This window comes from Streptomyces sp. NPDC019890 (genome assembly GCF_044903445.1).
Lineage (GTDB): Bacteria > Actinomycetota > Actinomycetes > Streptomycetales > Streptomycetaceae > Streptomyces.
Genome location: NZ_JBJDQK010000005.1, coordinates 496,542 through 540,364 on the forward strand (window position 1 = coordinate 496,542; position 43,823 = coordinate 540,364).

44 protein-coding genes and 2 pseudogenes are annotated in these 43,823 nt (G+C 69.0%); 30 read left to right on the plus strand and 16 right to left on the minus strand.

All coding sequences use genetic code 11. From position 1 onward, the window contains the following. The 7 genes from ACI2LP_RS17310 to ACI2LP_RS17340 all read left to right on the plus strand — a co-directional run. On the plus strand, positions 1–719 hold a 719-nt coding region (locus ACI2LP_RS17310), incomplete at its 5' end, for a tetratricopeptide repeat protein (RefSeq protein ID WP_404725349.1). Between the two features lie 148 nt (positions 720–867). Continuing rightward, positions 868–1,404, plus strand: a complete 537-nt coding sequence (locus ACI2LP_RS17315; RefSeq protein WP_404725350.1) for a winged helix-turn-helix domain-containing protein — start codon at positions 868–870, stop codon at positions 1,402–1,404. Between the two features lie 44 nt (positions 1,405–1,448). Next, the gene (locus tag ACI2LP_RS17320) at positions 1,449–1,601 is read left to right on the plus strand and encodes a hypothetical protein (protein ID WP_404725351.1); all 153 of its coding nucleotides are present in this window, start codon (positions 1,449–1,451) and stop codon (positions 1,599–1,601) included. A 361-nt stretch (positions 1,602–1,962) separates the two neighbouring features. After that, positions 1,963–3,285, plus strand: a complete 1,323-nt coding sequence (locus tag ACI2LP_RS17325) for a transposase (RefSeq protein ID WP_404725352.1) — start codon at positions 1,963–1,965, stop codon at positions 3,283–3,285. A gap of 294 nt (positions 3,286–3,579) precedes the next feature. Continuing rightward, positions 3,580–3,966 carry a hypothetical protein gene (locus ACI2LP_RS17330; protein ID WP_404725404.1) on the plus strand — a complete coding sequence of 129 codons (387 nt, stop codon included), beginning with the start codon at positions 3,580–3,582 and terminating at the stop codon, positions 3,964–3,966. Between the two features lie 112 nt (positions 3,967–4,078). Next, on the plus strand, positions 4,079–5,437 hold the full coding sequence (locus ACI2LP_RS17335) for a hypothetical protein (protein WP_404725353.1): 1,359 nt from the start codon (positions 4,079–4,081) through the stop codon (positions 5,435–5,437). 96 nt (positions 5,438–5,533) lie between these two features. Then, a complete protein-coding gene (locus tag ACI2LP_RS17340) occupies positions 5,534–6,952 on the plus strand; it encodes a S1 family peptidase (protein WP_404725354.1) in 1,419 nt (472 codons plus the stop codon). A gap of 2 nt (positions 6,953–6,954) precedes the next feature. Here ACI2LP_RS17340 and ACI2LP_RS17345 read toward each other — a convergent pair whose 3' ends face one another. The 3 genes from ACI2LP_RS17345 to ACI2LP_RS17355 form a co-directional block, all read right to left on the minus strand. Beyond that, positions 6,955–8,610, minus strand: coding sequence for a serine/threonine-protein kinase (locus ACI2LP_RS17345; protein WP_404725355.1), 1,656 nt, complete (start codon positions 8,608–8,610; stop codon positions 6,955–6,957). 413 nt (positions 8,611–9,023) lie between these two features. Beyond that, positions 9,024–9,494, minus strand: coding sequence for a MarR family winged helix-turn-helix transcriptional regulator (locus ACI2LP_RS17350; protein ID WP_404725356.1), 471 nt, complete (start codon positions 9,492–9,494; stop codon positions 9,024–9,026). Then, positions 9,491–10,084: a DJ-1/PfpI family protein gene (locus ACI2LP_RS17355; protein WP_404725357.1), complete on the minus strand. Its 594-nt coding sequence runs from the start codon at positions 10,082–10,084 to the stop codon at positions 9,491–9,493. The genes ACI2LP_RS17350 and ACI2LP_RS17355 overlap by 4 nt, the downstream gene beginning before the upstream one ends. 209 nt (positions 10,085–10,293) lie before the next feature. Here ACI2LP_RS17355 and ACI2LP_RS17360 point away from each other — a divergent pair, with 209 nt between their 5' ends. Continuing rightward, positions 10,294–11,649, plus strand: a complete 1,356-nt coding sequence (locus ACI2LP_RS17360) for an aspartate aminotransferase family protein (protein ID WP_404725358.1) — start codon at positions 10,294–10,296, stop codon at positions 11,647–11,649. Between the two features lie 193 nt (positions 11,650–11,842). Here ACI2LP_RS17360 and ACI2LP_RS17365 read toward each other — a convergent pair whose 3' ends face one another. Beyond that, on the minus strand, positions 11,843–12,274 hold the full coding sequence (locus ACI2LP_RS17365) for a hypothetical protein (RefSeq protein WP_404725359.1): 432 nt from the start codon (positions 12,272–12,274) through the stop codon (positions 11,843–11,845). A 78-nt stretch (positions 12,275–12,352) separates the two neighbouring features. Here ACI2LP_RS17365 and ACI2LP_RS17370 point away from each other — a divergent pair, with 78 nt between their 5' ends. The 4 genes from ACI2LP_RS17370 to ACI2LP_RS17385 all read left to right on the plus strand — a co-directional run bounded on the left by ACI2LP_RS17370 (position 12,353) and on the right by ACI2LP_RS17385 (position 17,243). Then, positions 12,353–13,033, plus strand: coding sequence for a GntR family transcriptional regulator (locus ACI2LP_RS17370; RefSeq protein WP_404725405.1), 681 nt, complete (start codon positions 12,353–12,355; stop codon positions 13,031–13,033). Beyond that, positions 13,030–15,444, plus strand: coding sequence for a dolichyl-phosphate beta-glucosyltransferase (locus ACI2LP_RS17375; protein WP_404725360.1), 2,415 nt, complete (start codon positions 13,030–13,032; stop codon positions 15,442–15,444). Before ACI2LP_RS17370 ends, ACI2LP_RS17375 begins: the two co-directional genes overlap by 4 nt. A gap of 114 nt (positions 15,445–15,558) precedes the next feature. Next, on the plus strand, positions 15,559–16,209 hold the full coding sequence (locus ACI2LP_RS17380; RefSeq protein WP_360880455.1) for a hypothetical protein: 651 nt from the start codon (positions 15,559–15,561) through the stop codon (positions 16,207–16,209). Between the two features lie 95 nt (positions 16,210–16,304). Then, positions 16,305–17,243: a class I SAM-dependent methyltransferase gene (locus ACI2LP_RS17385; RefSeq protein ID WP_404725361.1), complete on the plus strand. Its 939-nt coding sequence runs from the start codon at positions 16,305–16,307 to the stop codon at positions 17,241–17,243. Positions 17,244–17,732: 489 nt separating this feature from the next. On the opposite strand, the gene ACI2LP_RS17390 is transcribed toward ACI2LP_RS17385, so the two are convergent. After that, a complete protein-coding gene (locus ACI2LP_RS17390; protein ID WP_404725362.1) occupies positions 17,733–18,485 on the minus strand; it encodes an SLATT domain-containing protein in 753 nt (250 codons plus the stop codon). A 306-nt stretch (positions 18,486–18,791) separates the two neighbouring features. On the opposite strand from ACI2LP_RS17390, the gene ACI2LP_RS17395 reads away from it, so the two are divergent. The 7 genes from ACI2LP_RS17395 to ACI2LP_RS17425 all read left to right on the plus strand — a co-directional run bounded on the left by ACI2LP_RS17395 (position 18,792) and on the right by ACI2LP_RS17425 (position 25,146). Beyond that, positions 18,792–19,127 (plus strand): YbaB/EbfC family nucleoid-associated protein, encoded by a 336-nt coding sequence (locus ACI2LP_RS17395; RefSeq protein ID WP_404725406.1) that lies wholly within the window; start codon positions 18,792–18,794, stop codon positions 19,125–19,127. Between the two features lie 98 nt (positions 19,128–19,225). Next, entirely contained in the window at positions 19,226–19,825 is a 600-nt protein-coding gene (recR, locus tag ACI2LP_RS17400; protein WP_329280300.1) for a recombination mediator RecR, read from the plus strand. Beyond that, positions 19,818–20,486 (plus strand): DUF5063 domain-containing protein, encoded by a 669-nt coding sequence (locus ACI2LP_RS17405; protein WP_404725363.1) that lies wholly within the window; start codon positions 19,818–19,820, stop codon positions 20,484–20,486. The genes recR and ACI2LP_RS17405 overlap by 8 nt, the downstream gene beginning before the upstream one ends. Before the next feature lie 243 nt (positions 20,487–20,729). After that, a complete protein-coding gene (locus ACI2LP_RS17410; RefSeq protein ID WP_360880470.1) occupies positions 20,730–22,001 on the plus strand; it encodes an aspartate kinase in 1,272 nt (423 codons plus the stop codon). After that, positions 21,998–23,125 (plus strand): aspartate-semialdehyde dehydrogenase, encoded by a 1,128-nt coding sequence (locus tag ACI2LP_RS17415; RefSeq protein ID WP_404725364.1) that lies wholly within the window; start codon positions 21,998–22,000, stop codon positions 23,123–23,125. Before ACI2LP_RS17410 ends, ACI2LP_RS17415 begins: the two co-directional genes overlap by 4 nt. Before the next feature lie 339 nt (positions 23,126–23,464). Then, positions 23,465–24,040, plus strand: coding sequence for a SigE family RNA polymerase sigma factor (locus ACI2LP_RS17420; protein WP_404725407.1), 576 nt, complete (start codon positions 23,465–23,467; stop codon positions 24,038–24,040). A gap of 71 nt (positions 24,041–24,111) precedes the next feature. Continuing rightward, complete coding sequence (locus tag ACI2LP_RS17425; RefSeq protein ID WP_404725365.1) at positions 24,112–25,146, plus strand: hypothetical protein; 1,035 nt, start codon at positions 24,112–24,114, stop codon at positions 25,144–25,146. A 306-nt stretch (positions 25,147–25,452) separates the two neighbouring features. Here the strand turns inward: ACI2LP_RS17425 and ACI2LP_RS17430 are convergent, their stop codons facing one another. Both ACI2LP_RS17430 and ACI2LP_RS17435 read right to left on the minus strand, forming a co-directional pair. Then, a complete protein-coding gene (locus tag ACI2LP_RS17430) occupies positions 25,453–26,238 on the minus strand; it encodes an SURF1 family protein (protein ID WP_404725366.1) in 786 nt (261 codons plus the stop codon). Between the two features lie 49 nt (positions 26,239–26,287). Next, a complete protein-coding gene (locus ACI2LP_RS17435; RefSeq protein ID WP_404725408.1) occupies positions 26,288–28,102 on the minus strand; it encodes a prolyl oligopeptidase family serine peptidase in 1,815 nt (604 codons plus the stop codon). 184 nt (positions 28,103–28,286) lie between these two features. Here ACI2LP_RS17435 and ACI2LP_RS17440 point away from each other — a divergent pair. Beyond that, positions 28,287–28,624: pseudogene (locus ACI2LP_RS17440) on the plus strand (methyltransferase domain-containing protein); the annotation flags it as partial. A 29-nt stretch (positions 28,625–28,653) separates the two neighbouring features. Beyond that, complete coding sequence (locus tag ACI2LP_RS17445; RefSeq protein ID WP_404725367.1) at positions 28,654–29,028, plus strand: nuclear transport factor 2 family protein; 375 nt, start codon at positions 28,654–28,656, stop codon at positions 29,026–29,028. Positions 29,029–29,062: 34 nt separating this feature from the next. Here ACI2LP_RS17445 and ACI2LP_RS17450 read toward each other — a convergent pair whose 3' ends face one another. The 3 genes from ACI2LP_RS17450 to ACI2LP_RS17460 form a co-directional block, all read right to left on the minus strand. After that, complete coding sequence (locus ACI2LP_RS17450; protein ID WP_404725368.1) at positions 29,063–29,365, minus strand: DUF6191 domain-containing protein; 303 nt, start codon at positions 29,363–29,365, stop codon at positions 29,063–29,065. Between the two features lie 4 nt (positions 29,366–29,369). Further along, complete coding sequence (locus ACI2LP_RS17455; RefSeq protein ID WP_404725369.1) at positions 29,370–30,089, minus strand: 4'-phosphopantetheinyl transferase family protein; 720 nt, start codon at positions 30,087–30,089, stop codon at positions 29,370–29,372. A 225-nt stretch (positions 30,090–30,314) separates the two neighbouring features. Then, positions 30,315–30,890: a TerD family protein gene (locus ACI2LP_RS17460; protein WP_404725370.1), complete on the minus strand. Its 576-nt coding sequence runs from the start codon at positions 30,888–30,890 to the stop codon at positions 30,315–30,317. Between the two features lie 139 nt (positions 30,891–31,029). Between ACI2LP_RS17460 and ACI2LP_RS17465 the strand changes: the two are divergent. Together ACI2LP_RS17465 and ACI2LP_RS17470 are read left to right on the plus strand one after the other, a co-directional pair. Then, positions 31,030–31,426 (plus strand): annotated as a pseudogene (locus ACI2LP_RS17465) (ArsR/SmtB family transcription factor). Further along, positions 31,426–32,109, plus strand: coding sequence for an SRPBCC family protein (locus ACI2LP_RS17470; protein ID WP_404725371.1), 684 nt, complete (start codon positions 31,426–31,428; stop codon positions 32,107–32,109). Before ACI2LP_RS17465 ends, ACI2LP_RS17470 begins: the two are co-directional and overlap by 1 nt. A gap of 40 nt (positions 32,110–32,149) precedes the next feature. On the opposite strand, the gene ACI2LP_RS17475 is transcribed toward ACI2LP_RS17470, so the two are convergent. Further along, positions 32,150–33,310, minus strand: a complete 1,161-nt coding sequence (locus tag ACI2LP_RS17475) for a diaminopropionate ammonia-lyase (protein WP_404725372.1) — start codon at positions 33,308–33,310, stop codon at positions 32,150–32,152. 91 nt (positions 33,311–33,401) lie between these two features. On the opposite strand from ACI2LP_RS17475, the gene ACI2LP_RS17480 reads away from it, so the two are divergent. Next, the gene (locus ACI2LP_RS17480) at positions 33,402–34,337 is read left to right on the plus strand and encodes a LysR substrate-binding domain-containing protein (protein ID WP_404725409.1); all 936 of its coding nucleotides are present in this window, start codon (positions 33,402–33,404) and stop codon (positions 34,335–34,337) included. A gap of 95 nt (positions 34,338–34,432) precedes the next feature. On the opposite strand, the gene ACI2LP_RS17485 is transcribed toward ACI2LP_RS17480, so the two are convergent. Both ACI2LP_RS17485 and ACI2LP_RS17490 read right to left on the minus strand, forming a co-directional pair. After that, complete coding sequence (locus tag ACI2LP_RS17485; RefSeq protein WP_404725373.1) at positions 34,433–34,885, minus strand: hypothetical protein; 453 nt, start codon at positions 34,883–34,885, stop codon at positions 34,433–34,435. 420 nt (positions 34,886–35,305) lie between these two features. Next, positions 35,306–35,950, minus strand: a complete 645-nt coding sequence (locus ACI2LP_RS17490; protein WP_404725374.1) for a dihydrofolate reductase family protein — start codon at positions 35,948–35,950, stop codon at positions 35,306–35,308. 1,447 nt (positions 35,951–37,397) lie between these two features. Here ACI2LP_RS17490 and ACI2LP_RS17495 point away from each other — a divergent pair. The 3 genes from ACI2LP_RS17495 to ACI2LP_RS17505 all read left to right on the plus strand — a co-directional run bounded on the left by ACI2LP_RS17495 (position 37,398) and on the right by ACI2LP_RS17505 (position 39,980). Then, entirely contained in the window at positions 37,398–38,141 is a 744-nt protein-coding gene (locus ACI2LP_RS17495) for an ATP-binding cassette domain-containing protein (protein ID WP_404725375.1), read from the plus strand. 382 nt (positions 38,142–38,523) lie between these two features. Further along, positions 38,524–39,393: a hypothetical protein gene (locus tag ACI2LP_RS17500; protein ID WP_404725376.1), complete on the plus strand. Its 870-nt coding sequence runs from the start codon at positions 38,524–38,526 to the stop codon at positions 39,391–39,393. Positions 39,394–39,629: 236 nt separating this feature from the next. Then, a complete protein-coding gene (locus ACI2LP_RS17505; RefSeq protein ID WP_404725377.1) occupies positions 39,630–39,980 on the plus strand; it encodes a hypothetical protein in 351 nt (116 codons plus the stop codon). 490 nt (positions 39,981–40,470) lie between these two features. On the opposite strand, the gene ACI2LP_RS17510 is transcribed toward ACI2LP_RS17505, so the two are convergent. From ACI2LP_RS17510 to dhaM, 3 genes are all read right to left on the minus strand, one after another. Beyond that, positions 40,471–40,926, minus strand: a complete 456-nt coding sequence (locus ACI2LP_RS17510) for an ATP-binding protein (RefSeq protein WP_404725378.1) — start codon at positions 40,924–40,926, stop codon at positions 40,471–40,473. 76 nt (positions 40,927–41,002) lie between these two features. Further along, entirely contained in the window at positions 41,003–41,302 is a 300-nt protein-coding gene (locus ACI2LP_RS17515; protein WP_404725379.1) for an HPr family phosphocarrier protein, read from the minus strand. Then, complete coding sequence (gene dhaM, locus ACI2LP_RS17520) at positions 41,286–41,678, minus strand: dihydroxyacetone kinase phosphoryl donor subunit DhaM (RefSeq protein WP_404725380.1); 393 nt, start codon at positions 41,676–41,678, stop codon at positions 41,286–41,288. The genes ACI2LP_RS17515 and dhaM overlap by 17 nt, the downstream gene beginning before the upstream one ends. A 60-nt stretch (positions 41,679–41,738) precedes the next feature. Here dhaM and ACI2LP_RS17525 point away from each other — a divergent pair, with 60 nt between their 5' ends. From ACI2LP_RS17525 to ACI2LP_RS17535, 3 genes are all read left to right on the plus strand, one after another. Next, positions 41,739–42,518 (plus strand): IclR family transcriptional regulator, encoded by a 780-nt coding sequence (locus ACI2LP_RS17525; RefSeq protein WP_404725381.1) that lies wholly within the window; start codon positions 41,739–41,741, stop codon positions 42,516–42,518. Between the two features lie 334 nt (positions 42,519–42,852). Further along, the gene (locus ACI2LP_RS17530; protein WP_404725382.1) at positions 42,853–43,626 is read left to right on the plus strand and encodes an MIP/aquaporin family protein; all 774 of its coding nucleotides are present in this window, start codon (positions 42,853–42,855) and stop codon (positions 43,624–43,626) included. After that, positions 43,623–43,823 (plus strand): dihydroxyacetone kinase subunit DhaK (locus ACI2LP_RS17535; protein ID WP_404725383.1); only part of this gene is annotated, 201 nt, incomplete at its 3' end. The genes ACI2LP_RS17530 and ACI2LP_RS17535, both read left to right, overlap by 4 nt.

Below are 43,823 nucleotides of genomic sequence, written 5' to 3' on the forward strand. Positions count from 1 at the left end.
AACACTTCGAGGATGCCCTGGCTGACTTCGAGCGTGCAATCGAACTGGATTCCCAAATCGCCTGGGCCTACGCTGGCCGCGGCGAAACCCACCGCCTCATGGGCAGCTACAACGATGCCCTGACCGACCTCGACCACGCCATCGAACTGGATTCCCAAATCGTCTGGGCCATTGCTTGCCGCGGGCATACCCACCAGGGTCTGGAACACTTCGAGGATGCCCTGGCTGACTTCGAGCGTGCAATCGAACTGGATTCCCAAATCGCCTGGGCCTACGCTGGCCGCGGCGAAACCCACCGCCACATGGGGTGCTATGAGAAAGCTCTCACGGACCTCGCCAGGGCCGCCGAGATCGACCCCGGTGACGGCTGGTATCTATATGAGACAGCAATCGTTCTTCACGTCATGCCCCATCCAGACAGAGACACCCACTTGGCGCGGGCTGCCGAACTTTTCGTTAATGCCGCTGCGGACGGGGACACCGCCGGGTCGCTGCGGGCGAACGGCAATCTCTTCATCGTTCAATGTGCGATGCAGGCCTGGGAGAAGGCCAACAGGGTGATGGAGCACTTCCTGAACAGCCAGCCCGATACCCGACAGCTCCGGGCTACCCTCACCGATCTGAAAGAAGCGACAACAGTTTTCTCCCTGAACACCGAACATATAGGACCGCTCCGCAACAGGCTCCAGACCGCGTTGGACGAACAACTGCCCCAATGACAACCCTGTGCGGCCAGTCCTGCGCAGAGTCCCGTTTTGTGGGGCGGGTTCTGGGCTCTCGACTTTCGTCGTTCTGGCCATCGGTCAGGTAGGTACTGATCTTTGACGTCGCGTTTGATGATCTGGTCATGTTCGGCATACCGGATGTATGGGGACTCGAACTCGCAAGCCGTTGAGCCCAGTTGAGCTGGAGCGGCGGCGCATGCAGGCGGCGGATCTGTTCGAACAAGGGATGCGGCAGAGCAAGGTCGCGGAGGTGCTCGGGGCGACGCCGCAGGCAGTCAGCCTGTGGCGTCGAGCCTGGGCCGGGGGCCGCCGGGAGGCTCTGCTGTCCAAGGGGCCGGGCGGGAACTCGTATCTGAGCGCGGAGCAGGAACGGGAGCTGGACGGTCTTCTGCGGGCGGGGCCGACGGAGTACGGGTGGGAGGACCAGCGGTGGACGCTGGCCCGGGTCGGGGTGCTGATCGAGGAGCGGTTCAAGGTCACGTACGAGATCTCCGGGGTGTGGCGGCTGCTGGATCGCCTCGGCTGGTCGTGGCAGGTGCCGAAGGTGCGGGCCGTGGAGCGCAACGAGGAGGCGATTGCCGCATGGCGCACGGAAACCTGGCCGGCGGCTTCCCATCCGCGCAGGTCACCGCCGTCGGCGGGTGGGTCTGCTTCGAGGACGAGGCCGGAGCCTGGCTGAACAGGCCGGTCCGCCGCACCTGGGGCAAGGCCGGGCAGACCCCGGTGCTGCGGCTGTCAGGGAAGCGCAACGACAAGATCAGCATGGTGGCGTGGATCTGCTTCAAGGAGGGCGAGGAGCCCCGGATGATCTATGCGATCAAGCCGTCGGGCGGCTACACGAAGAAGGACTTCCCCCGCTTCCTGGCCCTGCTGTGAAACAGTACGCGCAGCGCCAGGACTGGCTCACGATCATCCAGCTGCCCTCCTACGCACCGGAGTTGAACCCCTCGAACTGCTCTGGGCGCACGCCAAGGAGAAGATCGCGAACCGGGCGTTCCGTTCGATTGACGAGCTCCACCGGGCCGCGAGGAGCGCCCTGCGCTACATCCAGCGCCACCCCGAACTCCTCATCGGATTCCTTGCCGGGACCGGCCTCGAACTCGCCCCACCCGCATCAAGCCCGTAGTCAAAGATCAGTAGCTCGCGCGGGTGACCTGTGGCCATCGGCCCGCTCCGGGGACGGACAGCAAGGAAGCATCGGCGGTGCTTTGTGTCGCCTCCGGGGAGGGACCCGCCGATGCTTCCGGATCCGACCGTACCGGCATCGCTGCTCGCTGTGCTGGGTGCTTTGCGCGGCTGTTTCACCTTCCCGACGTTCTCCACGTTCTCTGTGCTGGTCACCGGGCTGATCGCGAACACCGGGCGGGGCACGGTCACCGGGATGCTGCTGGGTGCGAACGTGACGCGGCACTGGTCTCACGATCGGGTCCACGCCTTCTTCTCCCGCGCGAGCTGGGATGCGCAGACGCTCGGCGCCTCGCTGTCCCACCTGGTGGTACGCAGCCTGGTGCCCGACGACGCCGTGCTGACTGTTGCCGTGGACGACACCCTGTTCAAGCGGCGCGGGAAGAAGGTCTTCGGTGCGGCCTGGCAGCACGACGGATCGGCCACCGGGCGCGACGGCATCGGCTACGGCACCTGCTTCGTCGTGCTGGGAATCGTGGTCGACCTGCCGTTTCTGACCCGGCCGGTGTGTCTGCCGGTGGCCGCCCGGCTGCATCGCCCGAAGGGCGAGCAGACCAAGGTCGAACTCGCCGCCTCCATGATCCGGTTCCTGGCCGCCTGCCACTGGGGCCGGCGTATCGATGTGGTCGCCGATGCCGCCTACCACGGCCGCGCACTGCGTGACCTGCCCGCACAGGTCACCTTCACCACCCGCCTTCCGGCCTCGGCGGTCCTCTACGACCTGGCCCCGCCGCCCACCGGACGACGCGGCCGGCCCCGTCTGAAGGGTGAACGCCTGGGCACCCCCGCCGAGTTGGCCGCAACCGCGCGGTTCACCCCGCACACTGTGACCCGTTACGGCCGCACCGAGAACGTGTTCCTCGCGACATGCACCTGCCTGTGGTACGGCTCCCTGCACACCCGCACCCTCCGGGTGGTGCTGCTCCGCGACGATGCCACCGACACCGGCTACGACCTGGCCCTTGTCACCACCGACCTGACCACCCCAGCACCCCAGTTGATCACCCGCTACGCGAGGCGGTGGTCGATCGAGGTGACCTTCGCCGAAGCCCGCGAAATGCTCGGTGTCGGACAGGCCCGCAACCGCACCCGTACCGCGGTCGTACGCACCGTGCCGTTCGGCCTGTACTGCTACACGATCACCGTCGTCTGGTACGCGCTCCACGGCCACCACCCAGCCGACACCGCCGACCGGCGCGAACGCCAGCCCTGGTATCTCACCAAGACCACCCCGGCGTTCTCCGACATGGCCGCCAAGCTCCGCCGCACCATCATCGCGGCCCGATTTATGCCCATCGACGCCGGTCAGCCCACGGATACCGAAATCCGCGTCGTCCAACAGGCATGGGCCGCAGGCTGCGCGGACTTGACGTGACGACCAATCAGAACGACGAAAGTCGAGATCCCTTCTGCACGCGAATATTGCGCGCTACGTTCGCCACCAGACGCGTCGCCGGACCCGCCGTTTCCTTGTTTTCCGCACGTGCCATTCACGATCACCGCTTCGACTCAACCGGACTCAACCGGTCTCAACCGGAACCCCGCCGAATTCGACCCGTCTCAAAGGAAGTTCGCGCAGGTCAACGTATGCCGGACCCCCTCCTCGCGGTCATGGAAAACGCTAGCCAAGGTCACCCAGACTGTCCTTGTGGATACGCAAAGTCGCCAACTGAACCTCGATTGGATTCCGGCTTCCGGATTCCAGCTCCGTAAGGCAGGCGTGCAATTCGACGCCGTCCGCGTCGACGACGAGGACGGCCGTCGTCTCGCCGACCTCCTGGAGCGGCTGACCGGCGGTGACCCCGGGCCCGTCGTCATCGAGGCGTCCGGGCGGCGGTCGGTCTACTTCCTCGTACCGGCAGGGACTACGTCCCACCGGCCCTGGCCGCGTGGCGTCACCCGTCTCAACTCTGGCCCCGCGCATGTGAGTTACATCCCTGTGCCCGCTCTTCGCGGCCGAACCTGGCCGCTGTCCTGGCGCTTCCCGCCGACCACGGCGGAGCGGTTCGTACACCCGCTGCTCCTGCGTAACACCGCTTCAGCGCTGCTCAGTTGACCTCGAAGGGTGTCCGGGACATGTCCCGGACGCGAATACCGGCGACGGACCGCCCGCGCCGTGTCTAGCGTCCAGCGGCATGGACACAACACGGAGAACGATCCTGCGGGGCATGGCAGTGGCACCCTTCGCGGCGACGGTGGGCGGCCTGGTCCTCCCCGCAACCGCGCACGCGGCGGACAGGCCGGAGGCGGCAGCACCCGAGCCGCCGCTCCCGATACCGAGCTCGGTCAGCGTGAAAATACGCACTCACGCCGAGGGCGAAGGGGAGCATCCCACCGATTATCCGGCGACGATCGAGGGCCTGAAGGGGGAGAGAAGCGGGCTCGCCGGCGCCGTCCACTACGAGCGCGTGGTGCTGGCGGAGTCGCGAGCCGCCTGGAGGACCGGGAAGTGGATGCCGAATGTGGGCAAGGGCTTGTTCCCGCGGGTGAGTGGGCGCGGTGCGTTCAGATGGGACAGGGACGACTTCAAGGACCCGGACTGGCGTCCGCAGGGAATCACCAGTGAGTACGACGCCCGGTTGACGGGGGATCCCTATATTCCCCTGAACCGCAATGTGCTGATGGTTTCCTGGTATGGGCGAAGGGCCCAGCGCGAAAGGGGAGCCCGTATTACCTTCGTCGATCTGAAGACGCGGCAACCGCGTTATGTACACGTCCTGCTGGTCGAGCCGGTGAACGGCAGCACCAGGCCCGGCGGCAGCGGGCGGCCCCACGACTTCCGGGCCGCCGATGTGCATGCCGGGGGCATCGCCTGGTACCGGAACCGCCTCTATGTCGCGGACAGCAAGAAGCGCGCGCTGCGGGTGTTCAACCTCGACGAGATGATCCGCGTGGCCCCCGGCGGCAACAAGCGGCTGGTCGGCTTTCACGGCGGCAGGTATCACGCGTACGACTACACGTACATCCTTCCGCAGAGCCGTGCCTATGACCATGTCGTCCAGGACTGGGAGACCGAGCGCACGCGGCTGGGCTACTCGCAGGTCGCCGTCGTGCACACGGACGGGAGATCGTCGCTGCTGGTGAGCGAGTTCCGCAGGGCGGAGAGGGAGGGCAACAAACCGCGCCCTGCGATCGACTCCCGCATCATCGACTGGACCCTGAACTCCGCCGGGGCGCTGACCGACGGCGGAAACGACGCCGAGATCGCCTCGCGCAGGGTCTATCGCATCAGGAACGGCGGGAACGTGCAGGGAGCGGTCAGTGCCGGGGGCCGGTTCCATCTCTCTGTCAGCGACGGCTTTGCCAACGGCAAGCTGAACACGTGCCCGGTCGACGGAACCGCGACCGAGAAGTGGGAGCAGGTGCCCGGTCCCGAGGATCTCAGTTACCAGTCGAACTACCGGGGCTCACGGGTCATCTGGGGGCTCGGGGAATACGCGAAGAATGACCAGGATTCCGGTGCGACTCCACCGGAGAAGATCCGGACCCGCGTCAACTCGCGCTACGTGTATGCCATGAGGCTCTGAACGGGACGGCGGGGCGGCACGTACTGAGGTGGGGGCCCCTGGTTCCAGGGGCCCACGGGCTTGTGACGCCATGTCGGTACGACCTTGGGGCCGCGGATGAGGCACGCACGACGGAACCTCCAGCGTCTCGCGCGGCTGGCGGCCGTGGGAGGGCTGGTCTGCGGCGGATTAATGGTCTCGAACGCCATGGCGAGTGAACCCTCCGGTCCGCACGCCATGGCGGGCGAACCGTCCGTCCAGTCCTCCGCCGATCCGATGGCTGACCTGGTCTCGCGGCTCGGTACCTCCCGTACCGCGGGCAGCTGGACGGGGGCCGACGGGCGCCCGGTCGTCGCCGTGACCGACGAGGACGCGGCGGCGGAGGTACGGCGGGCGGGGGCACGCGCCGAAGTCGTGCGCTACAGCATGAGCCGGCTCCGCTCGGCCGCCGAGGAGCTGCGTGAGGCGCCTCGGGTGAGTGGCACCGCCTGGGCGGTGGACTACGCGTCCAACAAGGTCGTGGTGCACGCGGACAGCACCGTGTCCGCGGCCGACTGGTCGCGCATGTCCGACGTCGCCGAGCGGATCGGCGGCTCCGTCCACATGGAGCGGACCGCAGGCGCCTTCACCACCAGGCTGAACGGCGCCCTGCCGATCTTCTCCCGGGACGGCCGCTGCTCCGCGGGCTTCAATGTGACCGACGGCAAGGACACGTTCATCCTGACGGCCGGGCACTGCGGCCCGGTCGGCACGACCTGGTTCGGGGACCGCCGGGGCGAGCAGTTGGTCGGAACGACCATCGGCAGTACGTTCCCGGGAAACGACTTCTCGCTCGTGCGGTACGAGAACGGCGAAACACTCGCCCCCGGCGGAGCCAACATCGTGGACATCGGCGGCGGGCGCGGGGTGCAGATCAACGGCGCCGCCGATCCTGTCGTCGGTCAGCGGGTCTTCCGCAGCGGCAGCACCTCGGGGTTCCACGACGGGAAGGTGACCGCGTTGAACGCGACGGTGAACTATCCCGAGGGCACGGTCACCGGCCTCATCGAGACCACCGTCTGTGCCGAGCCGGGAGACAGCGGGGGCCCGCTGATCTCGGAGGGTCTCGCGATCGGCGTGACCTCGGGCGGCAACGGGGACTGCACCACGGGGGGCGTCACGTTCTTCCAGCCGGCCACGAAGGCACTGGAGGCGCTGGGGGTAAGGCTGTTGGCGGGCGGTGCTCCGCCTGCCGGGGGCACCGAGGGCACGGGCGGCCAGACGGCCGCCCCAGCCGACCCGTCGGCAGCCGCCGGAGCCGTTCCGCCGGGAGTGCCAGGGTCGCCGGGAGTGCCGGGGACGGCCGGGCAGCCCGGGTCGTCGGGGGCGGCGAACGGATCGAAGGCGGCACCCGGGATACCCGTCAACTTCCAGACTCTCGGCCCGGGGTTGGGGGTCATCCTGGTGAGTCTGCTCGGACTGGTGGCCAGCCACTGGATCCGGTCGGCCAAGGACCGCCAGAACTACTGGAGTTACTACTCCCAGAGCTGGGGCTGAGTTCAGCTCGTCTTCGTGTAGGTGAGTGGTGCGCCGCCCGAGCCCACCAGTTCGCGGACGATCGTGCTGTCGTCCGGCATGTCCAGACGGCTCCACTGGCCCGGCGAGCACTGTTTCGGGTCGCCGAACGTGACCTGGGTCGGGCCGAGTTCGAGAGGTGGGCCCGAGGCGCGGAGGGTGGCCGACCAGCGGCAGTCGTAGTTCGGGCCGGTGCCCGACAGGGTCATCACCTGGGTGCCGGTTGAGCCCTGCGTGATCGTCATGGTGCGGGAGTTGGTGCCGTCGGCCGTGTCGAAGGACGCCCGCCAGGTGCCGACGTACTCCGCCGGAACGCCGCCATCCTGGGTGCCGGGCGTGGTCGGGGGCGTGGTGGTGGGGGTCGTGTTCCCCGAGCTGTCCGGGTTCGTCGGGGTCGCCGAGGACGTCGAGGCCGCCGGCCTGGAGTCGGTGGACGTGCTCTTCTTGCCGTCGCCGCCCATCAGGACGTAGACCGAGCCGCCTGCCGCGACCGCGACGAGGACGGCGACCGCGAGGAGGGCGATGGTGCCGCGGCTGCTGGTCGGCGCCGGCTGCGGGGGTGTGTACGGGAGGGGTGTGGGGGCGTACGGGGCCGGGGCCGGGGTGTTGTACGGGAAGCCGTACCCGTATGCAGGAGTCGGGGCCGGTGGGGGTGTGGGTGTGGGTTGCGGCGCAGGGGGTCGCACGGGGGGTCGCACGGGTGCGGTCATCGTCGGAGGCTGCTCGGGCGCCGGTGACGCGGGCTGTTCGACCTCCAGCAACTGCACCGCGTGGCGGCCGAGTTGGGCGATCAGCGCGCCCGGCAGCCAGGGTTCGTTCGTCGCGTCGGAGGTCGTACGCTCCAGGATCTGCGCGAGTGTCGGCCGCGCCTCGGGGTCCTTGTGCAGACAGTCCCGTACGAGCTCGAGCAGCCCCTCCGGCATGGCCGCCAGGTCCGGCTCCTCCTGCGCTATGCGGAACATCAGCGCATGCCCCCCGCTGTCGGCCGAGCCGAAGGGGAGGCGGCCCGTTGCCGCGTACGCGAGGACCGAGCCGAGACAGAAGATGTCGCAGGCGGCAGTGACACGGTCGCCGCGGACCTGCTCGGGGGCCATGAAGCCGGGCGACCCGACGAGCGCACCGGTGCGGGTCAGACCGCCGTCTGTGACCGTTTCCAGGGCGCGGGCGATGCCGAAGTCGATGACGCGCGGGCCGTCGATGGTGATCAGGATGTTGGACGGCTTGAGGTCGCGGTGGATGAGGTCGGCCGCGTGGATGCTCTGCAGGGCGTGCGCGAGGCCGGAGGCGAGGATGCGGACCGAGCGCTCGGGCAGCGGGCCGTGCTCGCCGGAGACGACGGTGTGGAGCGCGGGTCCGGCGATGTAACCGGTGGCGACCCAGGGGACGGGGGCCTCGGTGTCGGCGTCGAGAACGGGGGCGGTCCACTGGCCGCCGACCCGCAGGGCGGCGCGTACCTCCTGGCGGAAGCGGGCCCGGAACTCCTCCTGTTCGGCGAGCTCCTGGCGTACGAGCTTGACGGCGACGGTACGGCCGCGGTCGTTGCGCGCGAGGTAGACCTGGCCCATGCCGCCCGCGCCGAGCCGGGCCAGCAGGCGGTACTCGCCGATGTGCTGCGGATCTCCTGGTGCCAGCTGCTCCATCGCCGCGCGCCCTCCCCCGTGCTGTTGTGACGGACCGAGGATAGTGCTTGCCCGCTCCCCGCCTTATAGGCCAGGACCTGACCTAGTGGCCGCCTACGGTCGGTCTCACGCAAGCGATCCGAGCACCATCCCCGTATGCGAGGAGACCGTCATGGCCGTCAAGCCGGTTCCGAGGGCTACACCGCCGTCACACCGTGGATCATTTCGCAGGACACCGCCGGTGTCATCGACTTCCTGACGGCCGCGTTCGGCGCGGTCGAGCTGAGCCGGATGACCGGCGAGGACGGCCGGATCGGGGGTGCGGGATCCGTTCGGGAACCTCTACTGGATCCAGACGCACATCGAGGACGTGAGCGAGGCGGAGATGGAGCGTCGGCTCGGGGACCCGGTATTCACGGAGGCCATGGACTACGTCACGAGTGCGGACTTCTTTCCGGGCGCCGGTCGCTGATGCCGTCGAGGGCCTTGGATAGCTGCTCCAGGACCCTGGCCGTCTCGGCGAACTGCTCGGGGCCGAGGGCGTCGGCGAGCCGGGCCGCCAGCTCCGCGTGACCGGGGCCGATCTTCGCGACGGCGGCGCGGCCCTCGTCGGTGGGGCGCAGCAGCTTGGCGCGGCGGTGGGCGGGGTTGGGTTCGTACGCGGCAAGGCCCCGCTCGACCAGCAGGTCGGCGATCCGCTGCACGCTCTGGCGGGTGATGCCCATGTCGCGGGCGATCCCGGCGACGGGCAGCGGATGGTGCAGTACGGCTCCGAGCACCTGCCACCAGGCGGCGGTCAGCCCGGCGGGCTTGGCCAACTCCTCGGAGACGGCGAGGAATTGGCCGTTCAGCCGGAAGACGCCGAGGGCGGCCCGGCTGAGGAGGTCCTGCTGTTCGCGGCTCATGAGTTCAGCACCGCGAAGGCGGCGGCGTCCGAGTCGTGGAACAGCCGGTACCAGGCGTCCAGCTTCTCGCCCTCGTAGACCTTGAGCAGGGCGAAGACCTCGCGGGCGAAGGCGACGGGCTCGGTGGGGCCCGCGGTGATCAGGTCGCGGTCGGTGACGGCGTCCGTGTCGAGGTAGTGCGCGCCGCCCTTGTAGCCGGTGGCGTCGAGATAGAAGGGCGCGGCGCTGGTGTGCGCGCGGTCGTCGAGCAGCCCTTCGCGGGCGATCCCGGCGGTGGCACCACAGATGGCGGCGACGGGGACGCCGGCGTCGAGGAACTCACGGGCCTTGGCGGCGAAGGGGGCGAGATCGTCACCGCTGTCCCACAGGTGCGCGCCGGTGAGGATGAACAGGGCGCTGTCCTGGGGGTCGAGCTCGCTGAGCGCGAGATCGGGCTGGATGCGGATGCCGCCCATGGTGACGACGGGGTCGGTGGTGGGGCCGACGGTGCGGACGGTGAAGCCGTTCTGGGTGAGGTGGGCGGTGGTGTGGCCGGTCTCCCAGTCGGCGTAGGTGTCGTACACGGCGAGATGAACGGTGCGGGTGGTCATGGCGTCCTCCTTGGCGTGATGACAGTAGCCTGTCACTTCGACAGTATGCTGTCAATGTGTTTCGGTGGATGCCCGGCCCCGGCCGGGGCTTGCCCCGGTTCGGGAAGGGGCGGGTAGGGGAAAGGCCCGACACACTGCCCAAGAACGTGGCCATGGCCATACACCGTGGCCATGTCCCGCCCCACCAGCACGTCTCTACGCTGGCCCGCATGACCCCTCATCCCGACCCCCAGGCCGGCGCAGCCGTCAAGGCCGCAGACCGTGCGCATGTGTTCCACTCGTGGTCCGCCCAGGGCCTGATCGACCCGCTCGCCGTCGCCGGTGCCGAGGGTTCGTACTTCTGGGACTACGACGGGAACCGTTACCTCGACTTCACTAGCGGACTCGTCTACACGAACATCGGCTACCAGCACCCCAAGGTCGTCGCCGCGATCCAGGAGCAGGCAGGCAAGCTCGCCACCTTCGCGCCCGCGTTCGCCGTAGAGGCGCGCTCCGAGGCCGCACGCCTGATCGCCGAGCGGACCCCCGGCGACCTCGACAAAATCTTCTTCACCAACGGTGGCGCCGAGGCCGTCGAGAACGCCATCCGGATGGCCCGGCTGCACACCGGCCGTCCGAAGGTGCTGAGCGCCTACCGCTCGTACCACGGCGGCACCGCCACCGCGATCAACGTCACCGGCGACCCGCGCCGCTGGGCCAACGACAACGGCACCGCGGGTGTCGTGCACTTCTGGGGGCCCTTCCTCTACCGGTCGCCGTTCTACTCCGAGACCGAGGAGCAGGAGTGCGCCCGCGCCCTCCAGCACCTGGAGGACACCATCGCCTTCGAGGGCCCGGCGACCATCGCCGCGATCATCCTGGAGACGATCCCGGGCACCGCGGGCATCATGACCCCGCCGCCCGGCTACCTCGCCGGTGTCCGCCAGATCTGTGACCGGTACGGGATCGTCTTCATCCTCGACGAGGTGATGGCGGGCTTCGGGCGCACCGGAAAGTGGTTCGCCGCCGACCACTTCGACGTCGTCCCCGACCTGCTGACCTTCGCCAAGGGCGTCAACTCCGGTTACGTCCCGCTCGGCGGCGTCGCGATCTCCGGCGCGATCGCCGAGACCTTCGCGACCCGCCCGTACCCCGGCGGCCTCACCTACTCCGGCCACCCGCTGGCCTGCGCCGCCGCCGTCGCCACGATCAACGTGATGGCGGAGGAGAAGGTCGTCGAGCAGGCGGCCCACACGGGCGAGACGGTCCTCGGCCCGGGCCTGCGCGAGCTCGCCGAGCGGCATCCGAGCGTCGGCGAGGTGCGCGGCACGGGTGTCTTCTGGGCGCTCGATCTCGTACGGGACCAGGAGACGCGCGAGCCGCTGGTGCCGTACAACGCGACGGGCGCCGCGAACGCCCCGATGGCCGCGTTCGCCGCCGCGTGCAAGAAGAACGGCCTGTGGCCCTTCGTCAACATGAACCGCACGCACGCGGTCCCGCCCTGCAACGTCACCGAGGCGGAGGCGAAGGAGGGCCTGGCGGCACTGGACGCGGCGCTGTCGGTGGCGGACGAGCACGTGGCATAGAGCCGGGGGGCGGCCCCCGGACCCCTTGTCCTTGAACGGCGCGGGGTCCGGGGGCCGGTCTGTCCTCCATCGCCGGGCGGGCGTAAATCCAGCCCGTCCGGCGATGGAGGACACGCGGCCGAAGGTCGCGTTCGGGGGTCTGGGGGCTTGCCCTCAGTTGCGAGAAGGGGCCGGGTGGGGAAGCGCACCCCCCTCAGCCCCGGCCCGGCTCCACCTCCAAGAAGCGGCGCCCCCGTGGCCCCCGGTACAGCAGCGCCTCCCACCCCACCGCCCCCAATGCCGACGCGCACTGCGTCAACCGCGTCTCCTCCTCCTGCGCCGCACCGCTCCCCGCCGGCCCCAGCCAGTCCACGCACACCATCCGCGGGGTGTCCGACACACGTACCCGGTAACCCGTCGCCGTCCGCGCGCCGGACGCGTCCACCGCCGATGGCGGGAGGCCCGCGGCCTCCAGCGCCAGTGCCACCGCGCGCACCATCTGGTTGAGCTCCCACGCCGCGGGTGCGGCGTTCGTCACACGGCGGATCTGGAGCAGGCCGTCGAACGCCGCCCGCACCTCGGCCGCGCGTGCCGAGGAGCCGGACACCGGCCCGTCACCCGTCGCCGCCTCGAAGGCGTCAGTCATGTCAGAATCCCCTGTCCGCACCCGGTTCGTGACGTCTGGCCTATCGTGTCCGGGACCCCGGCGAAGGAGAAGGCCACGATGCCCGGCACCGGCAGCAGTTCCGCTGTCACCCGCAACACCCTGCGGCAGCAGATCGCGGACGCGCTGCGCGACGAGGTGCTGGCGGGCCGTCTGCAGCCCGGACAGGAGTTCACCGTCAAGCAGATCGCCGAACAGTACGGTGTGTCCGCGACGCCCGTCCGGGAAGCCCTCGTCGATCTGTCGGCGCAGGGGCTGCTCGACTCCGACCAGCACCGGGGCTTCAAGGTGCACCAGTTCTCGGTCGACGACTACCGCGGCATGATCGAGGCCCGCTCCCTGATCGTGGACGGCGTCTTCCGCCAGCTCGAGAAGCGCCGCTGCACCGGCGTGCCCCACAAGGTGCTGGTGTCCGTACGCCGCCGCGCCGAGGAGGCCGCCCGCGCGGCCCGCGGCGGGGACCTGGCCATACTCATCGGCTACGACCTGCGCTTCTGGCGCGAGCTCGGCGCGCTCGTCGCCAACAACTACATCTCCGAGTTCCTGCACCGGCTGCGCGTCCAGGCCTGGGTGTTCGCCGTCCCCTACCTGCGCGAGGAGCCCGAGCTGCGGGACTGGCTGTGGAGCGGACACGAGGACCTGGTGGACGCCTTGACACTCGGCGACGCCGAGACGGTGCGCGAGGTCATCGCCGCGTACAACGACCATGCGCTCGCCTGGGCGGATCGGCTGGAGCGGTGAGCGTGGATCTGAGCGTCGTCGTCCCGGCGTACAACGAGGAAGGGCGGCTGCGACCCACGCTGGACGCGATCTGCGCACATCTGCGCGGGGAGCCGGGCCGCTGGGGCAACTGGGAGCTGATCGTCGTCGACGACGGGTCGACCGATGCCACCGCCAAGATCGCCCGGGAGGCCGCGGCCGAGGAGCCGCGCATCCAACTCGTCTCCAGCGACGCCAACCACGGCAAAGGCAACGCTCTGCGCCAGGGCGTGCTCGCCTCCTACGGCCGCCGTGTCCTGGTCACCGACGCCGATCTCGCCACGCCGATCGAGGAGTTGGACCGGCTCGACAAACAGCTCGCCGCGGAGGACAGCGCCGCGGCGATCGGCTCCCGCGCGCACCCCGACTCCCGTATCGAGGTGCACCAGCGGCGGATACGCGAATGGCTCGGCCGGATGGGCAACCGCCTCATACGCGCCGTAGCCGTGCCCGGCATCCACGACACCCAGTGCGGCTTCAAGCTCTTCGACGGCGACAAGGCGCGCGCCGCCTTCGCCGATTCGCGTCTGGACGGGTGGGGGATCGACGTCGAGATACTCCGCTACTTCCGGCGCGCTGGCTGGACGGTGACGGAGGTCCCGGTGCGCTGGTCGCACCAGGAGGGCTCCAAGGTCCGGCCGCTGGACTACGGCAGGGTGCTGCTGGAGCTCATCAGGCTGCGGGCGCGTGCCGTACGGCGGGTGGACCTCGCCGTCACCGGACTCTTCCTGCTCGCTTCCGTACTCCTCTACAAGGGGCTGTGGACTGACCTCGACCGCGGCTATCTCGCCGACTCGGGGCAGGACCAGAACCAGTGGGAGTGGTTCTTCGCGGTCACCGCCGACAATGTCGCGCATCTGCGAAATCCCCTGTTCACGACCCTGCAGGGCTATCCCGACGGCGTGAACCTGATGGCGAACACCGTAATGCTCGGGCTCTCCGTGCCGCTCACCCCGGTGACGCTGCTGCTCGGGCCGACGGTCACCTGGGCGCTGGTGCTCACGCTGGGACTCACGGCGACCGCGACCGCCTGGTACTGGCTGATCGCCCGCCGGCTGACCGACCACCGGTGGGCCGCCGCGCTCGGCGGCGCCTTCGCGGCCTTCGCGCCGCCGATGATCTCGCACGGCAACGCGCACCCCAACTTCCTTGTGCTGTTCATGATTCCGGTGATCATCGACCGGGCGCTGCGGCTGTGCGAGGGGCGCGATGTCGTACGCGACGGGGTGCTGCTCGGCCTGTTCGCGACGTATCAGATCCTCCTCGGCGAGGAACCGCTGCTGCTCGCGTCGATGGGCATGCTGCTCTTCGCCCTGTCGTACGGGCTCGTGCGCCGCGATGTGGCGCGGGCGGCCTGGCGGCCGCTGCTGCGCGGGCTCGCGATCGCGGCCGCCGTCTGTCTGCCGCTGGCCGCCGTGCCGTTGGGCTGGCAGTTCCTCGGCCCGCAGAGCTATACGAGCGTGCTGCACGGCGACAAGGCGGGCAACAGCCCGCTCGCCTTCCTGGAGTTCGCGGGCCGCTCGCTCATGGGCACGGACGAGGTTGCGGACCCGCTCGCGCTGAACCGCACCGAGCAGAACGCTTTCTTCGGCTGGCCGCTGATCGCGCTCGCGGCGGCGATCGTGGTGCGGCTGTGGCGGCTCGCGCTGGTCAAGGCGCTTGCCTTTACGGGGATCGCGGCCGCGTTTCTCTCCCTCGGGCCGAAGTTCCGCATCCCGTACACGGACTTCGTGCTGACAGGTCCCTGGCGGGCGCTGGCCCATCAGCCGCTCTTCGAGTCGGTCATCGAGTCACGGGTGGCGATGATCTGCGCGCCGGTGCTCGGCGTCCTGATCGCGCTGGCGGCGGACCGGCTGCTGGCGACCAGTGATCGGGTGAATCAAGTGGTGGGGCTCACGGCGGTGGCGGTGGCGCTGCTGCCGGTGCTGCCGACGCCGTACCCGGTGCGGGAGCGCTCCGAGGTCCCGGAGTTCATCACACAGGGCATGTACCGCTCGTATCTCTCCAAGGGGGAGTCGGTGGTCACGGTCCCGCTGCCGTATCCGGGCAGCGCGGAGGCCCTGCACTGGCAGTCGGCGACGGGGCTCGGCTTCCCGGTCGCGGGCGGCTACTTCAACGGGCCGTGGGGACCCGACCGGATCGGCATCTACGGCGCGACGCCCCGGCACACATCCAACCTCTTCAACGATGTGCGGGGGAGCGGGCGGGTGCCGGAGATAGGGCCGAACTGGCAGGCGCAGGCGCGGTTCGACCTGGCGGCGTGGCGGGCGGGGGTCGTGGTGCTGGAGCCGCAGTACAACGACAAGGCGCTGTATGCGACGGTGGAGAAACTGCTCGGGAAGCCGGGCAAGCCGGTGGGCGGCGTGTGGGTATGGGATGTGGGTACGGGTTGAAAACGAAGCGGGCCGGGCGGTTGACCGGCACCCTTCGCCGAACGTATCCATGGCACTACGCTGTCCCGACCATCGCACGTGCGTGCCCGATCCCGTTGGAGAGCGAGCCTTCCCTTGGCCTGTGACCTGTGGCTGGTCCCCCTCGTCGATGTGCTGTGCCACAGCCCCGACAACCCCTTCGCCGAAGAGATCGCGTCCTACGACAAGGCCCTGACCGACGCCGGACTGCCGACCGTGCCCGTCTTCGCCTATATGCCGGGCCTGTCCGGTGATGTGGCCCCGGTGGCCGGCTTCGACTACGACGCGCTGCACTTCCTGCGGCGGGCGTATCTGCTGCAGCTGTGCGGGCTCGCGGTGACGCCGGTGGACGAACTGGGTGGCGACTACGAGCAGTTGCTGGAGATGTTCGAGACGACGGCGCAGCAGTCGCATCTGGTCTGGCACTACGACCACGCGGGTGCGTACGTCCCCGTGGACTTCGCGACACCGCTGTTCAACGACGAACTGCTGGCGGGCGGCGGGCCCCTGGGCTCCACGCAGGGGCTGCTGCGGGAGCTCGAATACGTCGCGCCGTCGATCGGCATCGACCCGGCGAACCCGCCGGAGGCTCCGGAGCCGCCGGACCGGCCCACCTCGCTGGAGGAACCGGCCGGGCCGATTCCGTACGACGAGAGCCCGTTCGCGCGGGAGAGGCATGTGTGGCTGGGGCTGCACGCGGCGGCGACGCGGAGCCTCGGCCAGGGCTCAATGATTATTTTCAGCTGACGCGCATGTGCCGCGCATGTGCCGCACATGTGACGCACATGCGCTGAATGCACAGCCTTAAGCTGCGGGACATCTCGGCCCGGTAAGACCGGTGCATGTCACAGACGACTACCCCGACGGCGGGGGAGATGGCTGAAGAGGCGCTCCCCCGGCCGACGCGATTCGCGGACGTCAAGGGCTGGTTCTGGCCCGTGGACCAACTGCTCTTCGACTGGTTCCTGTCCCATCAGCGGGACACGGATCCGGACGGTCGAGGGGATCTGCTCGAGCTCGGCGCGTATCTGGGCAAGAGCGCGATCTTCACCGGCCGGTATCTGCGGGAGGGGGAGGAGTTCACGGTCTGCGACCTGTGGGACTCACCGGCGCCGGACGATTCCAACAGCGCGGAGATGGACCGGTCGTACGCGACGCTGACGCGACGCGCGTTCGAGGCGAACTACCTGTCGTTCCACGACGAGCTGCCGACCATGGTGCAGGCCCCCACCTCGGTGATCACCTCCCGGGTGCGGGCGGGGAGCTGCCGCTTCGTGCATGTCGACGCCTCGCATCTGTACGAGCACGTGCACGGCGACATCGCGGCGGCGAAGGCACTGCTGCAGCCCGGGGGCATCGTGTCCTTCGACGACTTCCGCGCGGAGCACTGTCCGGGCGTCTCGGCGGCGGTGTGGGGCGCGGTGGCGACATCGGGCCTGAAGCCGATCGTGATCACGGGCACGAAGCTGTACGGCACGTGGGGCGACACGTCGGTGGTGCGGGAAGCACTGCTGGCGTGGCTGGAGACGCGTGCGGACCTGTGGCACGGCGTGGAGGAGGTCGCGGGCGCCCCGCTGATCCGCATCAAGTCCACAAAGTCGACGACGTCTCCGCACCCCCCTGCCTCCCGCCACGAGCCAACCCCGGAGCCCCCTCGCCCAACCCCGCCCCCGGCGACTCTTCCGGCCTCCCGCCCGCGCCCTTCCCTGACCCGCCGCCTGGCGAGGGACCTGCTTCCCCCGATCCTGACGCGAGCGCTCAGCTCCCGCCGCACGCACTGACCGCGGGTCGGTTCGGTCGCTGCGCCCCTGCGGGTGCGGCTGCCGGGCGGCGCGAAGCTGCCGCGTGGGGGATACGGGCTCGCCTTCGCGGCGTGAAGGTGCCGCGCCCGTGCGGCTGCCCGCGTCCGGGCATCCGCCCCCGGGCGGCATGCTTCCGCGGCGCGAAGTTGCCGCAGGCCAGGGTGTCTGGCTTCACGCTTCCGCGCCGCGAAGCGGGCGCGTCGGGGCCCCTGGGCGTGGCTGCCCGCATCGGGGCATCCGCCCCCGGCGGCATGCTTACGCGCCGCGAAGCAGCCCTAGGGGGTCTGGCATCACGCTTCCGCGGCGCGACCTGCCGCAGGGCATCTGGCATCGCGCTTCCGCGCCGCGAAGCCGGCGCGCCGGGGTCCGGGAGCCCGCCCCCGGACCCCTTCCCTTCCCCCCGCCAGGGGGGCCGGGCTCCCCCGGTTTCGGGAAGGGGCGGGGTGGGGGACACAAACCCGCACCCCCTCAGCGCGGCGATTCCGGCGGCCGCTGTCTCGGCATGTTCGGCCGCGTCCCCGGCGGCAACGGCATCCGCCCCGTACCCCCGCCCCCCTCCCGCGCCCCGCCCCCGCCACCGCCGCCCCCGGGCGGCCCCGTCAGGCCCATCGACCGCACCTGACCGCCCCCGCGGAACTCCACCACCCAGTCCGCCGTCTCCGACCGGACCAGCTCCGCGACATCCTCCGAGAACCGCCGCAGCACCCCCAGGCACCGCTCGACCGCCTCACTCGCCGTGCCCTCCGCAGGGCCCAGCACCTCCCGTACGCACTCCGACGCCCAGTCGAACTGCAGCGCCAGCAGACGCCGCTGCACCGCCTGCGCCGTCGCGACGTTCCTTATCCAGCCCGACGTCAGGCCGAAGTACCGGTCACACACCAGACAGGCCGCTGCCAGCAGCAGCGAGAGATACCCCCACTCCGCCGCCCCGGGCACCGCACCCGTCAGCCCGAGCAGCGGCAGCGCCGCCCCGGTGATCGCCCCGAGAGCCGTACCGAGCCGCAGCACCCGCGCCGCGAGCCGCTTGTGCACCCGGTTCGCCAGATACCACTGAGCCGTACGCAGCGCGTCCGCCTCGACCCACCGGTACAGCTCGTCGAGGCGTTGCGCCGGCTCTCCCCAGTCGCCGAGCGGAAACGGCCTCCCGGTCAGGTCACGGCGCGGCCCCTCGCCGCGCTCGCCCCGGGCCGGCCCCCCGGGCTGCATCTCCGGCTGGCTCACCGGGGCACTCCTCTACGACGTGGCGACGGACGTGACACTGCGTGACGTACGGTGCGTGCGGGCATGGACTGCATGGTGTGCATCGCGGGCATTCTGATGCGCATGCCCGTCCGCACTTCCTACCGCCGAATGGTGGGCTGTGCGCCGGAAATCCCAGTATTTCCGCCCACACGAGGGTCTTGATCAGGTGGAGTCTCCTGACCGACTCACTCGAAAGAGTTGGTCACCGCAGGGTGGGGCGTGGCGCCCGGTGACCACGTAGGCTCGGCTTACCGAACAATCCTCGTCGAAATGCCAGGAGTGACCGTGATTCCCGGTGGTGGCCAGCCCAATATGCAGCAGCTCCTCCAGCAGGCTCAGAAGATGCAGCAGGATCTCGCGCAGGCACAGGAAGAGCTGGCGCAGACGGAGGTCGAGGGCCAGGCGGGCGGCGGCCTGGTGAAGGCCACCGTCAACGGCTCCGGCGAGCTGCGCTCCCTCGTCATCGACCCGAAGGCCGTCGACCCCGAGGACACGGAGACTCTCGCGGACCTCGTCGTCGCCGCAGTCCAGGCCGCGAACGAGAACGCTCAGCAGCTGCAGCAGGAGAAGCTCGGCCCGCTCACCCAGGGTCTGGGCGGTATGCCCGGCCTGCCCTTCTGATCATGCGGGTCCTGCCCTTCGATATGCGGGGCCTGCCCTTCTAAGGCGTACGGTCACCAACTACCGTAAGCACCAAGCACTCCAGGAGAGGCGTTCCGTTGTACGAAGGCGTGGTTCAGGACCTCATCGACGAACTGGGCAGGCTGCCCGGCGTCGGTCCCAAGAGCGCGCAGCGGATCGCCTTCCACATCCTCCAGGCCGAGCCCACCGACGTCCGCCGCCTCGCCCATGCACTCCTCGAGGTGAAGGACAAGGTCCGCTTCTGCGCGGTGTGCGGCAATGTCGCACAGCAGGAGCAGTGCAACATCTGCCGTGATCCGCGCCGTGACCTGACGGTCATCTGCGTGGTGGAGGAGCCGAAGGACGTCGTCGCGATCGAGCGGACCCGGGAGTTCCGGGGCCGCTACCACGTGCTCGGCGGGGCCATCAGCCCCATCGAGGGCGTCGGCCCCGACGACCTGCGGATTCGTGAGCTGCTGGCCCGCCTCGCGGACGGCACGGTCACCGAGCTGATCCTGGCCACGGATCCCAACCTGGAGGGCGAGGCCACCGCCACGTACCTGGCCCGCATGATCAAGCCGATGGGTCTGAAGGTCACGCGGCTGGCCAGCGGTCTGCCCGTGGGGGGAGACTTGGAATACGCCGACGAGGTCACGCTGGGACGTGCCTTCGAGGGGAGACGACTTCTCGATGTCTGACGCCATGCTGCACGCCACGAGCCAGAACCCGGACGATTTCGCGGTTCAGATCGCCGACTCGATCGAGTCCTTCATCGTTGCGACCACGGAAGTCGCGAAGGGCGACGAGCCCGACAGCGCGGTGCCCTTCCTGCTGCTGGAGCTCTCCCAGCTGCTGCTGACGGGCGGCCGTCTGGGCGCGCACGAGGACATCGTCCCGGACGATCGGTACGAACCGGACGCCGGCCCCGACGTGGATGTCGACGACCTGCGCGAGCGCTTCGCCGTGCTGCTCGAACCGGTCGACGTCTTCTCCGAGGTCTTCGACCCGTACGAGCCGCGCAGGGCCCCGGTCGCCTGCCGGGTCTCCGACAACCTCGCGGACATCGTCACGGATCTGCGCCACGGCCTGGCCCACTACCGGGCGGGCCGCACCACCGAGGCCCTGTGGTGGTGGCAGTTCTCGTACTTCTCCAACTGGGGCCCGACCGCATCCGCGACGCTGCGCGCCCTCCAGTCGCTGGTCGCCCATGTCCGACTCGACCAGCCGCTTCAGGAGCTGGACGGTCTGGACACGGACGAGGACCTGGCCGAGGAGGCGCTGGCGGAGGAGGCCGGGAAGGTCATGGTGGAGGAGATCGCGGGCCCGCTGGGCCTGCGCACGGCCACCCGGGGCGCGTGAGGCGAGCACGTACGAGGCGCGTGAGGCAAGCACGTGCGCCGGGTGCGGTGTGAGCCGCCCCACACCTCGCGTAGCTCACCCGTCGGCGGGCAGAAGTCGATCCGAGCGGCCGTGGTCCTCCCTCATGATCACTGAGTGAGCGGGACATCTCACGATGTGACATCACAAGGGCGGAGCGCGGCCGCTCGTTAGACTGAGCCGACCGCAGTAATGACTGCAGTAAGAACCGAGCGAGGAGCGCACGTGGGCCTTGTCGTGCAGAAGTACGGAGGCTCCTCCGTTGCCGATGCCGAAGGCATCAAGCGCGTCGCCAAGCGGATCGTCGATGCCAAGAAGAACGGCCACCAGGTGGTCGTCGTGGTATCCGCGATGGGCGACACGACGGACGAGCTGATCGATCTCGCCGAGCAGGTATCCCCGATCCCTGCCGGGCGCGAATTCGACATGCTACTGACCGCGGGAGAGCGGATCTCCATGGCCCTGCTGGCGATGGCGATCAAAAACCTGGGTCACGAGGCCCAGTCGTTCACCGGCAGCCAGGCAGGCGTCATCACCGACTCGGTCCACAACAAAGCGCGCATCATCGATGTGACGCCGGGCCGGATCCGTACCGCGCTCGACGAGGGCAATATCGCCATCGTCGCCGGCTTCCAGGGTGTGTCCCAGGACAAGAAGGACATCACCACCCTCGGTCGAGGCGGATCCGACACCACCGCAGTTGCCCTCGCCGCCGCGCTGGACGCCGAGGTCTGCGAGATCTACACCGACGTCGACGGCGTCTTCACCGCCGACCCCCGGGTCGTGAAGAAGGCGCGGAAGATCGACTGGATCGCCTTCGAGGACATGCTGGAGCTCGCCGCCTCCGGCTCCAAGGTGCTGCTGCACCGCTGCGTCGAGTACGCACGCCGATACAACATCCCGATCCACGTCCGCTCGTCCTTCTCCGGGCTGCGCGGCACCTGGGTCAGCAACGAGCCGCAAGGGGACCAGCAGGTGGAGCACGCCATCATCTCCGGAGTCGCCCACGACGTCTCCGAGGCCAAGGTCACGGTCGTCGGAGTGCCGGACAAGCCGGGCGAGGCCGCGGCCATCTTCCGTACGATCGCCAATGCCGAGATCAACATCGACATGGTCGTGCAGAACGTCTCGGCGGCCACCACCGCCCTGACCGACATCTCCTTCACCCTCCCCAAGACCGACGGCCGCAAGGCCATCGACGCCCTGGAGAAGGCGAAGGCTTCGATCGGCTTCGAGTCGCTGCGCTACGACGACCAGATCGGCAAGATCTCTCTCGTCGGCGCCGGCATGAAGACCAACCCCGGCGTCACCGCCTCCTTCTTCGAGGCGCTCTCCGACGCGGGCGTGAACATCGAGCTGATCTCCACCTCGGAGATCCGCATCTCGGTGGTCACCCGCGCCGACGACGTCAACGAGGCCGTGCGCGCCGTGCACACCGCCTTCGGCCTGGACAGTGACTCCGACGAGGCGGTCGTCTACGGAGGCACCGGACGATGAACCGCAAGCCGGCGCTCGCGGTCGTCGGAGCGACCGGAGCCGTCGGCGCGGTGATGCTCCAGATCCTTTCGCAGCACGCGGACGTCTGGGGCGAGATACGACTCCTCGCCTCACCGCGCTCGGTCGGCCGCAAGCTGGCCGTGCGCGGCGAGGAGTGTGAGGTCGTCGCGCTGAGCGAAGAGGCCCTGACGGGTGTCGACGTCGCGCTTTTCCTGGTACCGGACGAGGTCTCGGCGCAGTGGGCGCCGATCGCGGCGGCCAAGGGCGCTGTGGTGGTGGACAATTCGGCCGCTTTCCGGATGGATCCGGATGTGCCGTTGGTCGTCCCGGAGGTCAATCCGCATGCCGTACGGGTCCGCCCGCGCGGCATCGTCGCGAGTCCGCACGACACGACGCTGGCGATGATTCCGGCGGTCGGGGCGCTGCACGCCGAGTTCGGGCTGCGCGAACTGGTCGTCTCCTCCTATCAGGCCGTCAGTGGCGCGGGCCGGGACGCGGTCGCCGCGCTGCGCGCGCAGCTGTCGCTGGTCGCCGGTACGGAACTGGGCGAGAAGCCCGGCGACGTACGCCGTGCCGTGGGCGACGATCTCGGGCCATTCCACGCCCCGCTGGCGCTCAATGTGGTGCCGTGGTCAGGGACGTTGCAGGACGGCGGCTGGTCGTCCGAGGAACTGGGGCTGCGGGCCGAGACGCGCAAGATCCTGGGCCTGCCGGGGCTGCGGGTGGCGGCGACGTTCGTACGCGTACCGGTGATCACCACGCACTCGCTCGCGGTGCATGCGCGCTTCGAGAGCGAGGTCACGGTGGAGCGGGCGCACGAGATCCTGGCGACCTCGCCCGGCGTGGTGCTGTACGACAATCCTGCCCTGGGCGACTTTCCCACGCCCGCCGATGTGGTGGGGACGGATCCGACATGGGTGGGGCGGCTGCGGCGGGCGCCGGACGACCCGTGTGCGCTGGATCTGTTCGTCTGCGGCGACAATCTCCGCAAGGGGGCAGCGCTGAACTCCGCGCAGATCGCGGAGGCGGTGGCCGCCGAAATAGGTCCGGCGACGCGTCCCGCGACCCGTCCCGCGAGCAATCCTGCAATCAATGCGGCGCGGGGGCGGCGCAGCACTTTGTAGGATCTGTGAAAGCCTTGTGAGCAAGTCGAAGGTCTGTACCGCTTGAACCGGGGTGCAAGGATGTTCGACGATTCGCTTCTCCCCTTTCTGCAACCGGTAGTTGGGCGGGGAGCGTCTTTGCGGTTGCCCCTTCACGGTGCCGCGAAACTGGGGCATTGGGGAAGAGCGGGTACGCATGAGGGCATTTGGAGCACCGTCAAAAACGGTGGCGTACGCGTACAACCCTGACGGGGGGAAGCGTGTCCAACAGGCGTGGCAGAGGTTCTCGACATCACCAGGGTGGTCCCGGTCCGTGGCGCTGCAGTGCGCCCGCTCCGCAGACCGCGCCCGCCCGGCGGCATGCCGGTGATCGCCCCTATGCCCGCGCCCCGCACCACCCGCATCCCGTCCCAGCGCGAGGGCGCTGAGGAAACCATGGCTGCGGGCACCACCGTCGATCACCTCACCGAGACCTACCGCGCCCACTACCGGTCGCTGCTCGGTCTCGCCGCCCTCCTTCTTGATGACACGGCCTCCTGCGAGGACGTCGTCCAGGAGTCGTTCATCCGCGTCCACTCGGCGCGGAACCGGGTGCGGGACCCGGAGAAGACCCTCGCCTATCTGCGTCAGACCGTGGTCAATCTGTCCCGGTCCGCGCTGCGCCGCCGCATTCTCGGACTGAAGCTGCTCTCGAAGCCGATGCCGGACATGGCGAGCGCCGAGGAGGGGGCGTACGACCAGCTGGAGCGGGACGCGCTGATCAAGGCGATGCGCGGACTCCAGCGCCGCCAGCGCGAGGTGCTGGTGCTGAGGTACTTCGCCGATATGACGGAGGCTCAGGTCGCCGAGACGCTCGGCATATCCCTGGGCTCGGTGAAGGCCTACGGCTCTCGGGGCATCGCGGCGCTTCGCGTCGCCATGGAGGCCACGACATGAGCGGGCACAGGCACAGGTTTGAGCGGTACGGGCCGGACGGGCCGTTTGACGACCGGACTGGGAACGGAATTGTGAACAACGGGCCGGAAAATGAGCTGGGCGGCCTCGGAGGCCTGGGCGGGGACGAAGACGCCCTGCGCCGACTGCTGCAGGGGGCCGTGCAGGACCTTGCGCCTTCCGAAGGTGCCCTCGACCATCTGCGAAGGGCGGTCCCCGCGCGGCGCGCCCGCAAGAGGCAGGCGATTGTCGGTGCGGCGGCCGCGGTGCTGCTGATCGGCACCGCCGTCCCCGCCTTCGTCCATGTCGCGAACTCCAGCGGCAGCGACAGTGCCAACCCCGTCAACGCCGGACACGGCGAACAGGCGCAGGGCGGCACCGGGTCCGAGGCGAGTACCGACGGCGGCGGCGAGGGAACGGACAGTCCCTGGGGCGGCGGCCAGGGCACCGCTCAGGACCAGGGCGGTGCGTCGCAGGCGCCGCAGAAGTCCGCCGGCAACCCGGTCGGCACGGCGGGCGGGGTGGTCAATCCGCCGGGCACGGCGCCCGCGAGTTCACCGGTCTGCGCCGCCGACCAGCTCGGCGTCGCCTCGGCGCAGGCGGCCAAGCCGGACGCTGACGGCAAGGTGTACGGCACCTTCCGTATCGCCAATGTCTCCAAGACCGACTGCGCACTCAGCGGCGACGGCACCGTCGGTTTCCAGGCGCTGGGTGCGGCCGACCCCGCCAAGATCAGTGTGGTCGACCACACGGCGGGCGACGCGGCGACCGGACTGCCCGACCCCTCGCAGGAGGCGAGCGCGCTGCTGCTGAAGCCGGACGCGGCGTACGAGGTGAAGTTCGCCTGGGTGCCGAAGGACAGCTGCCCGACCACCGGCGCATCGCCCGACCCGACGCCCTCGCAGGGCGGCTCATCGGGCGCGAGCACCGGCACGGGCACTTCGGGGAACGCCGAGTCCCAGCTCGTCACCGAGGACGGCGGCGGCACGGCGGACGGCAGCGTCACCGTGAACCACGTTGCGCAGCCGGGAGGACCGACCGCGGAAGCAACGATCCCGAACGCGTGCGCGGGCACGATCTACCGCACGGGCGTGCTGAGCGCGCAGTAGCAGCGGCCGTCACGTCGCCGGCGCTGAATCTCCGCCTGTCGGCCTGAATCTTCAGGCCGACCGGCGGAAACTCAAGCCCGTCCGGCGACCCCGGACACGGCCGAAGGGCGTACTGGGGGTCCCCCCCCACGCCCGCAGTGCGTAGGGGGCGGGTCTGCGGGCTTGCCCCCAGTTACGGGATGTGGGCACGTCCCCTGGCTGCGCCGGGGGCCACCCCCGCCCGGGCGAAGCTCTGAGGGAGGGTGGGGTGGGGGCAGCATCCGCTGTGCGGCTCCGCCGGGGGCCGGTCGCAGGCGCGTCGTCCGGCTAGGGCTGCACCGGGTCCGGGTCCCGCGACGGGTCCCGCTCCGTGGCCAGGCCCAGCGCGACGTCCCGTGCCGCCTCCGCGTCGCGCCGCAGCAAGCGGAACCACATGAACAGCACGAAGCCCGCGAAGACGAACCACTCCCCGGTGTAGCCGAGGTTCTGGAACGCCTTGAGGTCAAGACCGCTGCCCTCCGGCGCCGCCGCGGGCACCGCCTTCAGCCCGCTGTCCGCCGTGGTCAGGGTGACCCACCCGTCGTACACGTCGTCCGGTACGAGGTTCACCAGCGAGGCCGCGCTGATCATCCCCAGCTGGCCGCTCGGCAGCCCGCCGGACGCATGGACCCCGTCCGTGCCGGGCGTCTCGGAGGCCTGCAGCGCACCGGCCACGGTGACCCGGCCGCGGGGCGCCGCAGGCACGTGGCCCCCCTTCGGCAGCCAGCCGCGGACCACGGGCAGCATCCGGCCGCCGTCGGTCTTGAGCAGCGTCAGCACATACGAGCCGTTCTTGCCGTCCAGCTCCCGGTCCGGCACCAGGAACTGCTTCCCGTACTGCCCGGTGGCCGTCGCCTGCCGTCCCGACGTCTCCTTGTCGACCGGCAGCAACTCGTCCACGGGCGCGGCCTTCTGCTCACCGGGCGCCGGCCTCCGCTCGGCCTCCTGGTGCCTGTGGACGCGGTCCTCGAACTTGCCGAGCTGCCAGGAGCCCATGAAGACGCAGAAGGGGATCGCCAGCACGACGAAGATATTGATCCCCCACCAGCGGGGCGTCAGCAGGAACCGGTACACCCCTCCACGGTACGGAACGCGCCCGCGGGCTCTGGGCCCACCCCTGCCGTTAACCCAGGTGCGCCCCCTGTCCCAGGTGCTCGGCTGCGAAGGTGATCTCCAGCCGCACCTGCTTGATCCGCTCCTCCACGACGAGCGACCCGTGCCCCGCGTCGTACCGGTACACCTCGTGCACCGCGCCCCGGGCCGCCAGCCTGTCCACATAGTTCTCGACCTGGCGGATCGGGCAGCGCGGGTCGTTGACGCCCGCCGAGATGTAGACCGGCGCCCGCACCGCGTCCACATAGGTCAGCGGCGACGAGGCCTCGAACCGCTCCGGGACCTCTTCCGGGGTGCCGCCGAGCAGCGTGCGGTCCATCGCCTTCAGGGCTTCCATCTCGTCGTGGTACGCCGTGACGTAGTCCGCGACCGGCACCGCCGCAAGCCCCAGCGCCCATGCCTCGGGCTGGGTGCCGAGACCGAGCAGGGTCAGATAGCCGCCCCAGGAGCCGCCCGCCAGTATCAGCTTCGCCGGGTCCGCGAGCCCGGACGCCACCGCCCACTCCCGCACCGCCGCGATGTCTTCCAGCTCGATCAGCCCGACCCGGTGCTTGAGGGCGTCCGTCCACTCCCGTCCGTACCCCGTCGAGCCGCGGTAGTTGACCCGCACCACCGCGTACCCATGGTCGATCCAGGCCGCCGGGCCCGCCGCGAAGGCGTCACTGTCGTGCCAGGTGGGGCCACCGTGGATCTCGAAGACGGTCGGCAGCGGACCCGTCGCGCCGGCCGGCCTCTGGACCAGCGCATGGATACGGCCTCCCGGCCCCTCCACCCAGGCGTCCTCCACCGGCACGGAACCCGGGGCCTTCATCCCCGGAGGGTCGAGCACAACGCCACCCGCGGTCGAGCGCACCTGCGGCGGCAGGGCGGCCGACGACCACAGATATTCCACCTCTCCGTCGGGCCGGGCGGTCGCGCCCGAGACCGAACCGGTCGGCGTCTCGATCCGCTCCAGCTCGCGCGTCGCCAGGTCGTACCGCCACAGCTCGCCGCGCGCCTCGAAGCTGTGCGCGACCAGCAGCCCGGAGCCGTCCGGATACCACTCGGCGTTCACGTCGCCCGGCATGTCTATCGCGAGATCGGTTTCTTCGCCCGAGGCGACGTCCCAGATCATCGGCTCCCAGCGGCCGCGCCGCTGATGCCCGACGAGCAGCCGGGTGTCCCCGTCCACCGGCGCGAAGCCGAGGACTTCAAGTCCCAGTTCCTTGGTGCCCCCCTTCGTGTCGTCCAGCTCGGCCACCGTGGTGACTGGGCCGGAGCCTTCGGCGTGGGAGGTGTCCCCGAGGCGCACCACCCGCAGCGCCGAGTGCATCGCGTCCCCGTGCTCGGTGTGCTCGATCGCGACCAGCGTCCCGTCGTGCGAGAGATCGCCGACCCCGGCCGACTCCCGGTGCCGGTAGATCTCGACCGGCTCCGCGCCCGCCCGTACGACATGGATCGTCGTGCCGTCCTCGTCCGTCGACCGGCCGATCACCGAGGTGCCGTCCCGGCCGATGGCCAGCCCCGCCGGGTACGAAGGCTCGAGCCCCGGCGCGGCGGGCTCGTCGGCTCCGCCGCCGAAGGGCTGCCGCATCCAGACCCCGAACTCGTCCCCGTCGGTGTCCGAGAACCACCAGATCGCCGAGCCGTCGGGCGAAAGCACGCCGTCCGTCGTGCCGTTCGGCCGGTCCGTCGCCTGCCGCTGCTCGCCCGTCGCCCTGTCCCATGCGTACAGCTCATATGTCCCCGTGGCGTTCGACACGAAGAGCGAACGGTCCGGCGCGTCCTCCGCCCAGTCGGGCAGGGAGACGCGCGGGGCGCGGAAGCGCCTCTCCCAGTCCGGCATGCCGGTCGGCTCCGAAACGCCGGTCGGCTGCGGCCTGCCGGTCGGATCCGGCGTGCCAGGCAGCTCAGGCGTGCGGGTCGGCTCCGGCGTGGAGTCAGTGATCTCAGTCATGACCCCATTCTGCGCTGGACCCCCGACAATCCGTTCCCGTCGTCCGCAGCCTGTGGATAACCGAGCTGGCCGGGCCCGCCGCGGGGCCGCGCACGTCGTCGCCTGGACTTCTCGGAGCCGGCCGTCGAGAGGGCCCGCGGCCTCGCCGCGGACCCCGGCCTCGACCTGGACCGCGCCCCGTTCCCCGCGGCCGACTTCCACGACGCCGCCGAAGCCGTCCCCGACTCCTCGTACGACATCATCTCCACCGGCACGGGCGCGCTGAACCGGCTGCCGGACACCACCCGCTGGGCCGAGACCGCCGCGTCGCGGTTCGGCTCGCTCACCCGGCACGACGACGGCTACTACCGTTTCCCGGCCGCCCGCCCGAGGATCCCGCTGATGTACGCGCTGAAGGCATCGCGAGCCTGATTGTCAGTGGCGGGGTGCACACTCGCCGTATGACCGAACTGCGTAAGACAGTTGAGAGCTTCTGGTCGGCGGCGGAGGCCCGCGACTGGTCCACTTTCGCGTCCACGCTCGCCGAGGACGTGCTCTACGACCTGCCGCAGACCCGCGAGCGCATACAAGGCAGGGACAGTTACGTCCAGTTCAACCGGGAGTACCCCGGCGACTGGCATCTGCGCATCCAGCGGATAGTGGCCGACTCCGAGCAGGCTGTCACCTGGATCCACGTCACGGTCGGCCTTGACGAGGTGTACGCGGTCACCTTCTTCACGGGCGACGAGAAGGGCCGGATCACGACCGTCACGGACTTCTGGCCCGAAGCGTACGAACCCCCGCCGGGCCGCGAGCACCTGGTCGAGCGCTACTAGGCCCTGTCCGGTGTTGCTGACCCGTGGGCAGGCATTACTGAGCCTTCGGCCCGGGCGGCAGCCGTACCACCGCACGGCCGCCGTCCAGATCGACCGTGGACCGATGCGGCGGAGCTCCGTCCTCCTCGTCGTCCCTCATCAGCAGCGCACTCTGGCGCTCCTTGAGTTCGCTCTGCTTGCCGGGCGAGAAGGTCGCATGCAGCTGCTCGAACCCGGTCGCGGAAACCTGGCCGCGCCGCCCGCCCCGACCTGTCGCGCGCAGCAGTTGGTCGCCGAAGGCTATGCCGACGAGCAGGATCACCAGCCCCGGGAGGGTCATGAAAACGACGAACTCCATAGGCTCAGTCTCCAGGAAGGCCTTGACTGCGTGACCGCGGCGCCGGCTGGCGGCGGTGCACGGCCACGGCTGCCGCATGGCCGGGGTCGGTGGGCAGGTTGGACAGCAACCAGTCGTCGTTCACGGCAGGTTGTGGGCCGGTTCCTACGTATGTGAGGGACAGCTCCTCGTTCAGTCCGGCGCCGGTCGCCTTCAGGAGAGCCTCCTTACGGGTCCAGCAACGGGCAAATGCGGTGGGGCGATCCGCAGTGGGCAGCGCGGCCAGTTCCGCACGCTCCCGCGGGTGCAGCTGGGCCGCGACCTCCATGGTGGTGCCGGGGTCGGGTACGCCTTCGACATCGACGCCGACCGGCGCCCCAGCCAGGGCGATCAGCACCAGGCCGGCCGTGTGCGAGAGCGAGAAGTGCACGGGGTTGCCGGGGACGACGGGCCGTCCGTGCGGACCGCCGCAGTTGGCGCACGGTTCGCGCGTCAGCGTCACGGCCTCCGGTGCCAGTCCGAGCCGGTTGCCGAGCAGCCTGCGCAGCGCCACATGCGCGACGGCGAACGCGTCCCGGTCCGCGTCCCGCTGGAAGGCGAGCAGGCGCGCGGTCTCCCCGGCGTCAAGGAGGTGCCGGTGGGCAGCGGCGTCCTCGGCATGGTCGCGGACCCGGCCGGACCAGAGCAGCTCCACGCCCGGCGGCGGCGTCAGCGGCTGTTGTCCGGTCGGCGCGTCGGTCGCCATGCTGTGGTTCTCCTCAGGCCAGAGCGGTTGTGGAAGCGCTTGATGCGGCATCCCGGAACCGGGCCAAGGGCCTGACCCCGACGAGGTCAGGCCCTTGACGCACAGACCGGCAGACCCGCGGACCCGCAGAACTGTCGACCCGCAGAACTGCCGAACCGCGACAGGCAGCGCCGAAATACCGCAGCACACGCAGTGCCGCCCAGGTGCCGAACTGCCGGGTGCGGCTCAGATGTTGACGCCGAAGTCCTGCGCGATACCGCGGAGGCCGGACGCGTAACCCTGGCCGACCGCGCGGAACTTCCACTCCGCGCCGTTGCGATACAGCTCGCCGAAGACCATCGCGGTCTCGGTCGAGGCGTCCTCGCTCAGGTCGTACCGGGCGAGCTCGGCGCCGCCGGCCTGGTTGACGACGCGGATGAATGCGTTGCGCACCTGGCCGAAGGACTGCTGGCGGCTCTCGCCCTCGTGGATCGAGACCGGGAACACGATCTTGTCGACCTCGGCGGGCACGCCCGACAGGTTCACCTTGATCTGCTCGTCGTCGCCCTCGCCCTCACCCGTGAGGTTGTCACCGGTGTGCTCGACGGAGCCCTCCGGGCTCTTGAGGTTGTTGAAGAAGACGAAGTGCTGGTCGGACACGACCTTGCCGTTGGCGTCCACCAGCAGGGCGCTGGCGTCCAGGTCGAAGTCGGTGCCGGTGGTGCTGCGTACGTCCCACCCCAGGCCCACGACGACCGCAGACAGGCCCGGGGCCTCCTTGCTGAGCGAAACATTGCCGCCCTTGGAAAGGCTGACTCCCATGGAAATCCCCTGCGCAATCCGGCGCGGGCCGCGCCTCTTGACGATTCCTTTGCCCACCGGGGCAACGAGCGGACCCAGGCTCGGGTTCCCCACATTCGTTAACTTTTGACTTATATAAACGGTGGTCGGCATGGGCATAGTGGGGAACGTGCACGCATTCGACGTACTGGGAGATCCGGTGCGACGCCGGATATGTGGAGCTGCTCGCCGAGGGTGAGCAGCCGTCGGGCGCGGTCAGCGCTGTGATCCAGAGCGAGTTCGGGATCATGCAGCCCGCCGTGTCGCAGCATCTGCGAGTGCTCCGCGAGAGGGGCTTCGCCTCCGTACGGGCCGAGGGCACGCGACGGCTGTATGCCGTCGACGCCGCCCCCCTGCGTGAGGTCGATCCGTGGCTGGACCGTTTCCGCACCTTTGGGGAGCAGCGGCTGGACGCTCTCGGTACCGAGCCGACCCGCGGCAGGCGCGACCACCGAAATGACCGCCGCAATGACCGCCGCGACGATCGCCGCAAGAGGAATGAGCAGGAGAAGCAGTGATGAGCGACATCGTCGATCGGATCAATGACACCAGCCGCGAGGTCGGCAGCCGGTCCGTCGAGCAGGGCGAGGCGCGCACGGTCCTGCTGCGGCGCACGTACGACGCCCCGGCCGCGGATGTGTGGGACGCATGCACCGACCCCGAACGCATCGGCCGGTGGTTTCTGCCGGTCCGTGGCGACCTGCGGCTGGGCGGCCACTACCAGCTGGAGGGCAACGCGGGCGGCGAGATCCTGCGGTGCGAGCCGCCGAAGCTGTTGAGGGTGAGCTGGCTGTTCGGCGAGAGCCCGGGCTTCGGCGAGGTCGAGGTACGGCTGACTCCCGAGCCCGGCCCTGGCGGAGAGGGCGGCCAGGGCCGGCAGGGCGGCTCGGGCGACGAGGGCAGCCGGCGAACCGTCTTCGAGCTGGAGCATGTCGCGGTCGTACCGCCGGGGATGTGGGACCAGTTCGGCCCCGGTGCGGTGGGCGTCGGCTGGGATCTGGCGGTGTTCGGCCTCGGCGTGCATCTGCGCGGCGGCTCGATCGAGGACCCGGCGGCCTGGCAGGTCTCCGACGACGGCCGGGAGTTCATGACCCGCAGCAGCGAGGCATGGGGTGCGGCGTACGAGGCGTCGGGCGCGCCGACGGACGTGGCGGCTGCCGCGGTGCGTGCCACGACCGGCTTCTACGCGCCCGAGAAGTAGGTCTGGGAGGGACAGCCACAGGCGGTCGCCGTCGACGTGGTCACTGTGCGCTCTCATGCAGATGAGGGTTGGCGGCGGTGCCCTCGGTGCTCAGCAGCACCAGTGTCGAGGTGGGTTCGAGAGCCAAGGCGGTACGGCGGCTCTCGGCGCCAGCGCCAGCGCCGTCGGCGGTCAGGGCGGCGCGGATGCCGGCCAGCGACGCGGCTCCGCACGGGCCGCTGGAGACGCCGAGCGCGGCGAGGTCGCGGGCGGCGCGGGCGCTGTCGGCGTCGTTGACGGCGACAGCGGCATCCAGGCCGTCGCGGAGGAAGGGCCAGGCGATGCTGGAGGGGGTGCCGCAATTGAGGCCCGCCATGGTGGTCTCACCGGTGGCCACGCTGAGCGGTTCCTGCCGGGTGAGGCTGGTCAGTACGCAGGCCGCGGCGTCGGGTTCGACGGCAAGCAGGGCGGTCCCGCTCTCCGCCGATCGGCTTCGGTAGTGGGTGACGGCGGCCTGGGCGAGCGAGCCCACACCGACCGGTACGGCGACGAGGCTCGGGGACCTCGCGCCCGCGGCGTTCAGCTGCGCGTCGATCTCGGTGAAGAGCGTGGAGTAGCCCTCGACAATCCAGCCGGGGATCTGCTCGTAGCCACTCCAGGCGGTGTCCTGCACGAGGACCGATGAGCGGAGCCCGGCGGCTGCACCCGAGCCGGGCCCGGCGGCCGCGTCGGCAGCCTGCCGTACGGCTTCGTCGTACGGCCCGGCGACCTGTGTGACCTCAGCTTCTTCGGCGGAGATGGCGGCTGCGGCGACCGGGTGCACGCCCTGAGGCACGAAGATGTGGGCGCGCTGTCCCAACAGGCGGGCCATCCGGGCGACGGCGCGGCCGTGGTTTCCGTCCGTGGCGGTGACGAAGGTGACCGGGCCGTCGGGGTGAGTGGTGGCCCTGCGCCGGGACAGGACCTGGTGGATCGCCCAGGAGGCGCCGAGGGCCTTGAACGCGGGCAGCCCGAGCCGGAACGACTCGTCCTTGACGAAGACCCGCCCCACACCCAATTCCGCCGCGAGGGTGGGGAGTTCGGTGAGCGGGGTGGGGGTGTAGTCGGCCAGGGAGGCATGGAAGTCCTCTACGCCGGTGGGGGCGGGCGGGCACGTCCAGGTACGGGCGGCAGGGTTGGCGAACCACGGCAAGGAGCGAGGGAAGCAGGGAGTCTCAGGCACACGACCAGCGTGGGGCCCGGCACTTCCCTCGGTCCAGCACATGTTTCCGACCTATATTCATCGGAAGATCCGAACAATTCAGAGGATGGGGATGTTCGACCTGCACCGGCTGCGTCTGCTGCGCGAGCTCAAGCACCGTGGCACGCTCGCCGCTGTCGCCGCGGCCCTCTCGTACAGTCCCTCCTCCGTCTCCCAGCAGCTCTCCCAGCTGGAGGCCGAAGTCGGCGTCCCGCTGCTGGAGCCCGTGGGCAGGCGCGTCCGGCTCACCGAGCAGGCGGAGATCCTGGTCGCCCACACCGAAGCCGTACTCGAACGCCTCGAGCGCGCCGAGGCGGACATCGCCACCTCTCTCACCGACCTCACCGGCACCCTGCGCATCGCCTCTTTCCAGACCGCGGCCCTCGCCCTGGTCCCGAGCGCGCTGACGCTGCTGCGCGACGCCTATCCCCGACTGCGCGTCCACGTCACCCAGAACGAACCGGAGAAGTCCCTTCCGGCTTTGCTTGCCCGGGACTTCGACCTGGTCATCGCGGAGGAGTACCCCGGCAATCCGAATCCCCGCCCTGCCGAAGTGGAACAGGAGGACCTGCTGGAGGACCCACTGTGCCTTGCTCAGCCGGGGCCGGCGGCCGCGGAGAGCCCGCAGACCGGATTGCCTCAGCCCGGGCCGACGGACGACCCCCTGGCGGCACTGCGCTCGCTGGCCGACCACCCCTGGGTGATGGAGCCGGAGGGCACGGCCGCCCGGCACTGGGCGATGACCCTGTGCCGCAGCGCCGGCTTCGAACCTGACGTCCGCTTCGAGTCCACGGACCTCCTGCTCCACCTGCGCCTCGTCGAACAGGGCCACGCGGCGGCCCTGCTCCCGGACCTGGTCTGGGGCGGCCGCGCACCGACCGTCCCCCTGCGCCGGCTCCCTCGCGGCCATGCGTCCCGCAGGCTTTTCACGGCGGTACGCCGCGGCCGCAGCCGGCACCCTGCGATCCAGGCCTGCCGACAGGCCCTCCACAGGGCGTCGTTGTCGTGACAACGACCGGCCGTGAACGGAGGGCCCGGACCGGGTGACGGTCGCTGTCCGCCAGGAATGCAGGCGTCGAGCGATACGAGTGCGACGGCGCCTCGTCAGTAGGCCGACGAACGCCCTCGGTCCCCTCGATCCGTGCACAGCGCCCAGATCACGAAGACCGCGATGGCGATGGAGACGACGGCCCAAACGGGCTGGTACGGAAGCCACATGAAGTTGGCGATGAGGGCGAGCGAGGCCAGCACCACACCCATGACGCGACCCCAGCCTGCCCCTCTGAGGATGGCCGCGCCGACGAGGCCCACGATCACGCCGAGGATGAGGTGGGTCCAGCCCCAGGCGGTCGAGTCGAACTCGAAGACGTAGTTGCCGATCCGTGCGTAGACGTCGTCCTTCGCAATGCCCACGATGCCCTGGAGAACCATGAGCACGCCGTCCACGAGCATCAGGACACCGGCGAAGACGGTGCCGCCAACTACCCATGTACTGCGACCACCGTGGCTCGGTGCGGAATGCTGCGAGGCGCTGGGCTGAGCTGTTGTCTTGGCCATGGCAGGCTCCTTCGTCGAGATGACACCGAGCCTGATCGGCAGGCTTGTGGGCGGCGACCCGGACGCGGCCATACGGGTGACGTGATGAGCATGACAACACCGCCCTGCCAGGCAGTTCATGATGGCGAAGACGGGTACCCCTGGCTCGGGCAGATCCTCGCCTTGTCCCGCTGGCGACGACGCCACCAGCACCGAGCCCGCACCGCCCACTACCGCAGTCGCGAAACCGCAGACCACAGCCCCCGTCTCCGGCTGTAGTACTAGGGCGACGGGGCCTGCCAGACCATTGCGTGACGGCGGCGACCCTCTGGCGAGGCACTTCGTCACGGCGTCGGCGCCTCGAACTGCCGACGCCGTGGCGGAATGCCGACCTGGCGGATTCACCGCCGACGACACGGACCCACCTGGCGCGGGGCGGCTTCAGTCGTCGCGCCCGGCACCGCGATCGGGTGCGCTCATGTCCCCCGTCCCGGGCGTGCCATCGGCGAGCCCGTAGCGCAGATACACGGTGCCCTTTGGACCGGCTACCGGCGGTTCGAGGAGTGTGACGTTCGTGGGCACCGCGCCACCGTCGAACACCTTCTTCCCGACGCCGAGCACGATCGGGTGCACCCAGAGGTCGAGACGGTCGAAGAGCTTCTCGCGCAGGAGGGTCTGCACCAGGTTCAGGCTCCCGACGACCTTCACGTGCTCGTGCCGGTCACGGATCTCGCGCACCGCGCCGGCCAGATCCGGGCCGAGCTGCGTGGACCCGGCCCACGAGAGGTCGGGCCTGCCGCGGGAGGCCACGTACTTCGGGACGCTGTTGAAGAGCGTGGCGATCTCGTTGTCCTCGCCGCCCTCCTGGTACGGCCAGTAGGCGGCGAAGATGTCATACGTCCGCCGGCCGAGCAGGAGGGCGTCCGTGCCCTCGTACGCGGCACTGACCTGCGCCCCGGCAACCTCGTCCAGCAGGGGCGCCTGCCAGCCGCCGAACGGGAACCCCACCGGGTCCTCGTCGGGGCCGCCGGGCGACTGCCCGACGAGGTCGAGGGTTGCGAACAGCTCGATGTGGATGAGGCCCATGCCTTACTCCCAATTGGTTGTCTCGGTCGGGAGGTAGACCTGTGGGCGCCGGCAGACTCATCGCTGCGCGTCCATGCGACGCCCGGCAGCAGGGCTCGGCAGGTATGCCGTGCGACTTGATCCAGGCCGCACGTCCGATTCCTCGAACAGCACATGCCGACCGATCTTGAAGCGTGCAGCACGGTGCCCTGCTTACGCCACCAGGCCGGGACGCCGCACCGGCACTCCCCACTCACGATAGATCACAGGCCGCGTCCAAACTGGGTGGCTGCCCTGCGTCCAGCGTCACCGCAGGTCACCGGCGCGATCTACGGCAGCGGTACTAGGCGTTTTGTTCCACGCGGGGAGGCATTCGGGTGCGGCCTGGTGGCCGCCCCCTTGTCGTAGGCGAGATCAGTCGGTGTGCCGACTGTCCTGGATGGCGTTGAGGAATCCGCTCCAGGCTGTGGCGGAGGGTGAAGAGGGGCAGTCACCTCACGCCGGGTGACGCCGACGGCAGCGAGGCCGTGGAGCCGAGTCCGGCGTGGGCACCAGCAAGGAAAGCGTGCGGTGTCGTGGCTCAAAACAATTGTCGGGGAAACGCCGCTGGCCTTGGATGACCAAAGTGCCATTTGCTTGCTGAGTAGATGCTTTCCGGTTCGTTCCATCACAGAGACCCTGATAGTGACCGTCATCACACCCAGGAATAGCGCTTGCTGTGTCTCGGTATGACAATGTAACTTTGTGGCACACACAAGTGGGGGTCTTGTGTGCGCCGGGGGTGAATAAGCAAGAAGATTGCGACCATCGTGATGGTCGCCCCTGCTCTCCACGCGAGCCAAAAGCTCTATCGAGCCACGACGGCTCCACTCGCCCCTTGGGTAAGCGAAACTGAGATTTCGTCTGGGGCCCGTTCATTTCATGCGCAACCTTCAAGGCGGTGCGATATTACGGCACCGTCCCACTCTTCCGTAAAAGGAATGGGAGACTCACGGTGGCGAAACTTGGCGGTCGGACTCAACAGCGGGCGGCTGCGCTAACCGCGCTCGCTGCGACAATCACGTTAGCTGGTGCTATCCCGGCTCATGCTGAGGGCAGCAGGGCTACCTATATTTCCGCATGGCGCTACGGCGCGGAGTCCCAGCGTTGGGGTGACGGAAACCTTGATGGAGTCGCGACCAGGGTCGTGTTCGCCCTGAACTGTGACTCGGATAAAGCTGGCGGATTCTCGGCGCCAATCGCTTTGTATCGGGTGAGAGGGGGACTCCCCGATGTCAACAAGGGGACAAGGATCAACACTTGCAATGCCAGCAGCTGGGGGGATGTGGAAAGTGGGACGTACTACTTCGCTTACGAAGGTCCTTATGTAATCTCTGTGAGGAATGTCGGGATCTACTGGTAGCCGTCGCTCAGTGAACCCTGCGGGGCTTGCCAATCGGCAAGCCCCGACTTCATCTCTTGAGGTCTCATGAAACTCGATATCAGCCACTGTTTTTTTGGATATCGGCGCACGCGACGCGTGCTCGATGATCTGTCACTTACCTTTGATTCAGGTTGCACTGTCCTGCTCGGTCCTAACGGCGCCGGCAAATCCACCCTCCTTGGAATCGCTGCCACGGCCCTCACCCCTCTGTCCGGGCACGTCAGCCTCAACGGGCTGACGCCTAGCTCCAGAAAATTCCGCAAGGAATACCGCAAGGCGGTTGGCTGGCTGCCTCAGCATGTAAAACCTGTCGCTGGATTGAAGCTCCGCGAGCAGGTCGCTTATGCAGGTTGGTTGAAGGGCATGAGCAGGCGGGATGCGTGGGATGCCGCCGCAGGCGCGCTCCATCGCGTCGGACTGGCGGAACTCGGAGACCGGAGTGGGCGTGAGGTGTCCGGCGGTCAGTTGAGGCGTCTCGGAATTGCGCAGACGCTTGTTCATGGAGCTGACGTCGTCCTCATGGACGAACCGACGGCTGGGCTGGATCCGCACCAGCGTGGCATATTCCGCGATCTGCTGACAGAGCTTTCCGAGGACACGAGTTTCATCGTTTCCACTCATCAGACGGAAGACCTGGCCGACATATTCGATACGGTGATAGTGCTGGACGGAGGAGTAGTTCGCTTCCAAGGAACAGTTCCTCGCTTCCTTGCCGAAGCACCTCCCGATGCTGCTCCCGGGCGGCTGGCCGAGGCTGCATATATCGGGTATATAAGCAGGGAGGTCTGAAATGCCCTGGCGGTCACTGCTACGCACGTCGGGTGCGGTGTGGGGCTTCATACCTGTCGCTGCTTGGATGTGGTTCATTTCCCGCTCTCCCGACTCTACTTTCACCGTTGGGTACTGGGAAGCAGCGACAGCTCAGATATCCTATATCGGCATCTTTCCTGTTGCCCTTTGTGCGGCAGCGGGAACCTGGGAGGCCGTCCGGCTCAAACGTTCGCAGATAGCAGCAGACGGAGGGGCGGCGGCGCGCTCGCCGTTCGCCGTGATGTTGCAGCAATTGAGTGTCGTCGGGGCCGTAGGGATACTCTGCATTGCTTGGGCCCTCGTCTGTGTAGCTGAGAGAGCCAAGGGGGCCCCGGGAGTCCCGGACTTCAGGGTCATTGCAATGCTGGCATTCATGGTCTGCGCATACGCCTCTCTGGGGTACGCCGTGGGTTGGCGCCTGCCTGGAATCCTTGCGGTGCCTGTGGTGGCTGTCAGCGCTTTCTTGTGGCTTGCCTATCCCGTGGCCATGGATCCGCTGTGGCTGCGGCACTTGAATGGCACCAGCCTGGGCGACTGCTGTGGCGTTGATCGCACATTGGATCCACGCGCGCTCCTGGCTCCCACTATCGTCACCTTGGGACTCTTCCTGGCGGTTCTCGTCATCGTCGGCGAGCGAAGTGTGATGCGCCGATTGCTGGCGCTTGTGCCAGTGGCGGTTGCCTGTGCCGTCGCCGTGCCGATGGTGATGCCGATGGGCTACGACCCGACCCGGAATCGTGATGTCAGCGCGCTGAGTTGTTCTTCGGGCACGCCCCGCATCTGCCTGTGGCCCGAACAACAGCAAGACGCCAGTAAGTTCAGGAGCTGGCTGGAAGAAGGAACGAAGCGCCTCAAAGAAGCTGGCGTTGTTCTGCCGAAGACCTATACGCCGTCATTCGTCGGCCCAACACGGGCTAGGGTCCTCGCTTCTTTGGTGGCCAGCGTTATGCCTACGGATGCGCCGAGTTGTGCTCAGAAGGGCGCTTGGCCTGGCGGTCGCGCGGGTGCGCCGGTGGCGACGTGGCTTGAACTTACGGCTGGAGGCCGGGCGGACGACGTGGCCCAGCGTGTCGTCGGCGACGGAGGCAAGACCCTGTCTCTTGTCCAGCAGGTACGTTCTCTCCCCGCCGAAGCCCAACTGAACTGGTACCGGACAAACCGAGCGGCACTGAACGACTGCGTGACCAAACCTCGCATCGATCCCTCGGCTTACGCGGGAAGTGCCGAGTGAACTGGTGGCTGCGGGTACGTGCAACGTCGGCCGTTTTCGGGTCGCTGCTTCTCGTCGGCTGCGTGGCAGTTGTCATTCCGTCGTCTTCTCTGCCGCTGCCGTCAATCGGAGGTAATTTAGCTTCGGGACTGCCTTTGCGTTACCTAGCTCCTATACTGCCGACACTTATAGTTCTCTACGGGCAGAGTCGTGCCGACCATGCTGTGGAAAAGGTCGCGGTCCGGTCTGTCTCCGTCATGGACGCGCTCTTCGTGGTGACAGTGGCCGCGGTCGCGCTACTCTCTGCCCCAATAGTTCCCGATGGCATTGCGGTCGGCCGTAATGTGGCGGGGTACTTGGGTCTCGGGTTGACGATCCGCTGGCTGACGAATTACCGGGTTGCTGCTGCTATCAGCACCTTCGTGCCTTTTTTCATCGCGTCACTCGGTATGCAGGGACATCGACCGGTGTGGTGGGCATGGTCACTCCATGAAGGTGGCGATCCGTTCTCCGCAGGATGCGCGCTGGGGCTCCTTTGTGTGGGAACAGCTTTGCTGTTCCGCGCCCCCCTGTTGCGCAGCAGCAGGGAAAACGAGGAGAGTTCCTGACCTCTCAGCTTCCCTGCACGTTCGCGCGGGATCGCTTAGCCCCCGGTGATGAACCTGCGGTTCGCGACCATGCTGGTCCAACAGCCGTTACGCTCGCGGTCCATGGACGACCCACCGGACTGTGGGCCAACACGTGACGCCGCCGTCATAGCGGTACGAGACGAGCAAGCCGCATCACGCTGATGACCGCACCCTTTCGCGCCACGGCGGGGAGTACTTGTTCCTGCCAGGGGGTCGTCAGGAAGACGGCGAAACCCCTGACCGCTGATCACTGGCAGCTCTTGGCTCGTACGCGATCAACGGTCCGATGTGCACCTCCTCTACGTGAGCCGAGGCAGAAGCGAACTGGTCATGCGAGGTGGCGGCATTGCTGTGGTTGCCTTTGCACTCGATCGGGAAGACCCTTGACAGCTCTCCCGGCTTCCAGACTGGCTACAAGCGACTCCTCCGCCTCACCACATAGGACACCGTCTTCGGGGTTTGGGTCCGGTCAAGTCCCCATGTGGAGATCGGCCCATCGGGTGGTCCTCTCGGGGTGGCAGGACATTCCGTGTCGTGTGGAGAGGGCCGTGACGATGCCGGTCCCGCGACCGTTTTCCTTGTGTTCGGCGAGGTGGGGGCCGTCGGGCGACGTGCGCCGTTGAGGTACCGGCCCCGCATCGGTGACCTCGATGCGGAGGGCGAGGCGGCTGCCGACCTCGGGCATGGACAACCGCAGCACTGCTGGGGGCAGTGCATGGACGATCGCGTTGGTGGTCAGCTCGGAGATCACCAGGAGGGCATCGTCGGCTGTCTGGGTGGGCACGCGCCATTGGGCGAGGACGGTGCGTGCGCGCCGACGTACGGCGGAGACGGCCTCGAGGATGTGCGGCAGCGCACAGACGTGCTCGGCCCGCGAGGGCGGGGTCATATCGGCGTCAGACGTGCTCGTGGCGGGGACGCTCACCCTCGGCCACCTCCACTGGTCTTTGCTTCGCATGTCGGATAGCGGCGGCTGCTTCCGTGCCGCTGGTGGTGGTCGGTTACTCGGCGGTGGCGAGGATCCGGGCCAACGCCGTGACGGCCTGTTCGGCGTCGTGGCCTTCGGCGCGGACGTTCACGGTGCTTCCGGCGGTGGCACCCAGGCTCATCACGGCGAGGACTCCGGTCGGATTCACCGTCCGGGCGGCGTACTCCAGCTGTATGGCACTGGTGAATCGGGCTGCGGCCCGGGCGAGTTGACCTGCGGGGCGGGCGTGGAGGTTGGCGGGCAGGACGACGGCGGTCTCGTGTTTGGACGGGGTCGTGGCGGTCGTGGTGGTTGCGTCAGAGCTTGGGGACATTGCGGGCCTCCTTGGCGGCCTTGGAAACGGTCTCCAGGTCGGCGCCGGATGCGGCGGTGACCACGGCTGCGACAGCCCCCTCGACGAAGGGCGCGTCGACGATCAGCACGTCGGAGCGGGGATGGTCTTCCAGAACGGTGCGGGCGGTGAGGACCGAACTGCCGAGGTCGGGAAGTACGACAACGCCGCCTCCGCGATCGGCATCCCGGATCGCGGCGAGAACGAGGTCGTAGCTGGTGCCGATCCGGCCTTCGGCGGTCCCCCCGGCCGTGGCGACGGGGACATTATCGGAGCCGATCTGCTCCACCAGCAGGCGAAGGCCCGCGGCGAGCTCGGCGCTGTGGGACACGAGTACGATGCCGACAGATGCGTTCATGAACAGTTACCTTAAATCTCAGAACGCTGTTCATCAATACTGAATCGAGGAGAACTTTCGATGGTGCAGGCGGTACAGCGAGCGGTGCAGATCCTGCGGGAGCTCGCGTCCACAGGGCCCCGGCTGGGTGTGACCGAGCTGGCCGACCGCCTGGGGGTGGCCAAGCCGACCGTGCATGCGCTGCTGCGCACGCTGGAGGCCGAGGGGCTGGTGGTGCAGGACCGGCACAGCTCGAAGTACCAGCTCGGCCCGGACCTGGTGCAGCTGGGCAACGCCTACCTGGACACCCAGGAGCTGCGGACCCGCTCGCTGACCTGGGCGGATCAGCTCGCGAACCGGACCAACGAGGCGGTCTGGGTGGCCGTGCTCACCAGTGACCACGTCCTGGTGGTTCACCATGCCTTCCGGCCGGAGGGAGCTGTGCAGATCCTCGAAGTGGGCGCCAGCATCCCGTGGAGCACGTGCGCCCTGGGCAAGGCCATCGTGGCCTTCGTTCCCGCTGACGAGCGCGAGTGGCTGCTCGCCGGCGAGCTTGCGGTCCTCACCGGCGCCAGCATCACCGACCCGGAGGAGCTGGCGGGCCACCTGAAGGAGGTCCTCAGGGCGGGGTACGCGATCGAGGACCAGGAGTCCGCGATCGGGGACGCGGGTATCGCATCTCCTGTCTTCGACCGCTCCGGCGAGGTGGTCGGCGCACTCGGCGTCGTCGGACCTGTCGAGCGACTGCTGGACGAATCAGCACGTCAGGAGCTTGCGGTCGCGGTCCGGGAGACCGCCCGCAACCTCTCCCGCGACCTGGGTGCCCCCAGGGGGGCGGCCGCACGCACCACGATGGCCTGATCCGCCCCCGCAGCCGGTAGCGGCTGTCCTCTTTCCCGCACCTCACCCCCTGATTCAGGCCCCTCGGCACGCCGCCGTGGGGCCTTTTCCTTGGTGGACGGAACGCGATGGCTGCCGAACCTCTTGACAGGTCGGAAACGCGGGCTTAACTTCCGGAACAACATTCATCCATGATGAACGTTCTTACGGCCGGATGCTTCAAGCTGCCCGGTTTCCCCTGAGCCGGCCGCCAGGTTGCCCGACCCTGACCACCTGGCGGCCACCTCCCTTCATAGCCCGCTCCACGCGGAGGAGGTGAGACGCCCAACGCGCCACACGGCGCTGGGCGCCATCAATGGAAGAAAACACTTACCCTCAGAAGCTTCTCGCCGAAATGCTGGGCACCGCGGTGCTGGTGTTCATCGGTGTCGGTTCGGTCCCCGCAACGCTCATCGTCGGCGGCGACGCCCCGTTCACCATGGCGCAGCTGGGAATGATCTCGCTCGCGTTCGCCACCGCCGTCATCGCCATGGTCTACGCGATCGGTCACATATCCGGCTGTCAGATCAACCCGGCCATCACGCTGGCGCTGGCCGCCACGAAGAAGATGCCCTGGCGGGACGTCCCCGGCTACATCGCGGCCCAGGTGGCCGGTGCGGTGCTGGGAGCGCTTGCGATCGTCGGCGTGCTGGGGAAGAAGGCGGTCGACGTCGGCCTCGGTATCGCCGCCTACGGCACCGATGTCGGCGCCGGCCAGGCCTTCTTCGCCGAAGCCATCGGCACGTTCATCCTCGCGTTCGTCGTCTTCGGGGCCATCGACCGGCGCGCGGCCGGCGGATTCGCCGGTCTGGCCATCGGCCTCGGCGTGTTCGCGATCATCATCCCGGTGGCGCCCGCCACCGCGGCATCCATCAACCCGGCCAGGACGCTCGGCCCGATGATCACCGGCGAGCTGTTCGACGGCACGGTCCACTGGGACCAGCTGCCTGTCTACCTGGCCGCCGAGGTGGCTGGCGCCCTCGCCGCCGGCGTCCTTTACACCGCTCTCAACGCCAACCGCAAGGCCGCCGCAAGCGCGGCCGAGAACCGGGCCGCCCAGCCCGCCACTTCCGAAGGAGCCCTGTCATGAAGAAGCTCATCAACGATCCTGGGGCGGTGCTGGAGGAGGCCCTGGCCGGGATCGCCGCCGCCCACAAGGATCTGAAGGTCGACGCGGAGAACAAGGTGATCGCCCGCGCGGGCGGCACCAGGACGGGCAAGGTCGCCCTCATCTCCGGCGGCGGCTCCGGGCACGAGCCGCTGCACGGCGGCTTCGTGGGACCGGGC

Excerpts from the sequence above, each read along its gene's own strand:
- ACI2LP_RS17385 (WP_404725361.1), top strand. The coding sequence starts at position 16,305 with ATGTCACAGACGACTACCCCGACGGCGGGGGAGATGGCTGAAGAGGCG.
- ACI2LP_RS17490 (WP_404725374.1), bottom strand. The coding sequence starts at position 35,950 with ATGGGCCTCATCCACATCGAGCTGTTCGCAACCCTCGACCTCGTCGGG.
- ACI2LP_RS17455 (WP_404725369.1), bottom strand. The coding sequence starts at position 30,089 with ATGGCGACCGACGCGCCGACCGGACAACAGCCGCTGACGCCGCCGCCG.
- ACI2LP_RS17460 (WP_404725370.1), bottom strand. The coding sequence starts at position 30,890 with ATGGGAGTCAGCCTTTCCAAGGGCGGCAATGTTTCGCTCAGCAAGGAG.
- ACI2LP_RS17445 (WP_404725367.1), top strand. The coding sequence starts at position 28,654 with ATGACCGAACTGCGTAAGACAGTTGAGAGCTTCTGGTCGGCGGCGGAG.
- ACI2LP_RS17515 (WP_404725379.1), bottom strand. The coding sequence starts at position 41,302 with ATGTCCCCAAGCTCTGACGCAACCACCACGACCGCCACGACCCCGTCC.
- ACI2LP_RS17485 (WP_404725373.1), bottom strand. The coding sequence starts at position 34,885 with ATGGCCAAGACAACAGCTCAGCCCAGCGCCTCGCAGCATTCCGCACCG.
- ACI2LP_RS17505 (WP_404725377.1), top strand. The coding sequence starts at position 39,630 with ATGGACGCGCTCTTCGTGGTGACAGTGGCCGCGGTCGCGCTACTCTCT.
- ACI2LP_RS17355 (WP_404725357.1), bottom strand. The coding sequence starts at position 10,084 with ATGACCACCCGCACCGTTCATCTCGCCGTGTACGACACCTACGCCGAC.
- ACI2LP_RS17325 (WP_404725352.1), top strand. The coding sequence starts at position 1,963 with ATGCTTCCGGATCCGACCGTACCGGCATCGCTGCTCGCTGTGCTGGGT.
- dhaM (WP_404725380.1), bottom strand. The coding sequence starts at position 41,678 with ATGAACGCATCTGTCGGCATCGTACTCGTGTCCCACAGCGCCGAGCTC.
- ACI2LP_RS17365 (WP_404725359.1), bottom strand. The coding sequence starts at position 12,274 with ATGACTGACGCCTTCGAGGCGGCGACGGGTGACGGGCCGGTGTCCGGC.
- ACI2LP_RS17315 (WP_404725350.1), top strand. The coding sequence starts at position 868 with ATGGGGACTCGAACTCGCAAGCCGTTGAGCCCAGTTGAGCTGGAGCGG.
- ACI2LP_RS17340 (WP_404725354.1), top strand. The coding sequence starts at position 5,534 with ATGAGGCACGCACGACGGAACCTCCAGCGTCTCGCGCGGCTGGCGGCC.
- ACI2LP_RS17415 (WP_404725364.1), top strand. The coding sequence starts at position 21,998 with ATGAACCGCAAGCCGGCGCTCGCGGTCGTCGGAGCGACCGGAGCCGTC.
- ACI2LP_RS17500 (WP_404725376.1), top strand. The coding sequence starts at position 38,524 with ATGCTGGCATTCATGGTCTGCGCATACGCCTCTCTGGGGTACGCCGTG.
- ACI2LP_RS17335 (WP_404725353.1), top strand. The coding sequence starts at position 4,079 with ATGGCAGTGGCACCCTTCGCGGCGACGGTGGGCGGCCTGGTCCTCCCC.
- ACI2LP_RS17530 (WP_404725382.1), top strand. The coding sequence starts at position 42,853 with ATGGAAGAAAACACTTACCCTCAGAAGCTTCTCGCCGAAATGCTGGGC.
- ACI2LP_RS17360 (WP_404725358.1), top strand. The coding sequence starts at position 10,294 with ATGACCCCTCATCCCGACCCCCAGGCCGGCGCAGCCGTCAAGGCCGCA.
- ACI2LP_RS17525 (WP_404725381.1), top strand. The coding sequence starts at position 41,739 with ATGGTGCAGGCGGTACAGCGAGCGGTGCAGATCCTGCGGGAGCTCGCG.
- ACI2LP_RS17470 (WP_404725371.1), top strand. The coding sequence starts at position 31,426 with ATGAGCGACATCGTCGATCGGATCAATGACACCAGCCGCGAGGTCGGC.
- ACI2LP_RS17370 (WP_404725405.1), top strand. The coding sequence starts at position 12,353 with ATGCCCGGCACCGGCAGCAGTTCCGCTGTCACCCGCAACACCCTGCGG.
- ACI2LP_RS17345 (WP_404725355.1), bottom strand. The coding sequence starts at position 8,610 with ATGGAGCAGCTGGCACCAGGAGATCCGCAGCACATCGGCGAGTACCGC.
- ACI2LP_RS17420 (WP_404725407.1), top strand. The coding sequence starts at position 23,465 with ATGCCGGTGATCGCCCCTATGCCCGCGCCCCGCACCACCCGCATCCCG.
- ACI2LP_RS17495 (WP_404725375.1), top strand. The coding sequence starts at position 37,398 with ATGAAACTCGATATCAGCCACTGTTTTTTTGGATATCGGCGCACGCGA.
- ACI2LP_RS17405 (WP_404725363.1), top strand. The coding sequence starts at position 19,818 with ATGTCTGACGCCATGCTGCACGCCACGAGCCAGAACCCGGACGATTTC.
- ACI2LP_RS17450 (WP_404725368.1), bottom strand. The coding sequence starts at position 29,365 with ATGGAGTTCGTCGTTTTCATGACCCTCCCGGGGCTGGTGATCCTGCTC.
- ACI2LP_RS17435 (WP_404725408.1), bottom strand. The coding sequence starts at position 28,102 with ATGCCGGACTGGGAGAGGCGCTTCCGCGCCCCGCGCGTCTCCCTGCCC.
- ACI2LP_RS17480 (WP_404725409.1), top strand. The coding sequence starts at position 33,402 with ATGTTCGACCTGCACCGGCTGCGTCTGCTGCGCGAGCTCAAGCACCGT.
- ACI2LP_RS17350 (WP_404725356.1), bottom strand. The coding sequence starts at position 9,494 with ATGAGCCGCGAACAGCAGGACCTCCTCAGCCGGGCCGCCCTCGGCGTC.